Raw genomic sequence first — 44082 nt, 5'->3', positions numbered from 1 at the left:
TTTTTCTATATCCTCCGACACTCTATTTGCATACAATGGCTTGCTTTTGCTTATCTCGTGTAAAGCCTCTTCTCCTCCTGTTTCATACAGTTCTTTGAAGCGATAAATGTATCCCTTGAATATCCCATTACTTTACACGCCTGTGATACATTTCCTAATTGCTTTGCAAGTTCTAGCAATCCCAACTTTGGTTTTAGTATTTTTTCTTGTGTTGTATTCATATCTGACACTCCTTTAAAACTTGTCTATATTTTTATCTTACTTTGTTTGCTTGTCAGATCAAGTCTAGACTATTACAGTTGAAGCGTAGACTTCGTAAACAACATGTTGCCATCCACTTCCGCCCTAACAAGTATAGTGCGGCTTGGCTAAAATTAAACTAGCCATATCAGACCGCGGAGAGAACCATGGAAGCATGCTACTTAATCTATGTAAAATTATTAAAGATTACGGAGGAAATATGCTATTTTGATTTGTGTAAAAATTATTGTTGACTTATGTGCAATTAGAGAACCTTAGCTAGTGAGAGAAGAATTTGTTTTGGGATCTTGGTCTACCACTTGTTCTACGCGAATTTATATCAATTTATTACTTTATTTCTCTGTTTTTTTGAAATTCCCCTCATAAAATTAAATAGCTTACTGTAAAATTATAGTCTTAAGTCCTTGTTTGCAGGTTGTACAGAGACGCTGTTAAATGAAGATATAGGTGACCTATTAGTTAAGTTAACTGTGCTTTTATCTTCAAATTGCAATGCTTCACTTATATTTTCTAATTTTCTTTTTTTTAGGTAGTGTATGTTCATCAAATGTCTCTAGGTTTCTTTTATGTGATTGTGTTTTTAAGTCTGGAGCTAAGTGCATATCTTCAAGATAATAAATAATTTCTTCTGAGTTAGAATATACAATAACATAGTCCAAAAGACTCATATTTTTTTCATCTTGTCTATCTATACTAGCTCCTTTCTCTATAAGGTATTCAACAATATCTAACTGACCATGCATAACAGCAAAGTGCAAAGGACTCTCACCTTCTTTGCTACGTAGATTTATATTAGCTCTTTTCTCTACAAGATATTTCACAATATCCAATCTACCATATATAACAGCAAAGTGCAAAGGACGCATGTTATTTTTATCCTTTATATTTATACTAGCTCCTTCCTCTACAAGGTATTTAATAATATCTAAGTGACCATATATAGCAGCAAAGTGCAAAGGACACATACTATCTTTGTTTAATGATTTTATTATAGCCCCTTGCGCTACAAGGTATTTAGCAATATCTAAGTGACCATATACGGCGGCAAAGTGCAAAGGATTCATACCTTTTGTGTTATTTAGATTTACATCACCCCCTTTCCTTACAAGATGCTGAACAGTACCTAAGTGACCATGTATGATAGCATAATCTAAAGAAGTAAAATTCTTTTCATCAATAGCATTAATAACTTTACTTAATTTATCAGGATATATTTTCTCTAATATCAGCTTAATAACCTTTTCATTATCATCTTTGGCTAGCAAATGTAAGATAGTACCTCCATCATAAATAGAATCAATAAATTCATTAACTAATCTACTATATTTGCTTGCATGACTCCAAACAGACTTAACGTGATTTGGATTCGTAAGGCAAAATGATGTCATCATTTCTCTTAAAGTTTCTTCTTCTATTCCTGTTCGTTCTTTCTCTACTCTTACTGTTTTTTGTATCCCTTTATGAACTCTTGCTATTGACTCCTCTAGCTCAATCACTGAAAACTTATTGAGTAGATTAAGAGCATCCAAAACTTGTTGCTTACCTTTTTCTGATTTCTTCTGGAGGAAAATTTCTTCTATATCAATTTGATTGGGATCCAAGTAAGCCATATATGATACAATATCATGCGATTGCTGCCCAACATTTTTTTCTCTTCTTATTTTATTAAGGTTAAGCGTCAAAGTTATAAATAATTTTTTTGTGAGACCTAGCGCCTCGAGACAATCAGGATTCGGTTTTTTCATTTCTTCATTATAGAGTTTTAGATATTCACTAACATTAATCTTTTCTTGTTTAATATATGCTGTTGCTTGTGTCAAAGCTAATGGAAGATAGCCCAATGTTTGTGCTAACTCTACTAGATAGTAATCCTGTAACCTATCCTTTACTTCTAAGGTTCTTTCAATAAATGTTATAGCTTCTCCTAGAGAAAATCCATCATTCAACCGTGTCTTTTCTATTTCTTTTTCCCAATTCTTGCTACGAGAAGTAATTAAAACGTAAGGCTTTTCTCCATGAAAAAACAAATTAGGAAAATAGGATGGTAAAAATTTTTCGATCTCCTTATACTTACTGGTGTTATCAAAGATGAAAAGACTTTTTACGTCTCGAAAATACTGGCATACATCCTGGACAATAGATTCTATTTCTCTATCTCGAACAACATTAAAATCCATATCATTATCATTTTCTGTAGGAATTTCTAATTCTTTAGCTAAATTACGAAATGAATTGAAAAGAGTGTCATATGTTTTAGCATTTATCCATATAACTTTTGTCCAAATATTACTCTCCTTACTATATGCGTAGCTTCTAGCTAATTCACTTTTTCCCGTTCCATGTTTCCCATTAATTAAGACCACTCGTGACATTTCCACTTCTTGATTTTTACTGTCTAACTTCTTTTTTAATTCATCTAACATCACTTCTCTTTTTATAAAGAATTCTGGTAAATAGCCCAAATTAAAGGAAAATGTATTTTTATCTTCTTTTTCATGATGTATTCGCAAATCCTTAATTTCTTCACACAAGTCTTCTATATCTTTTTTTTTCGTCAGATCATTTCCATTAATCTCTTTTAATATACTATTGGCTAATTTTTTCTTTTTTTCCTCATCTAAAATATATTCATATTCTTCTTTTTTAGGTGAGTTAACAAGTACATATTTTTGTTCTACCTCCTTCCATTCTTCTAATTCCCATACAAAAGGAAGTCGATAGCCGTATTTTTCATGCTCATTCAATTGATAATACTTAGTAGCATTACCTTCTATTTTTTTTATTCCTACATTTTCATATAATGCTGAAGTTAGCAAAATTTCACCACTTTGCTTATCTTGTACTCGAAACCCAGGTTGAAATACTTCTGAATCTAAAGATTTCGCTGGTTTACATAAATATTGCTTAGCAAGTGTGTCACTTTTTGATTTACCTAAAACAACACCTTTAGTTATGCAAGAAACGGAAAGCTCTCCTTTCTCATTACTAGCTAAAATGTAATTTATTGCTCTAGATGCAGCATCTATTGCTAACTTCTCAACTCCCCTCTTCCAAGAAGAGGAATCGGCATCCACAATTCCAGTTAATTGCTTCTCAAATTTTTGAAAAATTTCCAAGCTAGCCTCTACTGAAGCCTTCCTTATTTCATCTTTGGAAAGCCCACTAATGATTGCAGAAATCCTTTTTGCTTTTTTCCTATGTTCTTTTGAATAAACAAAACCTATACATTCATTTATTTTATCAGGTATTAGTCGCATACCTGGTGAAACAGCACTCTTTATAGTTGAGTCAATCTGATCTACTATTCTGCCTGTTTTTCGTATTTTTGAACCCGGTTTTGCCTCTTTAGAAAATTGAGATAATTTTTCCTCTAATTCTCCAACAAAAGTCTCAACAAAAAAAGTTGCTTTTTTCACTATTTCATCACTTGTAATGCTTATACAGCTAAACATTTCTCATCATCAGTCAATGTACTACTGCTGCCTATAGATGAAGATCTTGTTACTCTAGGGCTCTCCTGACTTCGTCCACACTGAAGTTCTTCACTAGATAATATATTTTCATAATCAACTCTTGCTGATCCAGCATTCACATAATCCATTTGATTATCTGTTACTTGTTCCTTTGTATTTTCTTTACTTAACATAAAGCCCCCTATATTTTAATATTCATATTTTGATTGTTTTGTCGTAAACCTCTTTATCTGAAGATTGGTTTCAACATTTGATTCTTATGCAACTGTAACAAACCAATTTGCTGTAGAAACTTTACGGTAATCCTAAGTAACTTTAATTGCTGAGTAACAGTGTGCTTTTCTTTTGACTTCTGACTAAAATAGATATATTCTTAAAAAATCGAGAATTGCTTTCTGAGTGATATACATAATACAATGCATCTAACTCACACCCCATGTTTTCATTACGTTGGACTGCATTGTAGCTAAAAAGATCTAGCAAAGCAAGAATTTTTTTGCATACTTTAGCATCTTATTTTAGTTTTTATTTTAAAACTAAAGCAGCTCAGTTTCATGTACTTTTATTTCTTTATCGACTGTTATTTTTCTTCTTCAATGCATCTATGAGTAATGATAACGTGGACGGTAAAGCTTGTAAAGCAATTTTTTTATATAGCAAGATTCAGCTATTTAATAAAAAGATCGTGGCTAGACCAAAAAATATAAGAGCTGAGAGAATATCAGTTGTTGCTGATGTTAAGATTGAAGACGAAACAGCAGGATCGGATCTTAAACGATGAAGCATTATAGGAATGAAAGTTCCGATGAACGTTGCAATAATTGACATCATAATCATGGAGACCACAAAAATCATCTCCACTTTGACATTGTGAAACCTTATTGCTAACACTACTAATGAAATAGTAGATAAGATCACCCCGTTTATAAGACCTATTAAAAATTCTTTCATCAGTATTCTTTTTGCATTTTGCTCAGTTAGATATTTTGTTGCGATTGCCCGGATAGTTAGTGTTACTGTTTGGGATCCTGCATTTCCGCTCATCGATGCAATGATTGGCATAATTATTGGCAGTACTATAAAACTTTGTATTACGTTATCGAAAAAGCCAACTACTATAGAACATATTGTTGCAGCTAAGAGGTTAAACAGTAACCAAGGTAGTCTTTTAATTATAGTTTTATGTATAGGGGCATTTATATCAGATTTAGAAGATACACCGCTTATTTTAAGCACATCCTCTTCTGCTTCTTGTTGAACAATTTTGATTACATCCTCAATAAGGATTACACCTATAATTTTACCATTCTTATTTACTACTGGAGCTGATAATAGAGAGTAATCTTTAAATATTCTTGCTACTTCTTCTTGGTCCATTCCAGTTTTAATTATTTTTATATCTTGACTCATTATCTCTTTTATTATTGTTTCTCCTGAGTGAGATATTACCTTATTTAAGTTGAAAATGCCTATGGGTTCTAATTTTGAGTTAATGATGAAAATTTGATAAAATGTTTCTGGTATTTTTTTATAGTTGCGCAAGAATTCCATTAGCTGATTTATCGTCCAATAATATGGAGCTATAACCATATTTTTATGTATCAACCTTCCTGCACTTTCTTCTGGGTATGATAACAATTCCTCTACTAATTTTTGAGTTGCATTGGGTAAGTAGTTAAGTATATTTTCTATAGACTTTCTATCTAAATCTTTCACTATAGCTACTATGTCTTCTATATCAAGAAGCATTAGTAACTTTGCTGTATTTTCTATTCCCAATATTTCTATGATCTCTACTTGTAAATCTGGTACTACATGTACTAAGGCATCACTTAACAAATGTTGATCGAGGATATTAACTAATTTCTCCCTGTGATCACTGATCGAAGTAGATAAAAAATAAGCTAACTGAACGCTATCTATCGTTTTTACAATATTACGAACATTCTCTAATTCTTGATTATCGAGAGACTCTATTAAATCATCAATAGCCTTTTTGTCTAAACCATAATGAGAACTTGTTTTAATATTCATTACTTTACCTTATTTTTTTAATAAATATACACACTTGATTTTATTGAACATTCAAGTATAATAAAATTATTTTGAATTAACTATTATATGGTTAAATTTCTATTTTGTTTGCTGTTATTGTTAGTGATAATAAATATATTAAAGTCTAAAGTATAATGAAAACCCATCCAGAAATCCTTGAATACTTTCAAGGCTTAAATAAAAGTATTTCTCTTATCAGGAGGTGTCTTTGACATAGAAAAATTGAAGTTGCGTCTTGAAGAGCTGGATTCTCAAGCGTCGAATGATAATCTGTGGCAAGACAATCAAAAAGCACAAGAGATTTTAAAAGAACGCTCTAAAATTAAGCATGAAATAGAATCGTTTTCAAAGCTAGAAAGCGATTACAACGATTCTATCAGCTTGATGAAATCTGCTATTGATGAGAGTGATGAAGAATTTTTTTCTGAAGTTAAAGGTGAGTTAGTAAAGCTAGAGAAATTAATCAAACTTAAAGAGACAGAATCCTTATTTACTGGTGAAGCAGATAACAATAACTGCTTTTTAGAAATCCACTCAGGAGCTGGTGGAACAGAGAGCAATGATTGGACTGAGATGCTCATGCGCATGTATACAAGATGGGCAGAAATTTATCACAATTTTAAAGTTGAAGTTGTAGAAAAATTAGATGGTGATGCAGTTGGTATAAAATCTACAACAATAAAGATCATCGGAGAAAAAGCTTACGGGTGGGCAAAAAGCGAAAGTGGAGTTCATAGATTGGTTAGAATATCACCATTTGATGCAAATGGTAAACGTCATACCAGTTTTGCAAGTGTAGGAGTAACTCCAGTGATTGAAGATTCAATAGATATTGTTGTGGATGAAAAGGATTTAAAGATCGACACTTACCGTGCTTCTGGAGCAGGTGGTCAGCATGTAAATAAGACTGAAAGCGCGGTACGTATTACGCATATTCCAACAGGCGTTGTAGCTCAATGCCAAAATGGTCGTTCTCAACATAAAAATAAAGATGAAGCACTTAAACTACTTAAAGGACGTTTATATCAAATTGAATTGGAAAAAAAAGAACAGAAAATGGCCGAAGAATATGGCAAGAAATGCGATATAGGTTGGGGCAGTCAGATCAGATCGTATGTTATGCATCCGTATCAAATGGTAAAGGATTTAAGGACTGGACATGAAGTTGGCAATATAAATTCCGTTTTTGATGGCAATATAGATTGTTTCATAGTTAGTGTATTGGAGTTAAAATGAGATTTATTAAAAAGCTAAGTTTTATGCTCTGCTAATAAGGGGAAAAGAAAACCAAAACCTATTGAGAAAAATGGAACAATTTTGTGAATATATCTATTATCCAAGTAGCTGATGAAAATGGCAACTCATTTCTTATGGGCACAAAAATGTAATATGAAGAGAAATCTTCGTACATTAAGTTGTAGCCGCGCAACGTCTGCCATTGATGATTATTTCACCTACTGTAACTGCTGCTAAAATAAAGCAGTAATACACTTGTGTTAACAAAGAAATAGGTGAGACAGAAGCAATGCTACCTGCTAGCAGCAGCTGGGAACCATAAGGCAAAATGCCTTTTGTAACGCAAGCAAAAATGTCTAACAAGTATGCACTACGGTATGACGGAATATTATGCTTTTGCGCGAGCCTTTTTGCAATATCGCCACTTAATAAAATAGCAATGGTATTATTAGCAACTAAAACAGTAAACATAGATGCTATGCCCGCTATTACAAATTCAGCTTTAGTTTTTGTGATATTGCTTTCATCGATAAGTTTGTGTAATGCCTTTTGACCCTGCTTGTACATTATATGACTCAATCCGCCAATAAATAGAGCAAATATCACTATCTCGTTTACTTTTTTGAAACCGTCATATATGTCATGAGAGAGTTGAATGATAGTATAGTCAAAAAAAGTCATCCCTAATACACTAGCAACAATTATATTTATAGTTATTGTTACTAAAGTAGTAACTTCAAATAACCCCATGATTATTAAAGAAATATAAGGAATAATCTTTATTACTGATAAATAATCTAAATTTGATGTAGGAATAATTTTTGTACTATCTGCCATAATTGCCAGATAGACAAGCGTTATAATGCTGGCAACAAATGCTACTTTAGAATTCACTTTAAGTTTATCCTTTATCGTGGCCCCCTGTGAAGAAACAGATGCAATAGTAGTGTCAGATATCATTGAAAGATTATCACCAAATACGGCACCTCCAACTACAGTTGCAGTTCCTATTTCAAGACCAAAAGCCCCACTTTTTGCTAAGTTAACAGCTATTGGTACCATTAATACAACAACTCCCATAGACGTACCAATTGCAGTTGATATAAAAGCGGAAGCCAAAAATACTCCAGGCAGTAGTAATCTTGCTGGAAGGAAATTGAGAATTAAATCAGCAACAGTATCTGCACTACCAATTGATTGAGTCACCACAGAAAATGCTCCAGAAAATAGAAAAGTTAAACACATAGTAAGGGTGTTTTTATCGCCCATACCCTCGATGACAGTATCGATGTTACGTTGAATTTTACCTGCACTGCATGCAACAGCAAAAAATAGCGCCGGTAGTAGGCAAATTACCGGTGAAACTTGGCTAAGCGGATTATCAATTCCAATAAAGGAAAAATAGACACCACTTCCAAGGTATAAGATTAAAAAAATAACCAAAGGAAAAAAAGCTGTCATTTTACTGCCTTAAAACCTATGATTATAATCAATTAAGTGGTTTCAGGCAAGCTTGGTTTTCTGTAAGTTAATAACAGTCCTTTTAGACTCTCAAGTTACGCTATGGAAAATGCGTTGACTATTCTACCATAATATATAGCATCAAAAAATACTCTATAGTATGAGGTAAAGCTATGGTAATGACATATGAACAGTGTAACATAATATTAGGTGTAATTGATCAAGAGGTAAATTTAAGTAAAGACAATGTAATTGAAAGAATAAAAGAGCTATTAAAGGAAGTAAAGATACTAGGGCAAGCAGAAACATCAAGAATGTTAGAAGAGATATCGCATGGATTAGAAGTATCAGGCGAGAGTACAAGAGACACAAGAGCCATTAAAAAAGAGACTAAAGGTGGTAAATGTACCGCAGACAAAAGAAGAAGTAAAAAAGATACTAAAGGAGTCAAGTGTATCAAATGCGCAACAGATGGTAAAAAGAATGCTAAAAAGGTTAGGTGTACAAGAGACATCAGAAGAATCAAAAGCAGTGGCGCTAGAGGATGTGCTAAATGCACGAAAGATCTCAAAAAAGGTACCAGTGATGCTAGATACACAAAAGATACTAGAAATACTAAATAGACTAAAGAAAGAAAGTGGAAATGTGTATAAAGAGTGGAAAGAAAATGAGTTTAATGTAAATTATTGGTTTGAAATAGATCGTTTGCATGAACGCTTTTCATACACGTTATTATATTTAGCTATTGATTTTGAGCTGAACAATTTAATCAATGCTATGCTTAAAGTAAAAGGAGTCGATATTAATGCAACAAGTCCGTTGTTCAAATGGACTGCTTTACATTGGGCTGTTGAAGATAGGAACATAGAAGTAGCACGCAAGCTAATAGAAAAAGGGGCAGATGTTAATCTGTTGGATTCATCTCAACGGACTACTTTATATCAGCCAGCTGTAAATGGCGATATAGAAATAATAAAAATCTTAGTAACGAAGAAGGTAAATCCTAATGTGGAAGATCTGATGAACTTGACTGCTTTATATGAAGCTGCCAGGAATGGCCATAAAGAAGTAGTAAGGTTCTTAATGAATAATGGAGCAGATGTTAAGAAGAATGGGGCGCTTAAACTTACTCCTTTACATATTGCTGTTGCAAATGTTGATAGAGCAATGGTGGATTGTATAATAAAAAACGACAAGAATATCGACAAAAATATTGAGATAGTAGATGTATTTGGATGGACTCCTCTATATTGGGCTGTTACAAAGAACGATATTTCAATATTAGAAGACCTATTAAAGTGCATATCAGAATATGGAGCAGATGTTAATCTAGAGGATAATTTAATTGGACGATCTCCCTTACATATTGCTGCTACGAATGGTAATGTGGGAGCAGTAGAGCTCTTAATAAATATGGAGCAAATGTTAACCATAAGGATGCATGGGGATGGACTCCTTTTAATTGTGCTGCTACAAAAGGCAATAGAAAAGTAATGTATTATCTAATAGCCCATGGAGCAAGTATTGAGACGAATGATCCACAGAAAATATTACTTTCTATTTGTCCATATAATTATCTAGAAGCAGTAACTACTATGATACAACTTGGAATATGGAAGGATGTGATGAAATTGATGGGAGCTGAGTTTTTACGTTGTGCTGCCAGACATGGTGATACACTAATGGTACATGCTCTATTAGAAGCTGGAGTAAATGCTAATGCAGATGATGATTTAGGATCAACTGCTTTACATAAAGCTGCCAAGTATAACCATCCGGAAGTAGTAAGGATCTTAATTTTATATGGAGTAGATGTTAATGCACAGGATAGCTCTGGACAATCTCCTTTAGCTTATGCTGTCGAACGTAGACACTGGATAGTAGTAATGACCTTACTATGTTATCGCGCAAATACTTCATTGCCTGATCACTGTGGTGAAACTGTAAGAGATTTAGCTGAACGTCAAGGTATAAGTAATCTTCTAGTGGAAGCAGAACAAAGAGCAATAGCTACACTTACACAGCTTGACTTAGAATCAAGTATACTCAGAAACAAAAAATTAATGACAGTGCAACACATAGAATCACATATGTTGAGAGAAATAGAATCACATAATCTATCTATCAGCTTTGAACGTATGATAAGAGATCAAGCTAATCAAATTGAACAATTACAGTATAACGCTAAACTTAATGGAAAAGAAGTAGCACTTATAACTGACCGCATTAAATGTGTGCAGTTAGGGACTAACACTAAAGCGTGTCCAGATGAAATGGATGGAGTAAAAGAACAAATATTACATAGTCCTTACAGGTGGTCATGTCGCACTAAAAATGTTAATGTAGGAAGAGTAACATCTTTAGCTAACGGCATTGAGTGTATGAAGTCAGGGCCTAACACTGAAGCGTGTCCAGGCCCTAGTACTAAAGAGCCTAATACTCACCTCTCTATGATCGAGAAACTATCATTGTTACCACTTTACTCAGCTGTAGGAAAATATGAAGCTGTTATAAAGAGTTAAATAATCCTCTAAATTCCAGCACGCAGCACTCGATGCAAGCAGCTGAAACTGAGGAGTACATTAGGTATGTTAGATTTTAGTTTATACACAATAAAATTTTTATAAGTAAGATGTCAGAAGGTATCAAAACCATATTAGTAGAAGACAATAACGTTAGGCTCGATAGGTACATTAGAAGAATTTTTCCCAATTTGAAACAATCTGCAATTGAGAAGTCTTTAAGGAAAGGATTAATCAAGGTTGATAATTGCACGGCAAAATCCAGCGATAGAGTGAATTCTGGGCAAACTATAACGATAAGATACTTAGATTATATTGAAAACACTAATTCTGATCGTAAATATAATGAAAAATTAGTAAATTTACTGAGAGACAACATACTATATGAAGACGAGTATATATTAGCTATAAACAAGTCAGCAGGAATAATCGTTCAAGGCGGTATAAAGGTAAAAATTAGCATTAGTGACTTGCTTGACCAAATAAGAGAAGGGGAAGTATTTAAAATTGTCCATAGACTTGATAGAGATACAAGCGGAGTAATAATATTCGCGCGCAATGCCAGTGTTGCAAGATACCTTATGGAAGAATTTAAAGGACGGAGGATAAAAAAAACTTACCTAGCATTAACTTCTGGTATACCGAGCAAAGATAATGGAATAATAGACTACCCGTTGGTGAAAAAATATATTTCAGGGCAAGAAAAAGTAGTTATTGATGAAGACTCACCTCAAAATGCCACTACGCATTTTTCAATTATATCAAGATTAAAACATAATGTTGCTTATTTAAAATTACAACCAATTACCGGCAGGACACATCAGTTACGTGCGCATTTAGCTCATATAAATTGCCCTATTCTTGGTGATGGTAAATATGGTGGTAAAAAAGCTTTTATCGATGGGGTAGTAAATCAGATCCACCTTCATTCGCATTCTTTATCTTTAAAATTGCCAAATAATAAAGAAATCACTATTACTGCTCCTATCCCTAGGCACATCGAAAAATCTATTGAAGTGCTATCTTTCAACTGAAACGATTTCACCAATCAACTTTTCTATCTTTGGCTTTAATTTGAAGTACAGATATTAGGCTAATTAATGCACAGATAGTAAGATAAATGCCTGCTGCAAGTTTTGTTTCAGTTTTTTCTATAAGCCACATGCATATCGATGGAGAAAGGCCGCCAAAAATACCTGCAGATATGTTATGTGCGAGGCTAAAGCCAGTGCATCTAACTTTTGTTGGAAATAACTCGCAGGCGAGAGAATTATATATTCCAAAAGATGCGCCTATCGGCACACTTATTAATAGAAAAGTGAGCGTTACAATATAGTGGTTATCATATGATAATAGTGAAAGTGCCGGCAAACTGACACAAGCTAAAGCTAATAACGTAGGAATGATCACGTTTTTTCTTCCAACTTTATCAGATAGTATTGCAAACAGCACTGCAGACGTCCCAAATGTAATTTCAACCATAATCCTTACTACATTTTTAATATCAATATCTGAAAGAATAAGCTCTTTTACAGATATGTTGTAAAACATGATTACTGAATAAACAATTGCGTTTTGAGCAATACCAAGTCCAATTGCTATCACAAATGCTCTTTTATAATTCTTGATTAATTCTAAAAAGGGAGAATTAGATAAGCTTTTATTTTGGTCATGAGTTTTATATGCTAGACTCTCTTCCATTATGTACCTTATTAAAAAGCCTATTACACCCATAACAGAGCAGAAATAGAAGAGCAACCTCCAGCCCCAAATTTCATAATTTTCACCTGTAAACTCTTTGCAAACAGCTATCATTACAAAGCATGTAATAGAACCAAGAGCACCACTAAAAGCTTTCATGCTACCTAAAAAGCCTAGATTTTTTTTATCGCTTGAATGCTCTATTAAAAAAGCTGAATTGATACTTGTTTCTCCACCTACTGCCATTCCTTGTGTTATTCTACAAAGCAGAAGCAGCATAGGAGAAAATATTCCTATTTCTTTAAAGCTTGGTATAATCGCAATTGCAGTAGATGATATCGAAGCTAATATTACGGAAGTCAGCAAAATTTTCCTTCTGCCGTATTTATCTCCAATGTAACCAAAAATAAATGCACCAAGTGGTCTAAATCCAAATCCAATTGCAAAACTGCCAAGAAATTTGATTGTGCTTAAATAATCACTTTCTGAAGGAAAAAAAACGTTGCTTATTATATGCTTTAAAACTCCAAACAGAGTTACTTCATACCATATAATCATATTGCAGATTATGCTTGATAGTATTGCTTTTTGAATATTGTTCATAACTTCCAGTTTACCACACTCCGGTATAAAAATTTTTATTCAACAACCTTTAAAGACAACTCACGTAAATGCTTATCCTCTACTTTAGAAGGAGCACCCATTAGAACATCTTCACCTTGCTGATTCATAGGAAAACAGATTACTTCACGAATGTTCGGCTCATCAGCAAGCAGCATAACCATTCTATCAACCCCTGGTGCTATTCCACCATGAGGTGGCACTCCAAACCTAAATGCACGCACGAGCGCACCGAATTTTGTATCAACTTCCTCTTTACTGTAGCCTGCAATGGCAAAAGCTCTGTACATAATATCTAGTTTGTTATTACGAATTGCTCCACTTGACAGCTCTATTCCATTGCAAACAAGATCATATTGGTAAGCAAGGATATCCAGTGGATTCTTTTCTTCTAAATCTTTCAAGCCACCATGTGGCATAGAAAATGGATTATGAAAGAAATCAATTTTTTTACTTTTATCGTCATACGCAAAGTAAGGAAAATCAATCACCCAACAGAATTTGAAGATATTGTCATCTATAAGACCTAGTTCTGATCCCAAAAGAATACGCACTTTCCCTGCAATTATTGCTGCTTCATTTTCCTTATCAGAAGCAAAAAATACACTATCTCCAGGTTCTATATTTGTTATTTCTTTTATGGAATTTAACCTATTGTCATCAAGGAATTTAGCAACTGGTCCTTTTGCAATTCCATCTTTATCGAACGTTATATATCCAAGACCTTTAGCACCGAATTCTTTTTGTGCATGTTCTATTTTTTTATCAAAAAAGCTACGAGGTTCTTCTGCTGTTTTAGGAGCAGGAATGGCTCTCACTACCATACCTCGCTCAATATTGCTTTTGAAAATATTGAACTCTGAATTACGGAAAATTTCTGTTACATCGCTGATCAATAGTGGATTGCGCAGATCTGGTTTATCAGAACCGTATTTGAGCATTGCGTCTTTGTATGTAATACGTGGAAAATCTTTATCAACTGATTTGCGAGAAAATTTGGCAAACACTTTATATAAGGTAGATTCAATAACCTGAAATATATCTTCTTGAATTACAAAAGACATTTCAAGATCTAGCTGATAAAACTCCCCAGGAGAACGGTCAGCCCTTGCGTCCTCATCACGAAAACAAGGTGCAATTTGAAAATATTTATCAAACCCTGAAACCATGAGCAGCTGTTTAAAAATCTGCGGAGCTTGTGGTAATGCATAGAATTTACCAGGATTCAGTCTGCTTGGCACCAAATAATCACGCGCCCCTTCAGGAGATGAAGCAGTAAGTATTGGAGTTTGAATTTCCAAAAATCCTTGCTCTATCATGAGCCTTCTCAGCTCTGCAATGATTTTTGAGCGTAGAATAATGTTGTTACGGGTTTTTTCACGTCTTAAGTCAAGAAACCGATATTTAAATCTCATATTTTCTGGGTATTCTTGCTCACCGGCAATACTTGATAATATACTTCTTTCTTCTTTTGCTATTTCTTCATTACAGTGGAACTCAACTTCCGATTCAACTTGTAAATTACTAACTATAACTTCAATTTCTCCTGTGGAAATAGAGCTATTTACCGTATCTTCAGTTCTAGCTTTGACTATTCCTGTGACAGTAATCACACTTTCCGATTTTAAATTTGAAATTTCATCAAAAAAGTCTTTGTCATTATTGAATACCAGTTGAGTAATTCCATAAAAATCTCTTAAATCAACAAAGATTAGGTTACCATGGTCACGTTTACGGTACAGCCACCCAGAGAGAGTAACTTCCTTTTCTACATCATTCTTCCTTAATTCATTACACGCGTGAGTTTTATAGCAGTTCATTTAATTGAAATTTCTAGAATACAGAAAGATTATAAAATAAATTAACCTTTGGGCAAGATAATATCTAAAGATCCTTTACAAACAATTCTGATTTGGATATAATTTCTTTGATTGTGTGTGTTGAAGTATACTTATGACTCCTGAAGAAAAACAAAAATTCTAGCTGAAAATAAGAAGAAAGATTCTGTATTAAAGGAACTTTCTAGCGCTGTTACCAAGAACGACTTAGAAAAAGTAAAATCAATTTTCGAGGGAAATAGTCCTATTATTAAAGATGTTGTTGCTGAGGTTAATTCTGCAAACAGTATAAATTTATTAGGTTATGCTGTTGATAGTGAAATGGCTAAATATCTAATAGAAAAGGGTATAAGTTTTAGCGCTGCAGTCACAAAGGCAGTTCAAAGCAGAGATTTAGAGTCAGTAAAATCAATCTGTCAGATGAATAGCTTAATAGCTAAAGATGAGTTACAGCAAAATTCTAAGCCTCTAGAATCTGCAACTTATGATCACAAATTTAATGATAAAATTGCAAGGTATTTGATTGAACAGGGTGCAAATCCTAATGCAACCGATAAGTGTGGTCGTTGCTTACTTCATCTGCAAATTGCACAAGGCAATTGAAAAGGAGCTAAGGCTTTAATAGAAAACGGTGCAGATGTAAACATAGTAAATCAAGAGGAAGATGGTTATTGGATGTCAGGTATAGATAGTGGTGCACTAAAAGGTCAGGCAGCACTATTTTGTGCAATTCGAGCATACAAAAAGAATATAAATACAGCAGAAAATACAATCCTAAACCCTGAAAAAGCTAATGAAGCTTTAGGATTTATAAGTTATTTAATAGAAAAAAAGCAAACTCAAATATCAAAGATTGTAATGAAAAAACTCCTCTAGATACTGCTATATTTTTTGACACTCCAGAGATAGTAGAATTATTAATAAAAGCTGGTGCTGATCTTAATGCTGGAAAGAAAAAAGCAGAAGATGTTTTAAATTATGCTGTTACTGTAGGGCATATAGATATAGGGAAAGCTGCAATTCGATATATTTTGGAACATGACTCACACTGGTTAACAACTTCAAATAAACCAGATCTTCTCAATGACCAACAAGAGTTATCAGTCTACTGGGACGAATATAAAGCTCAAGTTAAAGAACTTCATGATATAGTGGAAGATAGAATTGACTTGACTGGTGACGGCTCTACCCGTCCTATAATGAGAACAATAAATGGCTTTTTAGATCATGAAAGTAGAAAAAATCTAGTAAAATCATCATTCATATCTAGTGCTGAGGCACCAGAAAATTTTTGTCCGAGAAAGCTGGCTGTTATAAGTGTAGCTGCAATAACCTGTGCTTTAGCGATATACTTTCTTGCTCCATTAATAATGGGTTCCTCTATTGGGGTTGGCACTCAATTGGCATTAGGAGCTGTAGGTGCAGTTGTAGGTGGTGGAATTGGAATCTTGACCAATGTGGCAATAGATCAATGCTACGTTAATTTAGCTGCTCAGAAAGCTGACTAAAATTAAAGCGTCATAGATTGCTAAAACTCCATGATTGTGTAGTAATATAATATTACTTTCCTCAAGCCTTTAGCTCCTCAAACACTTCACTTGCTCTATTTAAAACAGAGTCAGGAAAACCAGCAAGTTTTGCTACATGTATTCCATATGACTCATCTGCAATGCCTTCAATTACTTCATGTAGAAAGATAACCTCTCCGTTCCATTCTTTTATTTTCATACAAAAACATTTCACATTTTCTAAGTATTCACCTACTTTAGTTAATTCATGATAATGAGTTGCAAAAATGGCGCGGCACTTATTTACATTGTGAATATGTTCAATCACTGCCTGTGCAATAGATAATCCATCATACACTCCTGTGCCCCTACCAATTTCATCAAGTATCACCAAGGAACGATCTGTTGCCTGATTTACTATCGTTGCTGTTTCGATCATCTCTACCATGAAGGTAGAATAACCAGCTGTTATATTATCTGTTGCACCAACCCTGCTAAATATCTTGTCAATCACTCCTACATGCGCACTCTCTGCTGGCACAAATGACCCCATGTGAGCTAAAACTGCAATGAGAGCGTTTTGCCTCAAGAAAGTGCTTTTTCCAGCCATATTAGGACCAGTAATTAGATGTATACCAGCTAAATTGATGCTATTTGCAATGAATTTATCGTTAACTTCAACCACTGGATGTCTTCCGCTACAGATATTGAACTCTTTGCTGTCATCAATGATGGGTTTTACGTAATTATTTTGCACTGCAAGCTCTGCAAACGCGGTTCTAATATCAAGTTTTGCCAAAGCATTTGCAGCAAGAGCAATTTTTTCAGATTCTTTAGCGACTTCACTACACAGTTCACTAAAAATTTTCATTTCTAAGCCGATTGCAGCATCACGTGCCGTAAGAATTTTATTTTCTAGTTCTTTCAATTCATTAGTAGTGTAGCGCATGCTATTTGCTAAGCTTTGTCTATGAATAAATATATCCGAAGTTATTTTGTGATTTGCCGATACTTCAACGTAATAACCGAGTATGTTGTTATGTAATATTTTAAGTGCGGCAATACCAGTTAGGTCGCGATAAGATTCACGGAGTTTGGTTATTAGTTTATTACTATTATTTAATATGTAGGATAACTCAGATAATTCTGAGTTGTATTTTGAGTGAATAAATCCTCCTTCTTTCACGGAACTGAGGTTATTATCAAGTATAGCACTATTTAACAGTTCAAATAGGTCTTTATGATTGCCAAGGCTTTTATGTATTGTGCTTAGTTCACTTTCGTCACTACTTATCACCTGAGTAGTAGACACTGGTTCCTTTTCTCTGGTCAAGCACTGGAATGACATCTGAGAGTTAATTTCTGATTTTTCACTTAAACAATAATTATGCAAGGTAGACAGAAACTCAGACAACTCTAAAGTTTTTCCTAGGCCTATTTTTAATAGGTTCATATCCTTTGGTGAACCACACCCTAGTATTAAGCGCGATAAAGACCTCTCAATATCTGGAATGTTAGATAATATCTCTCGTATTTTTCTGCGTGGCTCATGATTATTTACAAAAAATTGAGCGGTGCTGAGCCTCAAATTAATTGCCTTAGAGCAAGCAAGGGGTGAAGCGAGCATTTGTTTGAGCAGGCGTCCACCAGAGGCTGTTACTGTGTGATCAATAACTGAAATTAGTGAACCTTTCTTTTCACCAAATTGAGTTGAAAACAACTCAAGGTTTCTCCTTGCTGAAGCATCAATAAGCATGAAATTTTGTTGCTTATAGGTTTTTGGGAATTCAAGCCTTGGAATGGAGCCCCTTTGTGTTACTCTGACATATTCAAGCAGTGCACCACACGCCATGATTTCTACTTTGCTGAAATTTCCTATACTCCCAAGTTCCCTGATTTTATAAAACTCGCATAACGTTCTGTGAGATTTACTATACTCAAAAAAGCTCTGTGCGTGTTGCGTAATTGATATTTTATAATTTTTTAAAATCGATCTAATTTTTTCGTCCTCAGTGAATTTTTCAGAAATTAATAATTCTCTTGGTGATATACGCAATAAATCACTATCTAGAGCTTTCAAACTCGTTAAAATGTGAAAAAATTTTCCCGTCGATAATTCAAGCCAACTAATAGCATATTCGTCATTTTGTTCAACTATGGATGCGAGATAATTATTGCTTTTATCCTCCAGTAGTGAATCTTCTATAATTGTACCCGGAGTTACAACTCGCACTACATCACGTTTTACTATGGATTTATAGCCCCTCTTTTTTGCTTCATCAGCAGTTTCTAATTGGTCACAGATTGCTACTTTGAATCCTAAATCTATTAGCTTGTGCAGGTAAGACTCACTACTGTGTGCTGGCACTCCACACATCGGTATTTCTTGCCCATTTGAATTGCCCCTCTTGGTTAGCACTATATTCAGCAATTTCGCAGCTTTAATAGCATCATCGAAAAACAATTCATAAAAATCGCCCAGTCTATAAAACAATAGATGATCCGTGTATTGAGCTTTCAAATTTAAATATTGCTCCATTACAGGGGTATTTTTTTCTCTTATTAAGTTCATAACATTTTTAAATATGTTAGCAGCAAACCACTTACTCTGGTGTTGGTTATTTTATTATGGATCAATAATTTTTTTTAGCTATAGTACAAAAACAAATAGTTTGAGGTAGAATTATGGAATATGAACGGTTGTTAAAAATATTAAGGACAATAAGTGACTTAAATGAGAACAATATAATCGAAAGGGTAAAAGAGGAATTGGAAAAAGAAGATCCAGACACGTATAAAAAGTGGCAAGATAATGGATTTAACATAAATTATACATTCGATGATCAAAGTACATTGTTACATATAGCTGCTAGAAATGATCTTGTAAAGATAGCAGAGCTTTTAATAAAAAAGGGGGTAATGTTAATACAGCAGATCAAGATGGATGGAATCCTTTACACTTTGCTGCTGCAAGTGGTAGTATAGGAGTGGTAGAGATTCTCATAGCAAACGGGGCTAATGTTAATACAGCAGATCAAAATTGGTATACTCCTTTTCATTGTGCTGCTCACAATGAAAATAAAGAGATAGTAGAACTCCTATTAGACACTGGAGCTAATGTTGATGCAGTAAGTCAGGCTGAGAGTACTGCATTACATCATGCTGTTTCTGCTGAAAATTACCAAGTGGAAATAGTAAAAGCTATCATAGAAAAGGAAGCTGCTGTTGACATAGCGGATAAATACGGGCGTACTCCGTTATGCTGGGCTATTAAAAATGGCTATTCAGAAATAGCAAGAATTCTACTTGAAAACAAAGCAGATCCTTTATTGGGACATAAAAGTTTTAACACATTAAAGCTCTTGATTGAATTAATAAAAAATGATTTTAAGCACTCTAAGAAAGCAGAAGAAACACAGCAACAAGAGGATGATGAATATGAATTGATTAAATACTCACTGGTACTTCGCAATGACTGTTCTTTAACTGATATTGCTGAAAGAGGTGCATTTGGTAAGTTGATATCTACGTGGCTTGTTGACATGTCCAACTTAACAGAGAGTCAGAAGGAGTTGAATAAAAATTCTTAAGTACTTTTAAAGACTTTCCACATGTTACTTATAAGGATTATAAGAACGATGTTGAAAAAATTAAAAAATTTTTACTGGATCATAAAAGTAATCAAGATCTAAAAACCATCCTCAACCTTAAAAGAGGAGAATCTAAACTGACAATACTGCATATTCTATCAAGTATGGAATGTAGCAATGCGGGAGAATTCATAGATTTACTGTTGAATTCAGGTGCTGATCCTAATGAAAAGGACGACACAGGAAGAACACCTTTACATTATGCTACTCGTTCTGGTCATTGTGATACAATTATCAAATTGCTTCTAAGGAAAGGAGCTAATCTTGATATAAAGGATAAAAAAGGTAAAACCCCAATAGAATTTGCAGTTAATAATCCCAACCTTAATATTAAAGAGTACTTTTTAACTGATGATGTTATTTATGGAACTTTTCGTAAAAAACACAAGTTGACTATAATGGAAAAAAGTATTTGTGCAAAAGTGTAAATCTATGGGGGGAGGATTTTCTACTAGATGAGCAAGATCCAGGTAAATATTTTTGTAAATTAGATGAAGTTCAAGACATAAATCAGCTAGAACAGGTTGTAAATGAAGCTATAAAATCTAGGGTAAGGTTCAATCTTACTCGTGAGGGAAATATATATGAAAATACTTATGAGAGTAGGTATAATTTTACAGATTATGTAATAAGAAGAATTAGTGAATTAAAGATTTTTCAAGGTGAAAGGGACATAGAAGTTGCTAGTCGCATAGTATGTAATTTGGTAAAAAGAGGTGCAGTATTTGAAACTCTAAGTAGTATAATTGTAATTGATAAACTAGAGAAGTTTAAAGACCACAAAGCTAATCTTAAAGAAGCACGTAAAAGCTATATACATTACTCTCTAAGGTTTTTGGAAGCTGCAAAAAACGCAACTACTGGTAAGGTAAAAGAGGCAAAAATGGACAACTTCACTTTCTACTTGAAATACTCAAAGAATAGTATAGTCGAGGTTGCAAAAATCATAAATGGAACAGATGAAAGCACAGAATTTCGAAGAGACGTGATAGCAATCGGTGAAAGCGAGACAGAAATTTTAACAGAAGGTGGGGTAAGAAATTATACTGACCTTATAGGTAATATAGTACTGCTTTTCATACTGATTTGGGAAAAGTAGATGCTAGATTGTATTCTGATGTCCAAGATGAAGGAAAAATTATAGTAGAAGTGAGTAACAAGGAGGAAATATTGGAAAAGTTTAAAAATTATAAAGAAGAGTTAGGTGAGAACTGCTTGCTTGGTGGTTCTTCTGTCTACGACGCTATTAAGCAGGGATATTTTAAAGGCCTGAGGAAGTAGATTCCATATATCATGTAAGTTCTTCATTAGAAAATATATCTTTATTTCCTATTGTACAACAGAACATAGAGAAAATTCGCTCGCGAGGTTATGTTGCTTAGCTTAAGTTTAAATTGCCAAAAAATGAAAACTTCATCATACTGAAGGAACTACTTTTTTGCTAGAAGGCAAAGCAGCAAGGAGCGAACCAAAAGCGATAAGAAAGGATCCAAGCCAGATTATAGACATTCCAGGTTTATAGTGCACTTTAGCTGCAATTTTGCTCTTACTCTTATCAATCTCTCCAATTACAACATAAATATCAGAAAATAAATTGTGGTAGATACTGCTTTCAACATTTTTCTGACCTTCCGCAAGGTAAAATCTATATTCAGGAGTTACTTCACCTAATATCTTATTATTCAGCAAATTCCTGATATCCATTGTACCCCTCACTGCATGGAAATTTTTTTCTTTTATTAGCTCAATATTTCGTAAAGTAACTTTAAATTTATTGACTGTTATGCTGTCTCCTATTCCCAAGTAGTTTTCTTTTTTCTCCTGCCAACCAACTGAATAAGATATACCAAGCACTAGAATTGCCACTCCAGCATGAGCAAGCATCATTGCATAGTAGGACTTAGAAACTCTTCTTGCTAATAAAATTGATTCACCAAATGCTACCTTAAATAAACAAATTCTTTTACTATATGCTTCTAAAACAAAGATTAATAATGCTATGGAGATGGTAATTGATAGCACAATCATTAGCTCCATGTGAAAGATAAACGGCAAAATAGCTGCAGCACTACAAAATGAAAATCTATATTCACGGAATATTGGCAATAGACTATTTCCCTGCCAACTGCAGTATTGCCCTATCATGGTGAGCACTAGAATAGCTAGTGCAATAGAGTTAAATAAAGAATTGTAATATGGTGCTCCAACTGAAATTAATTCACCGGTTAAATACTCAAGCACTGTAGGGTATAAAGTGCCAACGAACACGATGAAAAAGGCAGTGATGAATAATAAATTGTTCATCAGCATCATCGTAAGGCGTGAAAAGAATCTTCTACCCTCTGTCACTTGAGTAGCAGATTTCTTTTCAGATTCCAATATCGAATACTGGAAAGATGTGTGATTCTTTCTCGTAAACACTACAAATATTACTAAGCTACTGACTGTAATTACACCAAGTAGAGCTAATATATACAATCCATATCTTGGGTCATCTGCAAACGTGTGCACTGAGGTAAGTATTCCTGAGCGGACTAGAAATGTTCCAGTCACACTCAATATAAAAGTTGTGAGCGTAAGTAAAATAGCAACATTCCTTAAAGTATTGAAATTTCGTACAACGAGCAACAAATGTGTCAGCGCCACTGCAATTAGCCACGGCATCAAAGAAACGTTTTCCACTGGATCCCAAAACCAAAATCCACCCCAACCGAGTTCACGATATGCCCACCAGCTACCCAAGCTGATGCCCAAAGTGAGCAGCGACCAAGAAATAAGTACCCAAGGCCTGACAATTTTAGCCCAAACATTTCCTTCAGTATTTAAAATTAATCCAGCTATAGAGAGCGAAAAAGGAACGCTAAATCCAAGGTACCCCAAATATAATACCGATGGATGAATAGCAAGGCCTATATCCTGCAATATCGGATTAAAACCCAGTCCATCTGTTTCAATGCCTGGCATTTTAGTGAAGGGGCTGGATTCAAGTAAAGTGAACAGTAAAAAACAAAAGCAAATCAAGCCTTGGGTGATAAGAGATATTTTTTTTAATTTACTACCATTAGTTCGTTCTGGTGTCATTCCAGTGCTTGACACTGGAATCCAGTTTTTATTACACTGCCATTTGATGTACTCATTTGCAATTAAATTGTCTGGATCCCAGTGTCTGGGCACTGGGATGACAGAAGGTATATAAATATCCATTAGTAATAAATACATGACAAGCACTAAGGTCCAAAGCAACATAGACCCTTCTTTATTTCCCCAAACACCACAAATCTTATAGATCAAAGGTTTTGTTGTGTGTGAGTGGTAATATACGTTTTCAAGTGAGAAATCATTTTTAATGTGGCAGTAGATCAAAATAGCCATTGATGCTGACACACAAAAAAATATGGCAGAGGAGACGAATCGGTAAGAACTAAACGGTAGAAACAAATACGTTAAAGATAACAAACAGGCTACCAATAACAATATATTCCCAAATTCAGGCATAAGATTCATATAATGATATTACTAATAATAAATTGGGAGTTAAAGTTTTAATATAGGAACAAAGTTAATCTTCAATTATATTAATAGTAAGTAAAAATTAAGCATTAAGCTTTTATACTTTATATTATATAACATTAATATTGTGAGGTAATATTATGGGCACAACTAAGATTAGTGAATTTCTATTCAATATAAAAGGTAAAGTGGCAAAACAACATGCTGAACCAATAATTGAAAAAATCTCTATACTATTTTAGGATTCAAAGATGTAGAAGATTTAGAACATAAGACAAGTAAGTCCGTTAACAAAAAATTTGGCAGCTATTTATTGATTGCTTTACAAAGGAAATAGATTATGTAGCAACTAAGCAAGTTGTAAACGTTGTTTGTAATATTGCCAAAAGTGCCCAAGGCAATGCTTTTACTGAAGCTGAAAGCTTAATCTTAAACGAAAAACAAGATAATAAAAAGAGAGAAAGAGCGATTAAAAAAGCTACTAGTATTTTAAAAAAAATCAATCCAGAAAAAGCCTTCAATGAACTTTCAGTAATAAAAAAACAAGCCGAAGATTTTTTACAAACCGATTTTTATAAGGCGCAGAGCAAACCACTGCCAGGATTTGCTACATCTGGTGCGCAGCTTTTTGCGGAAACTTTGAAATATATAGAAACACTAGAAAAATTATCAGAAGTTAAAAAGGAAGATTTAACTAAGAGTTTCCTATTAAATTATATTAGTTCACTGAACAAAAAGTATCCTAAATCACAAGGTAAAAGGGAAGATGCTATACGAATACTATCAAGCGATGAGTTGAAGAATTTTTATAATAAAGGTGTAGAGGAAGGAATACTACAACCGCTGGTATCATATAAAGAATGCAGAAATCTGTATGATAAAATGAGCCAAACAAAGAATGAATGTATAATCAAAAAAGAAGAGCATGAGAAAGCAAGTAAGTCAATAACCAGTATAATTAGTGACATAAAAAAATGTAGAGAAGCATTCCTTAATTGCAAAAATTTTCAGAGCTCCTACATAAAGGAAAAAGCAGAACACCCATTTAGAGGCACCTCATGTCAAAAAATGATTGATATATATCAAGAGAGAATTGCTGGATATCAGGAAAAAATTCGTCAAAACCTAAACCAAATAAGAGCAATATTAAAAGATACGCCGCAAGATGTGAAGGAAATAATCAATTGTGTGCATGAAGCAGAGCAGTATGATGAAATTTTTGATTCGGCTTTAATTTGTTTACCGAACATACAGAATAAGCTAGATATTCAACCAGAAAATCCCCTAACAGAACTCAGAGCTTCACAAATTAACGTTGAAATTGAGCTAACTAGGCTCTGTGAACAAAATATTAGAGTAAGCATGTGAGTGCTTCAACAAAATTCAAAAAACCAATAAAGACCTCATAAGTCTTATCAAAACAGGAGATTTCTAATAGTGGCAAATACCATGTATTTCTTTCAATTTGCCACTATTACGCCACCTAAATCATACATTGTCTTCCAGAAGGAAAATTTTTGTTCCACTGGCAACCACCTCATGTATAGCTTTACTTCCATAATAAGAAAAATGGCAAAAGCAATTTTAGATCTACTCTAATAAAAGCCTATTTTCCTTGAAACTAAAATAGCTACTAAATGTGATAATAATATGATCTATTAATTCTATTCCTATGCTTTTGCAAGCTTCTGCAAGCTGTCTGGTGAGAAACATATCGCTACTTGAAGGCTGTATATCTCCACTTGGGTGATTGTGGGATATTACAATCGATGTTGAGCCAATCAAAAGAGCGCGTTTTATGATCTCTCTAACATAAAGAGGAGTTTGATCTATTGTACCAAAGTTTTGTAGATCTTCTGCTATTAGACGATATCTTTTATTCATATAGATAACGCGAAAATTTTCTTTATTAAGGCTTCCTATACTTGCTTTTAAATAATCAAGCAATTTTTCCCAATTATTGATTATAGGTAGGTCCTTTACTTCTTCTCGTGCAGAACGAACAAAAGCCTGTTTAACACAAAAGATAGCAGATATAGCTGCATTACTAACTCCTTCGATATTCTGCAGTGCTTCTAAATCGGCATTAAAAACCTTATTCAAACTGCCGAAAATTTCTATCAAATTCTTTGCTACTGGCTTTACATCAATTCTACTATATGCTGAATATAAAATGTGTTCTAAAATCTCATAATCAAGTAATGATTGTCCGTTATCTGAAATAATTCTCTCTCTTAGGCGCTTTCTATGACCTTTTTTGTAATCTTTCATTATTCATGAATTGCTTATCTCTTATAATAAGAAATTGAATTTTTAAGTAAAATATTTAATAAAACACATGAAGCATAATTGTAAATTTTTGAAGACAGCAAATGAAAGTAGCCCCTCTCTTGTCATCCCCTGCTCCCTCCTTCTTGTCATTCAAGTAGCCTCTATCCCAGTGCTCTTTCTATGTCATCCCGGTGCTTGACACAATGGGATCCAGCCTTTCTTACCAACAAAAACCTAGCATAACTTTTGTGCTCAAAAAATTTCCAGCATCAAGTGCTGGCCTGAAGCTTTAGCTGTAAATGTTAAGAAATTTACCAAGCGAAAAAAAAGGCAAAAAAACCCCGTGTAACGAGTTTTGACCCTATAATAATGTAAATTGGCGCTGTAATAATGCGCTAACACTTAAAATAAGCGCGTTTTGGCTGAATGTAGAAAAAATAAAAAAGACATGCAGCCGCTATAATTTTTATGTAATTTGCCAATAAATATCTGAGTTTTTACTGAATTTTTGTTGTTGAACCCGCGCGGATCGAAAACAAGGATAAATACTCTTATTGTCATAATAAGGGGGCTGGCGCAGTTTGTCAAGGAAGTTTTATGCGAGAGATCTATTGAAATGCTCGTGCAAAATCATACTATTAATTAGTACACTATAAATTTAAAATTATAAATATGTTAAGCAAATTAGTAACTTTGCTATTAATTTTTATATTTCCTTTTTACTCATACTCATATCAGTTTAGAACCAAAGCAAAGCAAGCAATTGTCTTAGATTTAGCTTCAGACTCGTTCATTTTTGAACACAATTCCAGGGAAAAAATGGCCCCATCTTCAATGAGCAAATTGATGACTTTATATGTAGCTTTTGATTATCTAAAAGCTGGAATAATAAAAATGGAAGATAAATTTCGAGTAAGTAGAAAAGCATGGGAAAGGAAAGGCTCTTCTATGTTTTTGAAAGAAGGTCAATTTGTTACGGTAAAAGAACTACTTGAAGGAGTTACAATTGCCTCAGGTAATGATGCATGCATAGCGCTAGCCGAGGGTATTGCAGGATCAGAGGAGAATTTTGTTGCTGAAATGAATGAAGTTGCACAAGATTTAAATCTTAATGATAGTCATTTTGTTAACTCAAGCGGGTGGCCAGATGAAAACCATTTTATGAGCGCAAAAGACTTGGTAACACTGGCAAAAAGGATTTTTACTGATTTTCCTGAATACTATGATCTATTCTCTGAACAATATTTGACATATAACGATATTGTACAAAAAAATAAAAATCTTTTACTTTTCCATGATATTGGAGTTGATGGTCTAAAGACAGGTCATACAAGTGCTGGTGGTTATGGCATTATAGCATCTGCAAAACGGAACGATAGAAGAATTTTTGCTGTCGTGAATGGTTTGGACACCGAGAAAGAGCGAATAGAGGAAGCAAAAAGACTAATACAATATTCCTTAAATCATTTTAATACCAAGAAAATATTTGCTAAGGATAGCGTAGTTGAAGAAATAAATATTGTTTATGGAAAAGATAAAAAAGTGCCCGTTACAGTTGCAAACGATGTTACCATAACTTATAACCGCAGATTACATGATAAAATTAAAGTGCGTATTGAGTATAAAGATATGGTACCCGCACCAATTAAAAAAGGTCAAGAAGTGGGCAAAATTTTTGTAGAAATACCTGGTACTGAGCAACAAACTATACCTGTTTATGCAGCAAATGATGTGCAGAAATTGAGCTATATAAAAAAAATTTTTAGAAAGTTGTTTTAATCAGCAAATGTAAGTTAAGGAGACCTGAAATACTAATCTACTTTCAACCTCTCAGCATGTAAACTGCGTGGTAAAGATTCCAACTCTTTTGCAGCAGTGAGTTCTTTATTTTTTGCATGTATACCAAGCTTATTGAATTCTCGGGCAGCAGGAAACACTCTTGCCTCAAGCGAACCAGCAGTTTTATTGTAATGATCAACAGCACTTTTTAAGCTTCTGCGTAAATTATCAAAATTTTCGCCCATTGTGCAGATTCGCTCATATAAAATATGGCCTAGTTCACTTATTTTCTTTGCATTTTCAGCTATCATCTCTTGCTTCCATCCATAGGCTACTGCCCTAAGTAGCGCGATTAAAGTGATTGGTGTTGCAATAATTACTTTTTTTTCTATTCCAATTTCTATCAAAGCTGGTTCACATTCTAGTGCTGCGCTGAAAACCCCTTCTCCTGTTAAAAAAAGCACCACAAACTCTGGCGTATTTTTAAATTGGTTCCAATATTCCTTTCTGCCTAGATCGTTTATATGTTTTTTTATCGCCAGAGAATGATTCTTCAACTTTTCCCTTTGTATCTGCAAATCATTTTGTGACATAGCATCCATATAAGAATCAAGTGGCACTTTAGCATCTATTATTATTTGCTTTCCTGATGGCATTTTTATTATTAAATCAGGACGTAACAAATTATCCTCATTTTTATCAACCACTGAAGCTTGAGTAAAAAAATCGCAATATTCAACCATTCCCGCCATTTCTACCACTCTTTTGAGCTGCATTTCACCCCACTTACCCCTAATGTGAGGTTTCCTCAGGGCGTTAGCAAGGTTAGAGGTTTGACTCATTAATGCTCCAATTTGCTCCCTTAAACCTTCATAGGCCCCTACCCTCTCCTTCTCTAGCTCACGTATTTCACTGTCGAATTTTTCTAATTTTTCTTTTATTGGAGTGATAACTTCGTTGATCGTTGCTTGCCTTTTTTTGAAGTCACTTTCTGTTTCTTTTAGCTTATTATCGATCACTTCTTTTGCTAAGTTCAGAAAATTATTATTGTTTACCTGAAGAGCATCAAGAGAAAGTGCTTTAAAAGTGTTCGTAAGCCTCTCCTCTGCTTTTGTTAGTAATTCTATTTCCTTTTTCTTTTCTTCACGCTCTTTTTGAAGAATTACTTCAAGTTCTGCGTTCCTCACTTTCAAATCAACTATTTCCTTATTTTTATCTACTAAAGACTGTTTTGCCTCTTGAAGTTCATGTTCTACTTTAAGTAAATTCTTCTCAAGATTCTCACTAAATTTTCTGTTCTTTCTTACAACAATATAGAGAAATAGTAGTAAAAAAAGGAAATTCAATACAAAAGCTATAGAATTGAAAAGCATCAGAACACAGAAAAAACCGCACTCACAATACTATCTAATTTTTTTATATATAAAAAAGAAAAAAAGAGCACCTGAAGAGATGCGCTTACTGAAGGGCTTGGTTTGCTAATTAATAACCGTTTTCTTCTACACTTGGATTAGTAACAGAATGTCTTTTTATTGAAAATCTTATGTAATAGTTATTTTTATAATATCAAATAGCACATATATTAACAACTCAATTTTACTCTCATTATTACAATACTTACATACCAGTTACTTCACTAAAAACTTAGCTTCAATCCGGCCAAAAGCACATATCCGGAGTTATTATCTTCCACTGCAAGCTCCTTAGTACTAAATCTTACAATATCAAAGTAATATGAAGTACCAACAGCTAATGGATATTCAAGACTGAAAGCCTGTGATGTTAATTCGTTTGTACCTTTGTCTGCAATATCCCTAACACTATTAAAATATGTTAAGCTCACTTTACGAGAATCAGAATGATAAGCAATACCTGCATTTACATAATGCATATTATTTGTTTCATGACTACGCTTCTCACCAGATTTACCACCATTCCCGTACGACAAAATGCAATCAAGTTCAAAAAGCTTTAGTTTCACACCAAAATTCCAGTGTAGTAATTGATTATGACACTGAAGATCGCTAGAATTTTTGTTTGTACAATCAGTTAAATTTTCCCTTGCAAATTCACCAGTCAAAGCAGTAGTAAAATTTATTTCATCTGATAGGGCATTTTTATAGGAAAGACCAGCGGCTATTAAATTATTATATTGTAAATTATTTTTACCTGGAACATAACTGAATCCAAGTTGAAAGTTATGAATTTCAGGAGAAATATAGTTTATCATTGGTTGTTTTAACTTCAGCTCTAGTCCATTATAGTCGCTGTAAACATTGGGTTTTACCCAAAATACCTTGTCCTTATCATACCCAGGGTCATCATCTTTTTTTCCATTACCGCGCAGATTTGCATAGTTTGTCCAATGACCATTTATTCCCCCAGCAGCTGTATAAATTTTTGAAGTGTTAATTAACATACTCTGACTAACTAAACTTCCTTTACCATATTCAAATGATCCAAACTCCTGATTCTTTATGATAAAATACCACTTCTCCATTTCTAACTTTTCTATGTCTAGTGCCTTTAAGTTTGCAATACCAGAAACTCCCGCCTTAACATCAAAACCCATTTTAGTATTTGGATAAACTTGCTGTAAATAAAGCAAGCGCAGGTCTGAATAGCTTGAGGTCTTGTCTTTTGTAGAGCTAAAAGAATCTCTGTTGAAAGCGTAGCAAAATCTTAAATCTATTTTTCCATCTAGTTCTGCATAAAATATCTCCTTATCTAGAATTACCCTAGCATTGACACTCCCTACCACGAATAATAATGAAAATAGTTTGATCAGTAACCTCATAGTTAAGCTTAAATTTTAAATATAAGCTTAATAGAAATAAAACAATTCTTATATTGTTTAGAACTTAGATACTACAAACCAATTAATGACAAAAGCGTTTAAGCATTCTTCACACTATGTTTTTGAATTATATTTCCATAAATAATTGATATACTTGGTAACTTTCGCTTTAGTAACTGCTTATTAATGGTAGAATATATACGACTAATTATTTTAGATGTGTTCTTTGCATCACAGTTAATCAAAATAAAAAGCACCTTATTCTCATCAATAAATCCTAGAAAATCATCACTACGGCAATTTTTATAAAATGCTCTGTGATCATACTCAATGCATCGTTTATCTCATTAAATTTATTATTGAAGCCTATTATTCCTATAACTGCATTAATTTGATATTCAAAGGCAAAATTCAATATGACATATAACTCCAAAATCGTTGAATCATTGTCTGGTATATCAAACAAGTTGTGTTTTTTATATTTCTTACCCATCAGATATTTATCCCTAAACATTGCTAGCTTATGAAACAGGCTAATGTCACGTATCAATAGCTCATAATTAATCTTGCTATTAGTAAATTGAGTTGTGCGAAAAACTTTTACCTTTGTTTTTATATCTTCTCCTTTAGCGTCGATTAAAGAAAAGCCTATCACTTTTGGCAATATATCGGGCAAATCGCGCCCATCTTCAGTATACTCCAAATAGCTTTTCATATCTTCAGCTGCTCTTTTACTTAAAATATTGATTAACGGCTTATTAAGTAAATTCTCTCCCTCACATTTTAATAAATTCCTTGCAGCTTGATTGAGTCCCAAGATTAATACGTTCTTTTTCTCATTATCCTGACAAACAGATATCACAGCATCATCTTTCCTTCTTTCAGTTATAAAATCTTCCATATCTTCTCACATATAACGTATTTATAAGTATAATAAGATTGTATTAAAATTCATTTACCCATTAATATACTTGATAAAGTATAGAAAAATCGTCATGTTGCTGCATGTTCTAAGTCATGATAAAGGAATCAAAATTACAAATATAATTTTGCTTATTCTCTTTATACCTTCACTACAACAACTTATTTTGCTGTATTGGATTAGATGGTTGAATATAACCTAAACTACTGTAACACGATTCTTCGTATGAAGGTAGTAGTTCCTCAAGCGGTGCTGAAGGTTGTACTTTTTCATAATTGTCAGAAGGAAAATTGTCTAATTCTTTATTATTAGTTGCCTTATCCATACATTTTATTGGTTGCTCTATATAGTCTTGTATTTCTTTTGTAAAGCTATGATTTAGATAACAACTTGTTAAGTAAGCTACACCTGCTACTGTTAGTGCTAATGCTACAAAAACTAAAGGTGAAGCTCCTATACACCTAAAAACCTTTACTTTATACATACTCATATGAGCAGGTGGGTCAATGGTTGTTGCCAAAAAAATAAAAAAACCAAGTGAAAAAAATATTAACACGCAAATTCCACCCAATGAACAAGATCCTAACGCTACTTCTTTTAATGATTCTTCGTTTTTCTTTTTATTATTAAGGCTTCGATACATTTTATTAACGTTAGTATTGCTAATATAATCTTCTAGTTCTTTTAAAATTTGAGTCTTTAACTCTTCAATCTCATTATCTATTAACGAATAGTTTTTTTATACCGCTGCTTCAATTGAACGTCTAATACTGATTTACCACCATTGAGAAGATTTAAAATGTCTTTTTTGCATAACTCAATCTCCTGAGAAATTTTAGAATCGTTTTGTCCTTTTATATCTTGATCCACTTTATCCTGTAGTTTTTGACCAAAATCTTTAAATACAGTTCTGCAAGAAAGGTATTTTAATATAATAGGTAAAGCTAGCTCATTTCCCTTACTAAGCAAAGATAAAAGCTTCAAAGCGAAAGAATTAGGTACTGCCTCTCTTGGTAGAATTAAAGTGAAATCTTCCAATACTTGGCAAACTAATTTTATTGAAGAATCTTTAAACCCTTTTGTACCAAATTTTAATGAAGCAAAAAATTCTTCTAATTCTTCAAAAGGACAACTATTTTCCTCTAATTTTACTTTTATAATATTGCTTAACATTGTAACTCCACTAACCGTTTTATACATGTAGCTTAACACTATTTTAATAATTTATTAAGAAAGTTTTATTATTAATTATAATATTTAATAAAATAAATAGACTCTTTTACATTTCATCTGCAAGAATCTTTTCCTTAGTTTGTAAATAAAGATTTTCTGAATCTAATTGCCGCAGGTTACGTTTAGTAATATAATCTCATATTAAATAAAACTTTACCTAAGTTTATGCCAGACTCTACGTTAGTTTTAACAACTATTCTTATATTCTTCATCTTTACGTTGTCACTTTTTTTTATAAAAAGGATATTTGGATCAACGAACAAGAAGATAATAAAATCCTTCAGAAAAATTGCTCAGCAGATTAATGCGCTAGAGCAAGAAATGCAGAGCTTATCTGATGAGGATCTTGCTAGTAAAACTGCGGAATTAAAACAAGAACTGAAAAATGGAAAAACACTAAATGACCTTCTCGTACCTGCATTTGCGGTTGTACGAGAAGCATCACGAAGATTCCTTAACATGAGGCATTTCGACGTTCAGCTAATTGGTGGCATGGTTCTCCATAATGGCATGATATCAGAAATGAAAACAGGAGAAGGAAAGACACTCGTCGCAACTTTAGCCGCATATCTAAATTCTTTAGAAGGAAAAGGTGTGCACGTCGTAACTGTTAACGACTATCTTGCAAAACGAGATACAGAGTGGATGAGTAAATTATATAATTCTCTTGGAGTTTCTGTTGCATTTATTACAAATAATTTGACAGACGACGAGAGAAAAAAGGCTTATAGCGCAGATATCGTATACTCAACAAATAATGAACTTGCCTTTGATTATCTACGAGATAATATGAAATTTTCTCAAGAAGATATGGTTCAGAGAGGCTTCAATTATGCAATAGTAGACGAAGTAGACTCCATACTGATTGATGAAGCGCGTACTCCGCTCATTATTTCTGGCCCACTTGAGGAAAATAATCAGATATATAAGCATATCAATAAAATAGTAATCAAATTAGTTGATTCTGACTATGAAGTCGATGAAAAGAGTAGAGCAGTGTTCCTCACTGAAAATGGCATTTCACGAGTGGAGGAATTACTAAAATCGTATAACCTCATTCCTGAAAATTCCTCGCTCTATGATACTAGCAATATTATACTGACTCATTATATAGATCAAGCACTTCGTGCACATAAGCTGTTTACTGCTGATAAAGATTATATAGTGAAAAACGGTAAGGTGGTAATTATTGATGAGTTTACTGGGCGCATGATGGAAGGTAGGAGATATTCTGATGGTCTTCACCAGGCACTGGAGGCAAAGGAGAATCTTGAAATTCAGCATGAAAGTCAAACTTTAGCATCAGTCACATTTCAGAACTACTTTCGTATGTACAACAAACTTTCTGGTATGACAGGAACAGCAGCAACAGAGGCAGAAGAATTTCGTGATATATATAGATTAAATGTAGTAAAAATTCCAACTAATGTGCCTGTTAAAAGAATAGATGTTGATGATGAAATTTATGGCACAGAAAAAGAAAAATTTAGTGCTGTATTGAAGTTTATAGCGGAATGTCACAAACGCCTTCAACCAGTGCTTGTTGGCACTGTGAGTATTGAAAATTCTGAAAAACTTTCCGATCTTTTGAAAAGCCATTCTCTTAAGCATTCAGTATTGAATGCTCGTTATCATGAACAAGAAGCGTATATAATAGCGCAAGCTGGAATACCAGGCAGCATTACTATAGCAACAAACATGGCAGGACGTGGAACTGATATTCAGCTTGGTGGAAATGTTGAAATGATTGCAAAAATAGAGCTCGAGAAAATAAAAAATGCTGATGAAAGAGAAAAAAAATATCAAGAAATAGTCAAAAGAGTAAAAAAAGATAAGGAAATTGCTATAAAAGCTGGTGGCTTATGTGTTATTGGAACCGAAAGGCATGAAAGCAGGAGAATAGATGATCAATTACGTGGACGTTCTGGCCGCCAAGGTGACCCTGGACTTTCTAAGTTCTTTCTATCACTTGAAGATGATTTAATGAGGATATTTGGTTCTGATAGAATGAGGAATTTTTTGCAAAAAGTGGGACTAAAGAACAACGAGGCTATTCATCATCCATGGATTAATAAAGCACTTGAAAAAGCACAGAAGAAAGTTGAAGTTAGAAATTATGATGTGCGGAAGTCTTTGCTAAAGTTTGATGATGTAATCAACAATCAACGTAAAGTTATTTTTAAGCAGAGAAATCATATTTTAAACAATGAAATCAATGATTTAGTTGAAGTATATAGTGAAGTAAATGAGGATATAATAGAAGGTATAGTACAAAGTGGTTATTACGAAGATTATGTTGAAGATATTGCAAAAGAATTCCACATAAGATACGGGATAACGCTTAATCTAGAAGAGTTTTTGAATAAACAAGAAGCCTTGGATTATATAAATGACAAGATACAAGAATTTTTTACTGAGAAAGAAAAATATTTCAATAGTCAACAAACTACAGATTTGTGGAATACGATAGTGAAACAAGTGATGATCATGACACTTGATCATTTATGGAGGGAGCACCTTTCGGTCTTAGAGAGCCTAAGACAAAGCATAAATTTGCGTGCCATGGGGCAAAAAGACCCACTGAATGAATTTAAACGCGAAGCTTTCTTAATGTTTGAGTCGATGCTTGAAAAGTGGGGGGAGCTTACCATTCACCGCCTAGCGCACTTTAAGTTGCTAGACAATCAAGAAATAGGCAATAGGTCACGCTCTACTAAAAATAGCAGACTTCCAAAAGTTTCAAGAAATGACAAGTGCCCTTGTAACTCTGGAAAAAAATACAAACACTGTCACGGTGCAGTTGCCGTAGTGAATTAGTTGTTGCAAGCACATTATAGCTGCTATAGCTAACCGAAGTAAGATTTGCCCGAGCACTGAAAAACAAAATCAATAGCCGAATTAATATTGGGCCAAAAGGTTTGTAGAGCCTTTCTTATGTCGTGCTTGATCAGAACTTCTCAATCGGATTTAAATCTGGCGAGTATGGAGGCAAGAACAAAATTTTACACCCAATATTTCTATCAAATTTTTCGTCCTTGCAGATTTATAAAAACTCGCATTGTCGAGAACAATAGTCTGTCCAGGTTTAAATACAGGGACAAGTACATTTTCTACATAAGCATCAAAAATCTCCCTGTTGCAGTAGCCATCAATTATCCATGATGCTTTAACTTTTCCTTCATTCAGTGCTCCAATTATGCTTACCCTCTTTCTTTTAAACCCTGGGCAAATAACCTCTTGCCTCTTTGAGACCACCCATATTCATAAAATTCATTGTCCTCTATTCCAGACTCATCTATGTATATCAAGTTTCCTTTATTTATTTCTTCTACTTTTTTTATGAACTCTTTGCGTTTCTCTTTATCTCTTTCTCGATAAAGAAAAGTTTTTTTTATATGTATAGTTTACTTTGCTAAGGTAGTTATATACTGTGCTTCTACACATATTACCAAATTCTTCAATTATCTTTTCAATTCTAATATCCTGATTTCCATTCAGAAATTTGATAAATCTATCCATATCTTTAATCTTATGGCCATATCCTTTGTGATAGCCTGAAGATGGTTTCTGTTTCTTTTTTCTTTTTCCTCCACAAATATATTGGTTTTATGCTCACTTTGAATATTTGACTGATTTTTTTATCGTCATTGTTTTTTTATCGACTCCTTTGAGAACACGTTCTTTCAGATCCTCACTATATGGACTTGGCATCTTCTTCTTTCTCATTACTTATTATACCATTCTAACCAATTTTGCCATATAGCTAAACCTTTCTTGGGTTAGCTATAGATGATAAAATATTTGATTCTAGTTCTTTATAGTCTACTAATCCGGTAGTTCTATTTGCTTGACTCATTTCAAACCTCCATTTTTTATATCAATTTATTACTTTTCTTTTCGGCTTGACACACTTTTTTGAACGTTCCCCACTTTTTCTATCACCTTTTCAAATTCTTCTACAGTTAAGCCTGTTATATTACGAAAATTTCTTGGGTGTTTCTTTATATTGTAGTAACTAAAGCTCATTTTTTTACCTTACTCTATCTGCTTATTCCTCTTCCATCATTTTATCATTACCTTTTGCAGCAGGTCTATTGATGCATGAGTCTGGAATCTAGGAATTCTGATTATATATTAAGTTAGTAAGTATAAAAGTTATGTAAAAATACAACGTTTTTAGTGAGATTACGGAAAGCCAGCGTCACACGCTGGAATGACATCTTTCTTGGTGGACTCAAATCATAATGTTTGTACGGTTGTGGATTTATAACTAAAGCAATCTAGAAAATTAATGATATTTTATTCCCCGGCAAACGCTCTATTTTATTTTCCGTCTCTAGTTCCAAAAGAGCCATTAGAGCTATGTTGGTAGAAAGTCCGCTTGCTAATATAAGTTCATCTATATCAACAGGTACAGAGTTAATATGATCAACTATAACAGATTTTGCCTGTTGTAATTTTTCTTGTTTTTGGTCAGCAACGGTATCAAATAGATTTTTTTGCTGAAGAGGTAAACTAAATCTCACGCTCTCTACTATATCATCAGCGGATTCAACAAGTTTAGCGCCGTTCTCAATTAAATAATTACTACCACTACAGCGTGAATTCTAAAGGGAAACCAGAAACTGCAAACACCTCTCTTCCTTGATTCAAAGCAAAATCTGCTGTGATGAGAGAACCAGACTTTTTTGATGCTTCAATTACCACAACACCGAGTGAAAGGCCAGATATAATTCAGTTTCTTTGGGGAAAATACTGAGGCTTTGGTTTAGTAGCAAATGGAAACTCGGTAATTACTAACCCGCCATTTTCAGTGATTCTTTTGTATAGATCAAAATTTTCTCTTGGGTATACTACGTCAATTCCGCTTGCTGTGACAGCAATGGTTCTCTAATTGCACATAAGTCAACAATAATTTTTACACAAATCAAAATAGCATATTTCCTCCGTAATCTTTAATAATTTTACATAGATTAAGTAGCATGCTTCCATGGTTCTCTCCGCGGTCTGATATGGCTAGTTTAATTTTAGCCAAGCCGCACTATACTTGTTAGGGCGGAAGTGGATGGCAACATGTTGTTTACGAAGTCTACGCTTCAACCATAGCTCTTGCTTATCCCTTCCATCGGCATTACTATCTTTACCTTCAATAAAATTATTGTCCTATACTCCTTTAGTGTTTATTGATAATAAAATTCTGTTTTATCAACCAACATTCTATGCATAATTACAGCTAGTTTTCTTGCTAATGCAACTACTGCTTTCTTTATACCCTTCTTTTTTGCAAGCTTTATTCCCCAGCTTTTTAATTTGAATTTTTTCTTGCTAACTGTCAGTATTGTATGCGCAGCTTCATACAACATATTTCTACATTCTACTGGTCCCATCTTTGATATGCTACCATGACGATTAACTTCTCCAGAAGCGTACTGTCTTGGCGTCAATCCCATATAGGCTCCGACTGTATCAGATGTTTCAAACCTATGTGGATTATCAATTGTAGCCTTATACGTCATTGCTACTATAATACCAACTCCTGGAACAGTAGTTAATAATTTGCAAACTTCGTCTTTCTTGCCTTTCTCTGACAATATTTTATCAAGCTTTTTTATTGATTCTTCTATTATTTCCAAACTACAAACTAATGCTTCAATTGAATCCTTACTGACTTTATCTAGATCTTTTATTGCTTCTTGCACTTTTATGGATTCGTATTCTCTGCTTTGACTAAGCAGAAACTCAGCTATTGCACTGCTCTCACTTGCAACAACTTCTTCTTTAACAATTTTTCCTTTCTCATCAACGATACTAATAAAAGTTTCTTTGAGTGAGATATCTAACCCGCTATAATATTTCATGAGACTACTCCTACTGTAAAAGTTTAAATTATTTTTGAAGAACCAATTCATTGAATTTGTTACTTCGTGCTAAAATAATGGAGTATGTCTCTCCATCATTCAATCGCAATTACAGTATGTTGTTTGTTTTCACCTGCTAAAGATTGTGCTTGTGCTCCATCTACACTTGTTGAATGTTGCTTCAATATGTGATTTAGATATTCTCGTACTTCATCAGTGTATTTAATGCTCTTGTAGCTTAAACTTCTTATCAACACCTTGCCTAAATGAAAAATATTTCCTCTTTCTTGGAGAAATTTGTTATATTCATTGCAGTTACTGACTTTCATTTGCTGTGGCATATTTTTTCTTCAATGGTTAAATGGCTATTCTATAATGAATTTTGTCAGTAACTGCCAGTTCTTTTCTCTTGAGTGATGCAACAAAGCCATCCCAGTGTCAAGCACTGGAATGACACCCATTTCTTTCTAGTGTCCCCTTTCTTGTCATTCAAGTATCCTTTTCTTATCATCCGAGTAGCTAAAACTATGATCCATGTTCATTTTCTGGATTCCAGTCTGGAATGACATTGTTTTAACATTGTACCATATTACAATGTTCATACAGTTGTGATTGGTATGACAAGATAAGAGGTGCTAGAATAATGGAACCGAAGTCATACATAGAAAATAGGTTAGGTATTTTTCAACTTTTGCTATATACTCAAGTAAAAATCTCTCTTTTACAGATGGATACAGTAAAGTTTGTTTTATTACTGCCAACAATACTACTCATACTAGTTGCTGGTGTTTACCTATCGGTTAAACTAAAATGGTTGCAGATATTTAGACTACCGTATGCCCTTTCACTTATTGGAGCTAAAAGAGGAGAAAATAAATTTTCTTCTATAGCTGCTCTGTTTACAATCTTAGGGGGAAATTTAGGAGTAGGAAATATTTCAGGAACTGCTGTTGCTCTAAAAACCGGAGGACCGGGATCCATTTTATGGATGGCAATCATTATTGTTGTTACTTCTGTGATAAAATATGTTACTTGTTACCTAAGTATAAAAACCAGAAAAGAAAAAAATGGACGGTTTATAGGTGGACCTGTAGCCTACATGAATGACTCATTTAACTCTAGCAAAGCTACAATTGTGTTTCTAATTGTTATGGTAATAGTTTCAATAACAGTTGGTAATCTTGTTCAGGTAAATTCTCTATCAATACCACTCAGCATGGTAGATGTACCTGTAGTTATTGGCGGCACTGTAATGGCCATAATATTTTTTGTTGTTGCAGCTCTCAGCTTAAAAAAAATTAAAATTTTTATATCGGCTATGATACCGATAATGACGGTGAGTTACCTTACACTTTGCGGTATAATATTATTTAAGTTTAGTGAAAATATCCTTCCTTCTCTAAAATTAATAACAAGCAGTTTTTTTACAACTAGTAGCTTTAACTCTGGTTTATCTTTAGGTTTAATTTTAGAAATGTTGACTATTATTCAAGTTGGAACTTTGCGAGGTATTTTTGCAACAGATATAGGACTTGGCCTCGAAGGAATTGTACACTCCTCGATTACTCCTAAAAAAAATAACAATAAATTTATCATTGAACAGAGTCTAATCACAATAATATCTCCTTTTATAGTTGCACTCATAGTATTCATTACAACAATGGTACTGCTTGTCACAGATTCTTGGATTACTGATTTAGAGAGCACTAACATGTGCATATTTGCTTTTAGAAAAGCTATGAATTGGCCCTATATTGACTATTTTATTATGACCATAATGTTTTGCTTTGCATTTACTACTATTTTTACTTGGTTTTTTTGTTCAAAACAAACAATACGCTATGTATCTATGGATAATAAATACACCAAAATCTGGACTGTAGTTTTTACCTTAATCATTCCATTTGGTGCAATTGGTGGAGTTAAGTTACTCTGGGATATAGCTGATATCTCGATTGCTGCTTTGCTTTTTATTAACATACTTGCTATACTCAAGCTCACTTCTCAAGATCCAGAAGTATTTACTATGAGTAGCAAATACTTGAAGTTGCAAAAACAGAGCTAAAGCAATATTTTAAGTTGTCATCCCAGTCTGGAATCCAGCCTTTCATGAACTTCATCAAAAATGTTATGTTTTAACATAATAATTTTATGCTCACTAACTGAGTGCGACTTGATCCCAGTGTCAGCTACTAGAATGACATACTTTTTGGTGAAAATTACTCTTATATTATAACGTTTGTAGTTATGAATTTGACTATAGGATCAAGTCTAGAAAAATCTAGATTCCAGACTGGAATGACAACTTAAATTGCTTGATGTGAACATAAAATAGCTCATGTCATCACGTTAGCAATACAACTTCTTTAATAAAAACTAAATCAATTCCCGTAATAATTGTACTAGCTAAGGCTAAAAGGCAGAGGGTTATTAGTGAGGGAAAATATGAATACTCAAAGCACACAACAATATCATGAATTCATTCGAGGATTTTTTACTTTATTCGATGAAATAAAAAAGGAAGACGACCCAATTTATAATTCCAGAGTTGGTTTTAATGCAGTAAAGTTTATAATAAAGCACCCCATCTGGAATTTGGAGATAGATGAAGACAAAAATAAAGCTTATGAAGTTATTCTTCCAGAGCAGAACAAGATAAAGAAAGCCGAACAAAAGCTTGAAAGTGAAGTTAAAGCAAGGTTAAAAGAGTATGTTGATGATATCGCAGGAGTTTCAATATATGGCGATCACGCAAGTATTACACTGGGAGATGACAAAAAAGAGTTTAAAATCAGCGAGTTTTTAAATAGTGACTTTTGTCAGAAGAAAGGAATTTCGGGATTTTCAACGCTGCATAGTGATGGAAAGAGCGGAATGCACGGTTTTGTTGCCGAAGAAGGAGAGAAAAGAATAAGGCATTATGTTGTAACCGATGATTCATATGAAATGACTTTGAATTGGCATGACAAAAATGGAAAAAAATGTACTATCAAAATCAAGATTGATAAAGATGGTGTAGATCTAACTGAACGTAATGGTGTTACTGAGGAACAATTAAAAGCAAACACAGATGTAAAAATAGGTGGCTTATTCCTATATCAAATACAATTCAAGGAGAAAGGACAAGAACAAGAGAAACAACAATCATCTGAAACTTTCATAGAAAGTGATATTAGTAAAGGTATTGGCGTTCAAGCTACTCAAGATCAAGAAGTTGAGTTTAAGCATGTAACGACTAGCACTACAAATTCTAATAACGCATCTGCTAAAAAGATTCCACCGTCACTTCCACCTAGAGCTAGTTCATTACCTAATAATCAGAAAAAAGATGAGCCAATACGGATTAATAGTAGAAATAACTACAATTCTCCATATTCTGATGCTTCTTCAAGCAGTACTATTTTCACCAAGTCTGTAATCTACAATCAAGATAATACACAAGAGGATGAACGGTATGACAATCCTACATTTGCTACATTTGGACATGCTGTACCTGGAAGCCGAAAATCAGATGAAAGTGAGCAAATATCTAATAATCGGCAAAAAGGTGCAATTTTTGATCCTACAACTACTGAAAGCGCTGCACCAGTACAAGACGTTGCATTCAAAAAAGTTAAAGATGCATTTAAGTATGAAAACGCTAAAGAATCACGCAATACTGGAAATAAGCAACCACTAAATGATGTAGCTTCGATTCTTGCATGGAAAGCAAAAAATGAGTTATTACGTAGTGAAAGTGAGTATGATGAAGAATTTTCTGACTTCGAAGATGGTTGGAGCGATAACGAAGATGAGTATATAACGCTTTCAAATCCTCAATCAGATTATAAACAAGAAAAAGATTATCTTAGCACTAAGGAAAACGAAGAAAGAGGAAACGATAAACAAAAAGAAACCGAAGATAAATTACAAGAAAATGAATCTCTAGAATACAGCTCAACAGACATAAAAACAAACGATTCGGGCTATTCATCTCCAACTCACTCTAATCATGACAAATCTCGAGTAAATTCTGGACAGTTAAAAGCGAGCCTAATGAATGTTGAACAAAGAGATGATACCCTACTTGCGGAATTTACCAGTAAGTTGGATAAAGAAACTCAGAAATTCCTGCTAAAACCAGTAAATCAAAAGAAAATGAGTGGGCAAACAAAAGAACATTTATTAGCAGCTGGATTGCTAAAAGACAATGCAGCGGAGAAAGAAATAAACGACTCAGGTTACTCATCTCCAACTTACACTAGCCACTATAATTTTCAGGTCAATTCTGAGCAATTAGAGAAGAGATTAGAAACCATTGAACCAAAAGATACATTGGAAAAATTGAATAAAGGATTGAGAGAACCTTCACACCAGGCTACTAAAGATTTATTCTCAGAAAGTATGTTGAAAGAAATAAAAGAAGGTAAAAAATATGACCCTGTACGTAAGTTATTAGAAAGAAAAGTGGCAGAACAAGAAGCAGAACAAGAAAATGATAATACTAATCTGACTATAGACAAAAATAGCGAACTATATAAATTGCTAGAAAAAGATGCAGCACAACTGAAAGCTGGAATAGTAGAAGAGGAAAGAAAAGATACTTTAACAGAACGCAATGATAGTCCTGATCGCAATAGAATTGCATTAGCAAATAGAAATAGAATCTGGGCTAAACTTATTGCTGAAGAAAAACAAAAAAAGGACACTGGTATTAGTATAGGTTGAAGTGTAATAGTCTAGACTTGATCTGACAAGCAAACAAAGTAAGATAAAAATATAGACAAGTTTTAAAGGAGTGTCAGATATGAATACAACACAAGAAAAAATACTAAAACCAAAGTTGGGATTGCTAGAACTTGCAAAGCAATTAGGAAATGTATCACAGGCGTGTAAAGTAATGGGATATTCAAGGGATACATTTACCGCTTCAAAGAACTGTATGAAACAGGAGGAGAAGAGGCTTTACACGAGATAAGCAAAAGCAAGCCATTGTATGCAAATAGAGTGTCGGAGGATATAGAAAAAGCAGTAGTTGAAATAGCAATAGAGTTTCCAGCATACGGACAAGAAAGAGCAGCAAACGAACTGAAAAAGAGAGGAATTCTCATCTCTGCAAGTGGAATAAGATCAGTGTGGCAAAGAAACGATCTTGAAAATTTTAAAAAGAGGTTAAAGGCATTAGAAGCAAAAGTAGCTCAGGATGGTATCATTTTAACAGAAGAACAGATAACAGCTCTAGAAAAGGCTAAGGAAGAAAAAGAGGCCCATGGAGAAATTGAAACAGAGCATCCAGGATACTTAGGTAGCCAAGACAGTTATTATGTTGGTAATATCAAAGGTATTGGACGAATTTACCAGCAAACCTTTGTTGATACCTATTCCAGAGTTGCTTTTGCTAAGCTTT

35 protein-coding genes and 6 pseudogenes are annotated in these 44082 nt (G+C 33.7%); 20 read left to right on the top strand and 21 right to left on the bottom strand.

Features of this window, described 5'->3' with window-relative positions; genetic code table 11:
* The 4 genes and pseudogenes from OUY_RS00670 to mgtE all read right to left on the bottom strand — a co-directional run.
* Positions 1-221, bottom strand: a pseudogene (locus OUY_RS00670) (helix-turn-helix domain-containing protein); the annotation flags it as partial.
* A gap of 537 nt (positions 222-758) precedes the next feature.
* A complete protein-coding gene (locus OUY_RS05955; RefSeq protein WP_246038537.1) occupies positions 759-3713 on the bottom strand; it encodes an ankyrin repeat domain-containing protein in 2955 nt (984 codons plus the stop codon).
* Complete coding sequence (locus OUY_RS06190) at positions 3698-3907, bottom strand: hypothetical protein (protein WP_139686424.1); 210 nt, start codon at positions 3905-3907, stop codon at positions 3698-3700. The genes OUY_RS05955 and OUY_RS06190 overlap by 16 nt, the downstream gene beginning before the upstream one ends.
* Before the next feature lie 490 nt (positions 3908-4397).
* Entirely contained in the window at positions 4398-5768 is a 1371-nt protein-coding gene (gene mgtE, locus OUY_RS00655) for a magnesium transporter (protein ID WP_010405243.1), read from the bottom strand.
* A gap of 155 nt (positions 5769-5923) precedes the next feature.
* Here mgtE and prfB point away from each other — a divergent pair.
* Positions 5924-7025 (top strand): peptide chain release factor 2 gene (prfB, locus tag OUY_RS00650; protein WP_246038535.1). Its coding sequence is split into 2 segments (ribosomal slippage): positions 5924-5989 and positions 5991-7025, totalling 1101 coding nucleotides; the frame shifts between segments, so codons are not numbered across the junction.
* 174 nt (positions 7026-7199) lie between these two features.
* Here prfB and OUY_RS00645 read toward each other — a convergent pair.
* On the bottom strand, positions 7200-8486 hold the full coding sequence (locus OUY_RS00645; RefSeq protein WP_139686422.1) for a Na+/H+ antiporter NhaC family protein: 1287 nt from the start codon (positions 8484-8486) through the stop codon (positions 7200-7202).
* Between the two features lie 173 nt (positions 8487-8659).
* On the opposite strand from OUY_RS00645, the gene OUY_RS06185 reads away from it, so the two are divergent.
* The 4 genes and pseudogenes from OUY_RS06185 to OUY_RS00635 all read left to right on the top strand — a co-directional run bounded on the left by OUY_RS06185 (position 8660) and on the right by OUY_RS00635 (position 12042).
* Positions 8660-9109 carry a hypothetical protein gene (locus OUY_RS06185; RefSeq protein WP_246038533.1) on the top strand — a complete coding sequence of 150 codons (450 nt, stop codon included), beginning with the start codon at positions 8660-8662 and terminating at the stop codon, positions 9107-9109.
* Positions 9072-9869: pseudogene (locus OUY_RS06180) on the top strand (ankyrin repeat domain-containing protein); the annotation flags it as partial. The gene OUY_RS06185 and the pseudogene OUY_RS06180, both read left to right, overlap by 38 nt.
* A gap of 110 nt (positions 9870-9979) precedes the next feature.
* The gene (locus OUY_RS06175; RefSeq protein WP_246038530.1) at positions 9980-11008 is read left to right on the top strand and encodes an ankyrin repeat domain-containing protein; all 1029 of its coding nucleotides are present in this window, start codon (positions 9980-9982) and stop codon (positions 11006-11008) included.
* Between the two features lie 110 nt (positions 11009-11118).
* Positions 11119-12042 (top strand): RluA family pseudouridine synthase, encoded by a 924-nt coding sequence (locus OUY_RS00635; protein ID WP_139686421.1) that lies wholly within the window; start codon positions 11119-11121, stop codon positions 12040-12042.
* A gap of 7 nt (positions 12043-12049) precedes the next feature.
* On the opposite strand, the gene OUY_RS00630 is transcribed toward OUY_RS00635, so the two are convergent.
* A complete protein-coding gene (locus OUY_RS00630; RefSeq protein WP_139686420.1) occupies positions 12050-13312 on the bottom strand; it encodes an MFS transporter in 1263 nt (420 codons plus the stop codon).
* 35 nt (positions 13313-13347) lie between these two features.
* Positions 13348-15150, bottom strand: a complete 1803-nt coding sequence (aspS, locus tag OUY_RS00625; RefSeq protein WP_139686419.1) for an aspartate--tRNA ligase — start codon at positions 15148-15150, stop codon at positions 13348-13350.
* A 339-nt stretch (positions 15151-15489) separates the two neighbouring features.
* Between aspS and OUY_RS06170 the strand changes: the two genes are divergently transcribed.
* The 3 genes from OUY_RS06170 (at position 15490) to OUY_RS06160 (ending at position 16676) form a co-directional block, all read left to right on the top strand.
* Positions 15490-15771 (top strand): ankyrin repeat domain-containing protein, encoded by a 282-nt coding sequence (locus tag OUY_RS06170; RefSeq protein WP_246038529.1) that lies wholly within the window; start codon positions 15490-15492, stop codon positions 15769-15771.
* A 72-nt stretch (positions 15772-15843) separates the two neighbouring features.
* The gene (locus OUY_RS06165) at positions 15844-16044 is read left to right on the top strand and encodes a hypothetical protein (RefSeq protein WP_246038528.1); all 201 of its coding nucleotides are present in this window, start codon (positions 15844-15846) and stop codon (positions 16042-16044) included.
* A gap of 155 nt (positions 16045-16199) precedes the next feature.
* On the top strand, positions 16200-16676 hold the full coding sequence (locus OUY_RS06160) for a hypothetical protein (RefSeq protein ID WP_246038527.1): 477 nt from the start codon (positions 16200-16202) through the stop codon (positions 16674-16676).
* A 61-nt stretch (positions 16677-16737) separates the two neighbouring features.
* Here OUY_RS06160 and mutS read toward each other — a convergent pair whose 3' ends face one another.
* A complete protein-coding gene (gene mutS, locus OUY_RS00615) occupies positions 16738-19248 on the bottom strand; it encodes a DNA mismatch repair protein MutS (protein ID WP_139686418.1) in 2511 nt (836 codons plus the stop codon).
* A gap of 113 nt (positions 19249-19361) precedes the next feature.
* On the opposite strand from mutS, the gene OUY_RS06155 reads away from it, so the two are divergent.
* From OUY_RS06155 to OUY_RS06130, 6 genes and pseudogenes are all read left to right on the top strand, one after another.
* Positions 19362-19661 carry an ankyrin repeat domain-containing protein gene (locus tag OUY_RS06155; RefSeq protein WP_246038525.1) on the top strand — a complete coding sequence of 100 codons (300 nt, stop codon included), beginning with the start codon at positions 19362-19364 and terminating at the stop codon, positions 19659-19661.
* Positions 19649-19768: pseudogene (locus tag OUY_RS06150) on the top strand (ankyrin repeat domain-containing protein); the annotation flags it as partial. The gene OUY_RS06155 and the pseudogene OUY_RS06150, both read left to right, overlap by 13 nt.
* Complete coding sequence (locus tag OUY_RS06145) at positions 19763-20266, top strand: ankyrin repeat domain-containing protein (protein ID WP_342777210.1); 504 nt, start codon at positions 19763-19765, stop codon at positions 20264-20266. The pseudogene OUY_RS06150 and the gene OUY_RS06145, both read left to right, overlap by 6 nt.
* Positions 20267-20430: 164 nt before the next feature.
* Positions 20431-20754, top strand: a complete 324-nt coding sequence (locus OUY_RS06140) for an ankyrin repeat domain-containing protein (protein WP_246038523.1) — start codon at positions 20431-20433, stop codon at positions 20752-20754.
* Positions 20739-21425, top strand: a complete 687-nt coding sequence (locus tag OUY_RS06135; RefSeq protein ID WP_246038521.1) for a hypothetical protein — start codon at positions 20739-20741, stop codon at positions 21423-21425. Before OUY_RS06140 ends, OUY_RS06135 begins: the two co-directional genes overlap by 16 nt.
* 8 nt (positions 21426-21433) lie before the next feature.
* Positions 21434-21607, top strand: coding sequence for a hypothetical protein (locus OUY_RS06130; RefSeq protein ID WP_246038519.1), 174 nt, complete (start codon positions 21434-21436; stop codon positions 21605-21607).
* Positions 21608-21742: 135 nt separating this feature from the next.
* On the opposite strand, the gene OUY_RS00605 is transcribed toward OUY_RS06130, so the two are convergent.
* Complete coding sequence (locus tag OUY_RS00605) at positions 21743-23821, bottom strand: heme lyase CcmF/NrfE family subunit (protein WP_458695224.1); 2079 nt, start codon at positions 23819-23821, stop codon at positions 21743-21745.
* Positions 23822-24475: 654 nt separating this feature from the next.
* On the opposite strand from OUY_RS00605, the gene OUY_RS06125 reads away from it, so the two are divergent.
* Positions 24476-25204, top strand: a complete 729-nt coding sequence (locus OUY_RS06125; RefSeq protein WP_246038517.1) for a hypothetical protein — start codon at positions 24476-24478, stop codon at positions 25202-25204.
* Positions 25205-25426: 222 nt separating this feature from the next.
* On the opposite strand, the gene radC is transcribed toward OUY_RS06125, so the two are convergent.
* Positions 25427-26107 carry a RadC family protein gene (gene radC, locus OUY_RS00595; protein ID WP_010401931.1) on the bottom strand — a complete coding sequence of 227 codons (681 nt, stop codon included), beginning with the start codon at positions 26105-26107 and terminating at the stop codon, positions 25427-25429.
* A 672-nt stretch (positions 26108-26779) separates the two neighbouring features.
* Here radC and OUY_RS00590 point away from each other — a divergent pair.
* Positions 26780-27886 carry a D-alanyl-D-alanine carboxypeptidase family protein gene (locus OUY_RS00590; protein ID WP_010405178.1) on the top strand — a complete coding sequence of 369 codons (1107 nt, stop codon included), beginning with the start codon at positions 26780-26782 and terminating at the stop codon, positions 27884-27886.
* Positions 27887-27918: 32 nt separating this feature from the next.
* Here OUY_RS00590 and OUY_RS00585 read toward each other — a convergent pair whose 3' ends face one another.
* From OUY_RS00585 to OUY_RS06115, 5 genes are all read right to left on the bottom strand, one after another.
* A complete protein-coding gene (locus OUY_RS00585; protein ID WP_139686416.1) occupies positions 27919-29259 on the bottom strand; it encodes a DNA recombination protein RmuC in 1341 nt (446 codons plus the stop codon).
* A gap of 263 nt (positions 29260-29522) precedes the next feature.
* The gene (locus OUY_RS00580) at positions 29523-30683 is read right to left on the bottom strand and encodes a porin (RefSeq protein WP_139686415.1); all 1161 of its coding nucleotides are present in this window, start codon (positions 30681-30683) and stop codon (positions 29523-29525) included.
* 277 nt (positions 30684-30960) lie between these two features.
* The gene (locus OUY_RS00575; protein WP_246038515.1) at positions 30961-31584 is read right to left on the bottom strand and encodes a hypothetical protein; all 624 of its coding nucleotides are present in this window, start codon (positions 31582-31584) and stop codon (positions 30961-30963) included.
* A 172-nt stretch (positions 31585-31756) separates the two neighbouring features.
* On the bottom strand, positions 31757-32248 hold the full coding sequence (locus tag OUY_RS06120) for a hypothetical protein (RefSeq protein WP_246038513.1): 492 nt from the start codon (positions 32246-32248) through the stop codon (positions 31757-31759).
* Between the two features lie 80 nt (positions 32249-32328).
* Positions 32329-32778 (bottom strand): hypothetical protein, encoded by a 450-nt coding sequence (locus OUY_RS06115; RefSeq protein WP_246038511.1) that lies wholly within the window; start codon positions 32776-32778, stop codon positions 32329-32331.
* A gap of 225 nt (positions 32779-33003) precedes the next feature.
* Between OUY_RS06115 and secA the strand changes: the two genes are divergently transcribed.
* Positions 33004-35655: a preprotein translocase subunit SecA gene (gene secA, locus OUY_RS00565; RefSeq protein ID WP_010405317.1), complete on the top strand. Its 2652-nt coding sequence runs from the start codon at positions 33004-33006 to the stop codon at positions 35653-35655.
* A 130-nt stretch (positions 35656-35785) separates the two neighbouring features.
* Here secA and OUY_RS06790 read toward each other — a convergent pair whose 3' ends face one another.
* The 6 genes and pseudogenes from OUY_RS06790 to OUY_RS06090 form a co-directional block, all read right to left on the bottom strand.
* Positions 35786-35830: a hypothetical protein gene (locus OUY_RS06790; RefSeq protein WP_410543256.1), complete on the bottom strand. Its 45-nt coding sequence runs from the start codon at positions 35828-35830 to the stop codon at positions 35786-35788.
* Positions 35831-35865: 35 nt separating this feature from the next.
* A pseudogene (locus OUY_RS06105) lies at positions 35866-36093 on the bottom strand (transposase); the annotation flags it as partial.
* A gap of 630 nt (positions 36094-36723) precedes the next feature.
* Positions 36724-36864 carry a hypothetical protein gene (locus OUY_RS05890; RefSeq protein WP_010405218.1) on the bottom strand — a complete coding sequence of 47 codons (141 nt, stop codon included), beginning with the start codon at positions 36862-36864 and terminating at the stop codon, positions 36724-36726.
* A gap of 254 nt (positions 36865-37118) precedes the next feature.
* Positions 37119-37725 (bottom strand): annotated as a pseudogene (locus tag OUY_RS06725) (DNA-processing protein DprA); the annotation flags it as partial.
* Between the two features lie 293 nt (positions 37726-38018).
* Complete coding sequence (locus tag OUY_RS00545) at positions 38019-38696, bottom strand: transposase (protein ID WP_167481340.1); 678 nt, start codon at positions 38694-38696, stop codon at positions 38019-38021.
* A gap of 95 nt (positions 38697-38791) precedes the next feature.
* The gene (locus tag OUY_RS06090; RefSeq protein WP_167481339.1) at positions 38792-39037 is read right to left on the bottom strand and encodes a hypothetical protein; all 246 of its coding nucleotides are present in this window, start codon (positions 39035-39037) and stop codon (positions 38792-38794) included.
* Positions 39038-39423: 386 nt separating this feature from the next.
* Between OUY_RS06090 and OUY_RS00540 the strand changes: the two genes are divergently transcribed.
* The 3 genes and pseudogenes from OUY_RS00540 to OUY_RS00530 all read left to right on the top strand — a co-directional run.
* Complete coding sequence (locus OUY_RS00540) at positions 39424-40761, top strand: alanine:cation symporter family protein (protein WP_139686413.1); 1338 nt, start codon at positions 39424-39426, stop codon at positions 40759-40761.
* A 380-nt stretch (positions 40762-41141) separates the two neighbouring features.
* On the top strand, positions 41142-43403 hold the full coding sequence (locus tag OUY_RS00535) for a hypothetical protein (RefSeq protein WP_139686412.1): 2262 nt from the start codon (positions 41142-41144) through the stop codon (positions 43401-43403).
* Positions 43404-43482: 79 nt separating this feature from the next.
* Positions 43483-44082: pseudogene (locus tag OUY_RS00530) on the top strand (helix-turn-helix domain-containing protein); the annotation flags it as partial.

It is taken from the genome of Wolbachia endosymbiont of Leptopilina clavipes, from assembly GCF_006334525.1.
In the GTDB taxonomy this organism is placed as follows: Bacteria; Pseudomonadota; Alphaproteobacteria; order Rickettsiales; family Anaplasmataceae; genus Wolbachia.
Note: the sequence above shows the minus strand (reverse complement) of the source record. Positions and strands in the feature narration are given on the sequence as shown.

Excerpts from the sequence above, each read along its gene's own strand:
- aspS (WP_139686419.1), bottom strand. The coding sequence starts at position 15,150 with ATGAACTGCTATAAAACTCACGCGTGTAATGAATTAAGGAAGAATGAT.
- OUY_RS06170 (WP_246038529.1), top strand. The coding sequence starts at position 15,490 with ATGGCTAAATATCTAATAGAAAAGGGTATAAGTTTTAGCGCTGCAGTC.
- radC (WP_010401931.1), bottom strand. The coding sequence starts at position 26,107 with ATGAAAGATTACAAAAAAGGTCATAGAAAGCGCCTAAGAGAGAGAATT.
- OUY_RS06115 (WP_246038511.1), bottom strand. The coding sequence starts at position 32,778 with ATGTTAAGCAATATTATAAAAGTAAAATTAGAGGAAAATAGTTGTCCT.
- OUY_RS00580 (WP_139686415.1), bottom strand. The coding sequence starts at position 30,683 with ATGAGGTTACTGATCAAACTATTTTCATTATTATTCGTGGTAGGGAGT.
- OUY_RS06155 (WP_246038525.1), top strand. The coding sequence starts at position 19,362 with ATGGAATATGAACGGTTGTTAAAAATATTAAGGACAATAAGTGACTTA.
- OUY_RS00585 (WP_139686416.1), bottom strand. The coding sequence starts at position 29,259 with ATGCTTTTCAATTCTATAGCTTTTGTATTGAATTTCCTTTTTTTACTA.
- secA (WP_010405317.1), top strand. The coding sequence starts at position 33,004 with ATGCCAGACTCTACGTTAGTTTTAACAACTATTCTTATATTCTTCATC.
- OUY_RS00545 (WP_167481340.1), bottom strand. The coding sequence starts at position 38,696 with ATGAAATATTATAGCGGGTTAGATATCTCACTCAAAGAAACTTTTATT.
- OUY_RS00590 (WP_010405178.1), top strand. The coding sequence starts at position 26,780 with ATGTTAAGCAAATTAGTAACTTTGCTATTAATTTTTATATTTCCTTTT.
- OUY_RS06175 (WP_246038530.1), top strand. The coding sequence starts at position 9,980 with ATGTATTATCTAATAGCCCATGGAGCAAGTATTGAGACGAATGATCCA.
- OUY_RS06120 (WP_246038513.1), bottom strand. The coding sequence starts at position 32,248 with ATGTATCGAAGCCTTAATAATAAAAAGAAAAACGAAGAATCATTAAAA.
- OUY_RS00645 (WP_139686422.1), bottom strand. The coding sequence starts at position 8,486 with ATGACAGCTTTTTTTCCTTTGGTTATTTTTTTAATCTTATACCTTGGA.
- OUY_RS06190 (WP_139686424.1), bottom strand. The coding sequence starts at position 3,907 with ATGTTAAGTAAAGAAAATACAAAGGAACAAGTAACAGATAATCAAATG.
- OUY_RS06165 (WP_246038528.1), top strand. The coding sequence starts at position 15,844 with ATGTCAGGTATAGATAGTGGTGCACTAAAAGGTCAGGCAGCACTATTT.
- mutS (WP_139686418.1), bottom strand. The coding sequence starts at position 19,248 with ATGAACTTAATAAGAGAAAAAAATACCCCTGTAATGGAGCAATATTTA.
- mgtE (WP_010405243.1), bottom strand. The coding sequence starts at position 5,768 with ATGAATATTAAAACAAGTTCTCATTATGGTTTAGACAAAAAGGCTATT.
- OUY_RS00635 (WP_139686421.1), top strand. The coding sequence starts at position 11,119 with ATGTCAGAAGGTATCAAAACCATATTAGTAGAAGACAATAACGTTAGG.
- OUY_RS06140 (WP_246038523.1), top strand. The coding sequence starts at position 20,431 with ATGGAATGTAGCAATGCGGGAGAATTCATAGATTTACTGTTGAATTCA.
- OUY_RS00535 (WP_139686412.1), top strand. The coding sequence starts at position 41,142 with ATGAATACTCAAAGCACACAACAATATCATGAATTCATTCGAGGATTT.
- OUY_RS00575 (WP_246038515.1), bottom strand. The coding sequence starts at position 31,584 with ATGGAAGATTTTATAACTGAAAGAAGGAAAGATGATGCTGTGATATCT.
- OUY_RS05955 (WP_246038537.1), bottom strand. The coding sequence starts at position 3,713 with ATGTTTAGCTGTATAAGCATTACAAGTGATGAAATAGTGAAAAAAGCA.
- OUY_RS00540 (WP_139686413.1), top strand. The coding sequence starts at position 39,424 with ATGGATACAGTAAAGTTTGTTTTATTACTGCCAACAATACTACTCATA.
- OUY_RS06185 (WP_246038533.1), top strand. The coding sequence starts at position 8,660 with ATGGTAATGACATATGAACAGTGTAACATAATATTAGGTGTAATTGAT.
- OUY_RS05890 (WP_010405218.1), bottom strand. The coding sequence starts at position 36,864 with ATGAGCTTTAGTTACTACAATATAAAGAAACACCCAAGAAATTTTCGT.
- OUY_RS00605 (WP_458695224.1), bottom strand. The coding sequence starts at position 23,821 with ATGCCTGAATTTGGGAATATATTGTTATTGGTAGCCTGTTTGTTATCT.
- OUY_RS00630 (WP_139686420.1), bottom strand. The coding sequence starts at position 13,312 with ATGAACAATATTCAAAAAGCAATACTATCAAGCATAATCTGCAATATG.
- OUY_RS06090 (WP_167481339.1), bottom strand. The coding sequence starts at position 39,037 with ATGCCACAGCAAATGAAAGTCAGTAACTGCAATGAATATAACAAATTT.